Genomic DNA, 56,605 nt, shown 5'->3' on the forward strand with positions numbered 1-56,605 from the left:
TCTTGAACTCGTCGTTCGCCGCCTTGACGACCTCGGGCCAGGTCGACTGCGCGTCGTTCATGAGCCAGACGGTGAGATTACCGGTCCGGTCCTTGGGGTCCTTGGCCTTGTCGTCACTGTCCGAGCCACAGGCCGCGACCGAAACCATCATTGCCGCCACGCCAACGGCGGATATGAGCTTGCGCTTCACGACACCCTCCTCAGGGATGCAGATTTCCCCCCACCGCCCGGGAGTCGCACAACACGCAGAGACAGCGCTTTTCGGTCTGCCCGTGGGGCTGGGACCTGGTCTTTAATGGTTTAGACCAGTACCCGGAGCTTGGCCTAGACCTTTAGGGGTGTCAAGGGTGTATAAGAAGGGCAGTCGCGTCCGTTATAGGACCGACACCTGAGGGAGGGCGACGACCCGTGACCGGACCGTGCCACCATGTGAGCCGCTACAGACGGAGGAGCCGGTGACGGCAGCAACGCAGGAGTCGGGAAGGCGGGGCATGACCACGGACGGGGTGGGTACGGAGACCGAGGGCGGACCTCAGACACGTACCGCGCGGGTACCCAAGTACTACCGGCTCAAGCGCCACCTTCTGGACATGACAGAGACTATGCCGCCCGGGACACCCGTGCCCCCCGAACGCACACTTGCGGCCGAATTCGACACCTCGCGGACCACGGTACGCCAGGCGCTCCAGGAGCTGGTGGTCGAGGGGCGGCTGGAACGCATCCAGGGCAAGGGCACCTTCGTGGCCAAGCCGAAGGTGTCCCAGGCGCTCCAACTGACCTCGTACACCGAGGACATGCGCGCCCAGGGGCTGGAACCGACGTCTCAGCTGCTGGACATCGGGTATGTGACGGCGGATGACACCCTGGCGGGGCTGCTGGACATCACCACCGGGGGGAGGGTGTTGCGGATCGAGCGGCTGCGGCTCGCCAGCGGGGAGCCGATGGCGATCGAGACAACGCATCTTTCGGCCAAACGCTTTCCGGCGCTGCGGCGGAGCCTGGTGAAGTACACCTCGCTGTACACGGCTCTCGCGGAGGTCTACGGGATTCATCTCGCGGAGGCGGAGGAGACCATCGAGACGTCGCTGGCGACGCCGCGCGAGGCGGGGTTGCTGGGGACGGATGTGGGGTTGCCGATGCTGATGCTGTCGCGGCATTCGCTGGATGCGGAGGGGGAGCCGGTGGAGTGGGTGCGGTCGGTGTACCGGGGTGACCGGTACAAGTTCGTCGCCCGCCTGAAGCGCCCCACTCCCTGACCGCTCCTCCCTGGCCGGCCCCGCGCCGCGGCCCCCTCTCCGGGCCCACCGACGCGGGGCCGTCGCCATGCCCCGCTGGGCACCCCGGGCACCCCGGGCACCCCGGCCCGGCCGGGGGCGCCTCCCAGAGGCAGCTCTGGGGGAGTTTGAGGACGGACCCTGTGCCACAGGTAACCCGAGCAATCTCAGCCCGTCCGGGGGCACCTCCCAGAGGCAGCTCCGGGGGAGTTTGAGGACGGACCCCGCGCCACAGGACCCCGCATCCCGCGGGCCACGGTCGGGGGCCAGCCCCCGAACCCCCGCGCCTCAAACGCCGGCGGGGCTGGAATTCGTGCCTCGGCTCACCGGCGAGGCTGAGCGGGCATGCCTCCACTCACCGGTGGCGCCGAGTGGCCACGCCTCCGCTCCCCGAAGAGGACATCCCGGCCCACCCGGGCAACCCGGCCCGTCCGGGGGGAGCACCTCCCAGAGGCGGCTCCGGGGGAGATTGCGGACGGACCCCGCGCCACGGGCAGCCCGAGCCGACCCAGCCCGCCGCCCCGCGCCACGGGCAGCCCGAGCACACTCAGCCCCACCCCCGCCTGACGACAGCCCCCGTGGCGCACCCCTCGCAGGGGGCCGGGAAGGGGCTCGCAGGCTCTCCGGAGGGGCTCGGCAGCCCCTCCGGAGGTGACCTTGTGTAGAGGGCCCAACACCCCCGCGACACAACATCTGGGGGGTACCACCACCCCCCGCCCCCACATGTATGCTCATCTCGCTGTCGTCGCAGAGGAATCCGGTGCGAATCCGGAACTGTCCCGCAACGGTGTGCTGTGGTGCCCTTTGTCGCACCACGCGAGTCCGGGCGTCTGCCGGCAGCGCACCCGGCTCGACCGACCCGGGTGCCGAGACGTCCGGGCCTCGCGGTTGGGTCGGCGGACGCCGTGCGGAGTGCTGCCCGGAACCGGGTACGCGCGCCCTGCGGCGTGCCCTCCCGCCCGCCGGCCCGTGAGCCGAGCGAGGGAGAGCACCACGTGACCATCGCGCCAGCCGATCCGGCTTCAGGCACCTCCGAGCAGGTGTCCGGACAGCTTCCCGGACGGGTCCCCGGACCCGTCTCCGGGCAGCCCGGGGACGGACCCGGGACCGCACTGCTGCGGACCCTCACCGACCTCACCGCCGATCTGCCGGACACCGACCCGGGCAAGGTCGCCGCCGCCGCGCTGCGCGGCCGGCACGCCGGGTCGGACGCGGCGGAACTCCGGGGGCTGGCCACCGACGCCGCCGCGGGGCTCATCTCCGAGGACCCGGCCTACTCCCGGCTCGCCGCCCGGCTCCTCACCCGCGCCATCGCGGACGAGGCGGCCGGCCAGGGCTCGGTCTCCTTCTCCGCCTCGGTCGCCGTCGGCCACACCGAGGGCCTGATCGCCGACCGGACCGCCGCTTTCGTCACGCTCCACTCCGCCCGCCTGGACGAGCTGATCGATCCGGACGCCGATGACCGCTTCGGCTACTTCGGACTGCGCACCCTCTACAGCCGCTATCTGCTGCGCCACCCCATCACCCGTCAGGTGATCGAGACCCCGCAGCACTTCATGCTCCGGGTCGCCTGCGGGCTCGCCGAGGACGAGTCGGCGCGCGCGCTGGACGAGGTCGCCGCCCTCTACCGGCTGATGAGCCGGCTCGACTACCTCCCCTCCTCCCCCACTCTCTTCAACTCGGGCACCCGCCACCCGCAGATGTCCTCCTGCTATCTGCTGGACTCCCCGCAGGACGAGCTGGACTCCATCTACGGCCGCTACCACCAGGTCGCCCGGCTCTCCAAGCACGCCGGCGGCATCGGGCTCTCGTACTCCCGCATCCGGGCCCGGGGCTCGCTGATCCGCGGCACCAACGGGCACTCCAACGGCATCGTGCCGTTCCTCAAGACCCTGGACGCCTCGGTCGCGGCCGTGAACCAGGGCGGCCGGCGCAAGGGCGCCGCCGCCGTCTATCTGGAGACCTGGCACGCGGACATCGAGGAGTTCCTGGAGCTGCGCGACAACACCGGCGAGGACGCCCGGCGCACCCACAACCTCAACCTCGCGCACTGGATTCCGGACGAGTTCATGCGCCGGGTCGACGCCGACACCGCGTGGTCGCTGTTCTCCCCCTCGGACGTGCCCGAGCTGGTGGATCTGTGGGGCGACGAGTTCGACGCCGCCTACCGCAAGGCCGAGGCGTCGGGCCTGGCCCGCAAGACGATGCCCGCGCGCGAGCTGTACGGCCGGATGATGCGTACCCTCGCCCAGACCGGCAACGGCTGGATGACCTTCAAGGACGCCTCCAACCGCACCGCCAACCAGACCGCCCTGCCGGGCCACACGGTCCACTCCTCCAATCTCTGCACCGAGATCCTGGAGGTCACCGACGACGGCGAGACCGCCGTCTGCAACCTGGGCTCGGTCAACCTGGGCGCCTTCGTCTCCGGCGGCGACATCGACTGGGAGCGGCTGGACGAGACCGTCCGTACCGCCGTGACCTTCCTCGACCGGGTCGTGGACATCAACTTCTACCCGACCGAGCAGGCCGGGCGCTCCAACACCAGGTGGCGCCCGGTGGGCCTGGGCGCCATGGGCCTCCAGGACGTCTTCTTCCAGCTGAAGCTGCCCTTCGACTCCCCCGAGGCCCGCGCGCTCTCCACCCGGATCGCCGAGCGGATCATGCTCGCCGCCTATGAGGCCTCCGCCGGCCTCGCCGAGCGCAACGGACCGCTGCCCGCCTGGGAGAAGACCCGGAGCGCGCGCGGAGTGCTCCACCCGGACCACTACGGTGTCGAGCTGAACTGGCCGGAGCGCTGGGCCGCGCTGCGCGAGCGCATCGCCACCACCGGGATGCGCAACTCCCTGCTGCTGGCGATCGCCCCGACCGCCACCATCGCCTCCATCGCGGGTGTGTACGAGTGCATCGAGCCGCAGGTCTCCAACCTCTTCAAGCGCGAGACGCTCTCCGGTGAGTTCCTCCAGGTCAACTCCTATCTGGTGCAGGAGCTGAAGCGGCTCGGCGTCTGGGACGCCCAGACCCGGGAGGCGCTGCGCGAGGCCAATGGATCGGTCCAGGGCTTCACCTGGGTCCCCGCCGAGGTGCGCGAGCTGTACCGCACGGCGTGGGAGATCCCGCAGCGCGGACTGATCGACATGGCCGCCGCCCGCACCCCGTTCCTGGACCAGTCGCAGTCGCTGAACCTGTTCCTGGAGACGCCGACCATCGGCAAGCTCAGCTCGATGTACGCGTACGCCTGGAAGCAGGGCCTGAAGACCACGTACTACCTGCGCTCCCGCCCGGCGACCCGGATCGCCCGTGCCGCGTCCGGCAACGCTCCCGCCGCCGCCCCCGTACCCGTACCGGTGCAGGCCACCCCCGAAGAGGCGGTCGCCTGCTCCCTGGAGAACCCCGAGTCCTGCGAGGCCTGCCAGTAATGTCCACTCCGTCCGAGACCAAGAACCTGCTCGACCCGGGCTTCGAACTCACCCTGCGCCCGATGCGCTACCCGGACTTCTACGAGCGCTACCGGGACGCGATCAAGAACACCTGGACGGTGGAGGAGGTCGACCTCCACTCCGACGTCGCCGACCTCGCCAAGCTCACCCCCGGCGAGCAGCATCTGATCGGCCGGCTGGTGGCCTTCTTCGCCACCGGTGACTCGATCGTCGCCAACAATCTGGTGCTGACGCTCTACAAGCACATCAACTCCCCCGAGGCGCGGCTCTACCTCAGCCGTCAGCTCTTCGAGGAGGCCGTGCACGTCCAGTTCTATCTGACGCTGCTCGACACCTATCTCCCCGACCCGGAGGACCGCACGGCGGCGTTCGCGGCGGTCGAGAACATCCCCTCGATCCGCGAGAAGGCGCAGTTCTGCTTCACGTGGATGGACTCGGTCGAGAAGCTGGACCGGCTGGAGTCCCACTCCGACCGGCGCCGCTTCCTGCTGAATCTGATCTGCTTCGCCGCCTGCATCGAGGGGCTGTTCTTCTACGGCGCCTTCGCCTATGTGTACTGGTTCCGCTCGCGCGGGCTGCTGCACGGTCTGGCCACCGGCACCAACTGGGTGTTCCGGGACGAGACCATGCACATGAACTTCGCCTTCGAGGTCGTGGACACGGTCCGCAAGGAGCAGCCGGAGCTGTTCGACGACGAGCTCCAGCGACAGGTCACCGATATGCTGGCGGAGGCCGTGGAGGCCGAGCTGCAGTTCGGCCGCGATCTCTGCGGCGACGGTCTGCCGGGCATGAACACCGAGTCCATGCGCGAGTACCTCCAGTGCGTCGCGGACCAGCGGCTGACCCGGCTGGGCTTCGCCCCGGTGTACGGCTCGGAGAACCCGTTCTCGTTCATGGAGCTCCAGGGTGTCCAGGAGCTGACGAACTTCTTCGAGCGGCGCCCGTCCGCGTACCAGGTCGCGGTCGAGGGCTCCGTCGACCTCGGCGAGGACTTCTGAGCCGGCGGCGCCACCGACGACAGGGCCCGCCCACCGGATGGTGGGCGGGCCCTGTCGCGTACCGGCGGCCGGGTCAGTCGTTCGGGACGACGGGGTAGCGGGGGGTGCCCTCCGCCATCTGCCGCAGGGCGTCCTTGCGGTCGCGCTTGGAGAGCCGGTCGATGTACAGATAGCCGTACAGGTGGTCGGTCTCGTGCTGGAGGCAGCGGGCGAAGTAGCCGCTGCCGCGCAGCTTGACCGGGTTGCCGTGCAGGTCCTGGCCGCGCACCACCGCGTAGTCGGGGCGGGCCAGCTCGGCGTAGGCGGTGGGCACGGAGAGGCAGCCCTCGTTGGAGTCGTCGAGCACCCGGCGCTCGGGCGGCAGCTCCTCCAGGACCGGATTGCAGATGTATCCGGTGTGGCGGACGCCGTCGTCGTCCGGGCAGTCGTAGACGAAGACCTTCAGATCGACGCCGATCTGGTTGGCGGCCAGGCCCACGCCCTCCGCCGTCCGCTGGCTGGCGAACATGTCATCGATCAGCGAGGCGAGCGCACCGTCGAAGGCGGTGACGTCCTGGCACTCCTTGTGGAGCACCGGGTTGCCGACGACCGTGATCGGGCGCGAGGTGCCGCGCTCCCGGTGGGCGAGCTCGCGTGCCTCGCAGTCCTCCGTGTCGACGAGAAAACCCTCGTCGTCCACGGCGGAACCCTCATTGACCTGCTGGTCCGTCTCCTGCTGCGACGCCATGTCAGCCGTACGCCTTCCTGGGTGCTCGGTGACTGCCCGGCGGGGGTCACCCTGTGTCCGTACAGCCTACGGGCAGGGTTCAGCAGACTTCCTCGAGATCCCGCCACTCCCGGGAATCCGGGCTGTCCGCGACCCAGCCGTCGAGCAGCCCGCGGACCAGGCCGGCGGGGGCCGCGATACCGCACTCGCGCTCGGGGGACCACAGCTCCCCCGCGGTGCGGTGGCCCAGCGGCCCGGGGTGGCCCGGTTCGCTGTGGTCGTGGGGGTCGAGGTGCTCGCCCTCGCCCTCGGCGCTGGGCATCCGGCTCTCGGAACAGGAGCGGCAGAGCAGCCGCACCGAGGACGACCAGTCCTCGGCGGCGAATCCGGCGTCGGAGGCGAGCTGCTCCAGCGCGTCCCGGTCGGCCTCGGAGGCGGCTTCCAGCAGCACCACCCAGGTGGGGACGGGTGAGGGAGCCCACAGCTCGATCTCGTCGAAGACCGGGAAGGCGGGGCCGGCCGCGGTGGTGCGCTCCCCGTTGGGCACGCCGTCGTGGAGGACGACCTCGCCCCAGCGGCGGCCCGAGGACGGCAGCGGGATCGACAGCACCTCGATCCGGGCCGGGTCGAGCCGCCGGCCCCACACCACCTCGGCCTCGCCCTCGGGCGAGAGCCGGACGGCGGCGCTGCCGAGGTCCATCTCCAGGGGTTCGCCGCCCGGTCCCGCGCCGACGCCACCGCTGCGGGTGGGCACCCCGGGGACCTTGAGGCCGTACGCCTGCCAGGCGCGGCGGGCCAGCGGCCAGTCCTGGAGGGCGGTGGCGGCGATCCCGACGTTCCACCAGTCGGGGGCGCCGGCCTCCTTGTCCAGCAGGGCCACGGCGCGCAGCCCGGCGGCCCTCGCCTGCTCCCAGTCGTGCCGGAATTTGTGCAGCAGGGCCAGATTGAACCAGGACTCGGAGAGCCAGGGCTCAAGGTCGGCCGCCCGTGTCAGCAGCGCTCCCGCGTCCTCGTACCGGCCGTCGCCGATCAGCGTGAACGCGCGGTCGGTGGCCTGCCGCCACGAGGCGGAGGGCCGATGCCGTACCTTCCCGAAGATCCTCACGATTCCCGCCTGCCGGTCGTTCGGGTCACTTTCCCGGACGCTGTTGGTGTGTTTCCCCGTACTGCTTCGTCACTGCTTCGTGTGTCTGCTTGACGCTGGTCGTCTGTCCTCTTTCGCATCCAACCATGCCCGGCTGAGGGCTGGCTCATTACCCATGGGTTACCCCGGTGGAACCGGGGTCAGACCCGAGCGTTCAGCCGGGGTGCGCGGCGACCGGGCCGCCGCCGCGGCCCAGCACCCGGGCGAGCGACTCGACCACCTCGGGGTGGTAGTCGCGCCCGGTGCCGAGCCGCAGCCGCTCCAGTGCGCCGAGCGGGCTGTGCGCTCCCTCCGCGCCTCCCCGCGTCAGGTCGTCGTATGCGTTGACGGCGCGGACGATCCGGGCGGGCAGCGGCTGATCACGGTAGGGGTCGGCCTGCCGCTCCACCACGACGGCGACCTCGGCGGGCACCCCGGTCTGCCGGACGACGGCCCCGCCCAGCAGCGCGATCCTGCGCTGCCGGGCGGTGGGCAGCAGTGCCGTGGCGCCGTCGGGCACGGGGTCCACCAGCGAGAGCTGGCCGATGTCGTGCATCAGCGCGGCGTACTCCAGCACGGTCAGATGGCTGCCGGACAGCCCCATCTCCCGGCCGACGGCGCAGCTGAGCGCGGCGACCCTGCGGGCGTGTCCTGGCGGGGTGTAGCCGGCGATCTCGGTGGCGCGGGCGAGCGAGGCGATGGTCTGCCGGTAGGTGATCCGTACCGCCTCGTACCGCCGGAAGGAGAGCTGGGTGAGGAGCAGCGGCACACAGAAGACGGGCAGTGCCCAGAGCCCCGCGACGGCGACGGCGAGCGCGATGACCGCGCCGCTGGCGCAGACGGCGGAGCCGATGCCGAGGAGCGCGCGCAGTTCCTCGCGGAGCAGCGGGCCGTACGGGAAGCCGGTGCGGGCGCGGAGCATCAGCGCGGCGAGCAGCGCGTCGCACAGGGCCGTGAGCAGCAGCAGGACCAGCAGGAGCAGGGCGTAGGAGGCGCCGTGCGCCCAGTGGCCGAGTCCGCCGGAGTTGTAGAGCGGCTGGAAGCAGACGGCGGCGACGGTGACGCTCAGTACCCGTCGGGAGACATGGTCGAGGGCGGGCCCCGGCCGGTGGGCCAGCTGCGGTACGGCGCCGGTGAGCGCCCCCGCGACGACGACGGCGACGACCTGGAGCACGCCGTGGCTGGTCATGCGGCCCGCGCACTCGCCGAGCAGGGCGTACGCGAGTGCTCCGGCGGCTCCGAGGGGCGCGGGTTCGCGCTCGCCGGGCGCGGCGCCCCAGCGGACGGTCTCGCCGATGGCGATGAGGGCCCCGAAGGCGAGGGCGTTGCCGGGTTCGCGGAAGCCGTTCCAGAGGGTGGCGGCGAGGGCGATGCCGGCGAGGAGGGCGGCGGCGGTGTGGACGGCCACCAGGAGGGCGAGGGCGCCGCCGGTGCGGGGGGCCGGGGTGGCGGCACGGGGGGTTCGGGGGTCCGGGCTGGCGGTTCGGGGGGCCGCGTGCGCCGCGCGGGGGCCCGGGCGGTCGGCGGGGGGTTCCGGGCGCCCGGCGGGGGTCATACGGGGCCGCCGGGGGTGCGGTCGGCGACCCGCACCGGCTGGGACGGAATGCCCCGCACGTCCTGGGGCGTGGTCACGGCGGCGGCCTCGTCGGAGGTGACCTCCGTCTCCCAGCCGTGCCGCTCCAGCGCCCGGGTGAGCGCGGCGACCATCCGGGGGTCGAAGTGGGTGCCCGCGCACCGGTGCAGCTCCGCCAGCGCCACCCCGACCGGCCGGGCCCGGGAGTAGGAGCGTGTGGAGGTCATGGCGTCGAAGGCGTCCGCGACGGCGACGACCCGGGCGAACTCGGGGATCTGCTCCCCGGCGAGCCCGCAGGGGTAGCCGGTGCCGTCCAGCCGTTCGTGGTGGTGCAGGATCGCGGCTCTCGCCTCGCCGAGGAAGCCGATGCCGCGCACGATCTCGTGGCCGTACTCCGGATGCAGTTCGATCACCCGCCGCTCCTGCGGGGTCAGCGGCCCGTCCTTGCGCAGGACCCGGGTCGGCACACCGAGCTTGCCCACGTCGTGGAGGATTCCGGCGAACCGGATCACCTCGATCCGCCGCTCGTCCATGCCCAGCTCGCGGCCGATGAGCACGGAGGCCCGCCCCACCCGCTCGCTGTGGCCCCGGGTGTAGCGGTCCTTGAGGTCGACAGCCTGCACCAGGGCGCGGATGGTGGCCTGGTGGGCGGTGCGCTCGCGGTGGTACTGGGCGAAGAGCCAGCAGGAGATGTACATGGGCAGCAGGACGAAGAGCGCGGAGACCGGCCCGTACGGACTGGTCCACAGGACCGCCATCATCAGCCCGGCGAGCCCGTGGACCAGATGGGGCACCAGGGAGTGCAGCAGCAGATCGCGCGCGGCGGTGTGCGGCGGCCGGCGCTCGGCGGTGGCGAGGATGCCGGCCTCCAGCGCGGTCAGCACCAGGCAGAAGACGACGGCCGCGGCGGCGGCCGGCACCAGCGCGTGCGGGAAGCGGGGCTCGCCGAGGGTGTGCGCGCCGCCGAGGAGCAGATGGGTGCGGGACGCGCTCCAGGTGGCGAGGGCGAGCTGGCCGGCCCGCCAGATCCGCCGCGGTCCGGCCGGTCTGCGCTCCACCCGCCCCAGCAGCGAGCCGGGGACGGCGACGAGCGCGGCGGCGGCGGGCGGCAGCAGAAAGGCCGCGGTCAGCAGCACCGGGAAGAAGGAGGCGGCGCTGACGGGGAGGGCCTTGCGCAGATGGCGGCAGCGCGGGGGCAGCTCACATCCGGCGTAGAGCGCGGCCAGCAGCACCACGGCGCTCCAGCCGGCGGGCACGCCCTGCCGGGCCAGGGGCAGCACGCAGGCACCCGCGCAGAGCACCGTGCAGAGAATGTATGCGCGCGCCGTCACCGGTACGGACCCCACTGCGCCGCCCCCTTCGCATCTCGCGCGTCACGCTAGCGAGTTGAGGGGGTGGGTGGCGGGGGCGGCGGCGGTTCTTCGCACAGACGAGTGACAGCGGGTGCGTACGAAGAGGGTGCGCCGTGATGGTCACGGCGCACCCTCCTCGTACGCCTGGGGCGCGGGGGTGCGGTCACTCGGCCCCGGGGGCCTGGGCGCGGGCGACGCTGATGTCGTCGTCCGGCACGGTCTCGCCGGAGCGGATCAGATCGATCCGTCCCATGACCTTGGCCCGCAGGTCGGTGGGGACGTCGTCGTGTCCGCAGCACCGCTTGACCAGCTTCTTCACGGCCTGCTCCAGCCCGTACTTCTCCAGGCAGGGGGAGCACTCCTCGAAGTGCACCTCGAACTTGGTGCAGTCGCCTTCGGGCATCTCACGGTCGAGGAACTCGTAGAGGTGGTCCAGTACCTCCGAGCAGTCCGTCTCGTGCGGCTCTCCGCAGCTCATGAGCCCGAGCCTTTCGCGTCGTTCGACTCCCCCGCACCGGCCGGGACGAGTCCGCGCTCACGGGCGTAGTCCTCCAGCATGCCGCGCAGCTGGCGGCGGCCCCGGTGCAGGCGGGACATCACCGTCCCGATGGGTGTTCCCATGATGTCCGCGATCTCCTTGTACGCAAAGCCCTCGACGTCGGCGAGATAGACGGCGATGCGGAACTCTTCGGGGATGGCCTGGAGCGCGGACTTCACGTCGGAGTCCGGCAGATGGTCCAGGGCCTGCGACTCGGCCGAGCGCAGTCCGGTGGACATGTGCGACTCCGCGCGCGCCAGCTGCCAGTCCTCGATCTCCTCGGCCGCGCTGCGCTGGGGCTCGCGCTGCTTCTTGCGGTAGGAGTTGATGAAGGTGTTGGTGAGGATTCGGTACAGCCAGGCCTTGAGGTTGGTGCCCTCACGGAACTGGTGGAAGGAGCCGTACGCCTTGGCGTAGGTCTCCTGGACCAGGTCCTCCGCGTCGGCGGGGTTGCGCGTCATGCGCAGCGCCGCCGAGTACATCTGGTCGAGGAAGCCGAGGGCGTCCCGCTCGAAGCGGGCGTTGCGCTCGGCGGTCGTCTCGGCGGCCGGGTCCGCGGCCGGTGCGGACTCGGCGGTCCGGTCTTCCGGCTGTCCCTGTCCCTGTGCCGCCCGGCCGTCGTCGGCCCCTGCGTCGGTCCCAGTGACCGGACCCACCTCCTCCAACGCTGTGACGGACCCGAGTGCGGACCCGCTCGAATCGGAGAATAGTCGACCTTCGGTCACCGGCTCCTGTCGACCGGCTCCGCCCGGCGCCCGGAGCGGCGCGGTCCTGGCCGTCGTGAGCACGGTCCACTCCAGGTCACTGGGGTGCGTGCGACGGGGGCAGACGGTCGGGCCCATGCGCGGGACTCCCTACTCCATGCTCTGCTGCTGACGTCCTGACATCCCGCACAACAGAGCCGGGCACGCCGTCATTCCCGGAGCCCGCGGGCCCACTCCCGGACCGCGTCTGTGACCGTTGTCATAATCTCGGCCTCCGTGACACCGGCCCGCGCGGGGACGGCGAAGCCGTGGTCGGCGGCCGGGATCTCCACCAGGGTGTACGCCCCTTCGGGGAACTCGGCCGGCTTCCCGAAGGGGTCGTTGCCGCCCTGGACGACGAGGGTGGGCAGACCGGTGCCGAGCAGTTCGGCCGACCGGGAGCGCTCGGGGCGGCCGGGCGGGTGAAGCGGGAAGGAGAGCGCGAGCACGGCGGCGGCGCCCAGCTCCCGCGCGGTGCGGCAGGCGACCCGGGCCCCGGCGCTGCGCCCGGCGGCGATCACGGGGAGGCCGGGGCGCTCCAGCGCGGGCCACAGGGCGCGCCAGGCGGTGTCGAGGGTCCGGGGCGCGGGGGCGATCTTCTTTCCGGCGACCCGCCAGGGCTGCTCGACGAGGGCGACGGTGATGCCGTCGGCGGGGAGGGCCGCGGCGAGGGCGCGCAGATCCCGGGCCCCGATGCCGCCCCCGGCGCCGTGGCCGAGGGCGAGCACCCGCCGGGCGGTGCCGGAGGGGGCCCGGTGCCAGGTGATCCGCGCGGGTCCGGCGGCGGTCCCGATCTGTTCGGTGGTGCCGGTGCCGGGGGTGGTGTTCACGGGGTCGTGGGTGGTGTTCGCGGGGTCGTGGGTGTTCACCGGGCCCATCCTGCCGGGCGCGGGCCGGGGAGGGGCTCAGCCCCGGGCCCGGCGGGTCAGAAGAGGGTGCCCTCCTCGGGGGCCTCGCGCTCCTCCAGCAGCTCCGGCCCGTTGTTGCGGACATTGCTGACGGCGGTGCTCACCGCGTACGCCCTCATCAGGCCCTCCGGCGGGGGCTCCAGCAGCTCCCTGAGCTGCTCCGGCTGGGTGCGGGCCGGGTCCAGCCAGGCGTCCCAGCGGTCCGGGGTCAGCATCAGCGGCATCCGGGGGTGGATGTCGGCGAGCGAGCCCGGGCCCTCGGCGGGGGCGACTCCCAGCGGGGCCCGCTCCGCCTCGGTGGTGAGCACGGTGCACGTCACCCACCAGGCCAGCGGGTGCTCGTCCGGCAGGGTCCGGTCCCGCCAGAACTCGTAGAGCCCTGCCATCGCGAAGACCGAGCCGTCGGCGGGGGTGACGAAGTACGGCTGTTTGCGGGGGCGCTTGCGCCGGCCCTGCTCCTCCAGCTGCCGCTCGTCCGCGCCGGTGACCCACTCGTAGTAGCCGTCGGCCGGGAGGATGCACCGCCGGGCGGCGAAGGACCGCCGGAAGGAGGGCTTCTCGTGGACGGTCTCCGACCGTGCGTTGATCATCCGGGCGGCGCCCTCGGGCGATTTCGCCCAGGACGGCACCAGTCCCCATCTCAGTGTCCGCAGCTGGCGAACCGGACGGGGGTCATCCGCGTCTTTCACTGGACGTTCGAGGATCGCGTGGACCTCTTTGGTGGGGGCCACGTTCCAGTCGGGAGCGAGGGTCTCCTCGGGCTCCCAGCGCTGGACTCCGAAGACCTCCACGAGCTCCGCCGGCCCACGACTCGCCGCATACCTGCCACACATGAATGCCAGACTGCCACTTCCGCCCCCGGTACAAGGAGCCGCCCCAGAAATGGAAAGCACCCATTCCGCTTCCAGCCTCAGCAGCGCCTCCGTCGGCGGGCTGTGGGACCGGCTCGCCGGAACCCAGCCCGCACCCGAGGAATGGCTGGTCATAGCCACCGCGGTGGCCGCGCTGGCGGTCATCGTCCCGGGCCCGCTGTGGCGGATCTCGCGCAATGCCGTCACCATCGCCCACGAGGGCGGCCACGGGCTGATCGCCCTGCTGACCGGCCGCTCCCTCCAGGGCATCAGGCTGCACTCGGACACCAGCGGGCTGACGGTGAGCCGGGGCAGGCCGACCGGCATCGGCATGGTGCTCACCGCCGCCGCCGGCTATCCCGCGCCCGCCCTGCTGGGCCTCGGCGGGGCCGCGCTGCTCGGCGCCGGGCGGATCACGCTGCTGCTGTGGCTGGCCACGGCGCTGCTGCTCGGGATGCTGGTGATGATCCGCAACGCCTACGGGGTCCTGACCGTAGTCCTCACGGGCGCGGCCTTCCTGCTGGTCTCCTGGCTGGCGGGGGCCGATGTGCAGGCCGCCTTCGCCTATACGGCCGTCTGGTTCCTGCTGCTCGGCGGCGTGCGGCCGGCCTTCGAGCTCCAGGCCAAGCGGCGCCACGGCGGGGCCCCGGACTCGGACGCCGACCAGCTCTCGCGGCTGACCCACGTTCCGGCCACACTGTGGCTCCTGCTCTTCCACGCCGTCTCGCTCACCTCGCTGATCGGCGGCGGACGGTGGCTGCTGCGCCTGTAGGACGGGCCGGTCCGGGCCGCCGGCCGGCTCGCACCGGAGAACCGCGGGCACGTATCGGAGGTCTCCCGCAGGCCACGCGGAGCCGCCATGGGCTTCTCCCGAGGGCCGCGCGGAGGCGTCGCGGGGTTCTTCCTGGACCGGCAGGCACGTATCGGAGGTCTCCCGCAGGCCGCGCGGAGCCGCCATGGGGCGCCGGGTGGTCCCCCGGGACGCCCACCCGGGCCGGACGGCCACTACCACTCAACGGTTACGCCCCGGTTTCAGCGTATTTGATCAAGATCCGGGTCTCCGGCGAGCCACTAAAGTAAGGGTCATGACCGAAGCCTCCGTGCACCCCGCCCTCTGGCCCGCCCCCTTCGCGACCGGAGCCGTCGACGCGACGGTGACCGTGCCCGGATCGAAATCGGTCACCAACCGCGCTCTGGTGCTGGCCGCGCTGGCCGCCGAGCCGGGCTGGCTGCGCCGCCCCCTGCGCTCTCGCGACACCCTGCTGATGGCGGAGGCGCTGCGCGCCCTCGGCGTCGGCATCGAGGAGACCGTCTCCTCCAGCTCCACCATCGTCGGCGGCCCGGACGCCGAGGGCGAGGCCTGGCGGATCATCCCGGCCGGGCTGCACGGCCCGGCCACCGTCGACGTCGGCAACGCCGGCACCGTGATGCGCTTCCTCCCCCCGGTCGCCGCCCTCGCCGACGGCGCCATCCGCTTCGACGGCGACCCCCGCTCCTACGAGCGCCCGCTGCACGGAGTGATCGACGCGCTGCGCGCGCTCGGCGCCCGGATCGACGACGAGGGGCGCGGCGCGCTCCCGCTGACCGTCCACGGCGGCGGGGCGCTGGACGGCGGCTCCGTCGAGATAGACGCCTCCTCGTCCTCCCAGTTCGTCTCCGCGCTGCTGCTCTCCGCGCCCCGCTTCAACCAGGGGGTGGAGGTCCGGCACATCGGCGCCCGGCTCCCCTCCATGCCGCACATCCGGATGACCGTGGACATGCTGCGCGCCGTCGGCGCCCAGGTGGACGAGCCGGAGACCGGCGGCGAGCCCAATGTCTGGCGGGTCTCCCCCTCCGCCGTGCTCGGCCGGGACGTCACCATCGAGCCGGATCTCTCCAACGCGCAGCCGTTCCTGGCCGCCGCGCTGATCACCGGCGGCCGGGTCACCATCCCCGACTGGCCGGAGCGCACCACCCAGCCCGGTGACGCGCTGCGGGAGATCTTCACCGCGATGGGCGGCTCCTGCGAGCTGACCGACGCGGGGCTGACCTTCACCGGTACGGGCCGGCTCCACGGCATCGACGTGGACCTCGGCGAGGTCGGCGAGCTGACCCCGGGCATCGCGGCCGTCGCCGCGCTCGCCGACTCCCCCTCCACCCTGCGGGGCGTGGGCCATCTGCGGCTGCACGAGACGGACCGGCTGGCCGCGCTCACCAAGGAGATCAACGAACTGGGCGGCGATGTGACCGAGACCGACGACGGTCTCCTCATCCGCCCGCGCCCGCTGCACGGCGGGATCTTCCAGACCTACGACGACCACCGGATGGCCACGGCGGGCTCCGTCATCGGCCTCGCGGTCGAGGGCGTCGAGATCGAGAACGTGGCCACCACCGCGAAGACCCTGCCCGACTTTCCGCAGATGTGGACAGCCATGCTCGGAGCGGAAAGCTGAACGGGGCCTGAGATGCGTCGCTATGGCAAGAACCCGGACGAGGACGACATCCGCGTACGCCCGAACCGCAAGGGCAACCGGCCGCGGACCACGATCCGCCCCAAGCACGAGGACGCCTCGGAGGGCATGGTCCTCACCGTGGACCGGGGGCGGCTGACCTGTCTCGTCGAGGACCGGGTGGTCATGGCGATGAAGGCGAGGGAGCTGGGCCGCAAGGCCGCCGTCGTCGGCGACCGGGTCTCGATCGTCGGCGACCTCTCCGGGGACAAGGACACCCTGGCCCGCATTGTGCGGATCGGGGAGCGCTCGTCCGTACTGCGCCGCACGGCGGACGACGATGACCCGTTCGAGCGGGTGGTCGTCGCCAACGCCGACCAGCTCGCCATCGTGACGGCCCTGGCCGACCCCGAGCCGCGCCCGCGCATGATCGACCGCTGTCTGGTCGCCGCGTACGACGGCGGTCTCACCCCGCTGCTGGTGCTGACCAAGTCGGATCTCGCCTCCCCGGACGGACTGCTGGAGATGTACGGGGCGCTCGGGGTGCCCCATGTCGTCACCACCCGTGACGAGTTCGTGGACGGGGTCGCCGCCGACCGGGTCCACGAGCATCTCTCGGGCCGTACCACCGCATTCGTCGGCCACTCCGGTGTCGGCAAGACCACACTGGTCAACGCGCTGGTGCGGGAGGACCGCCGGCGCACGACCGGGCATGTCAACGCGGTCACCGGGCGCGGCCGGCACACCACCACATCGGCGCTGGCCCTGCCGCTCGCCGACAAGCAGGGCGGCTGGGTGATCGACACCCCGGGTGTGCGGTCCTTCGGGCTGAACCACGTGGACCCGTCGCGGGTGATCCTCGCCTTCCCCGATCTCGTCCCGGGGACGGAGAACTGCCCCCGCGGGTGCACCCATGACGAGCCGGAGTGCGCCCTGGACGCCTGGGTCGCCGAGGGGCACGCGGACCCGGCCCGGCTGAACTCGCTCCGGCGGCTGCTCTCCACCCGGGAACGGCGCGAGGGTGACTGAATCGCCCGTATTCGCCCATATTTGCAGCCTTCCGATGTCGGCAAGTGCATAATCACAGCAAGTCCGACAAAGCAGTCACCGACTGACGGGGAGGCGCTGTCCATGGCGTGGCTGCTGGTGGTGGTCGCCGGGGTGCTGGAGACGGGGTTCGCCGTCTGTCTGAAGCTGTCGCACGGATTCACCCGGCTCTGGCCGACCATCGCCTTCGCCGCCTTCGCCCTGGGGAGTTTCGGCCTGCTGACGCTGGCGCTGAAGAAACTCGACGTGGGGCCCGCGTACGCCGTGTGGACGGGCATCGGGGCCGCGGGCACCGCCATCTACGGCATGGTCTTCCTCGGCGATCTGGTCTCCACGCTCAAGATCGTCTCGATCAGTCTGGTGATCCTCGGGGTCATCGGTCTGCAACTGTCGGGCTCAGCCCACTGACCTGCGCGGAACCGCGGCCACCGGACGGCGCCCCGACCACGTTGCGGACCAGCGGGCCGACTCCGCCTCCCGCCGGGGCGAGCACACAGGAGAGGGCGAGCCGCACCGCCAGTTCACAGCGGTGGGCCAGCGCCGCCGCGTCCTCCGCCCGGGGGTGGTCGCCGCCCCGGCCGCCCTGTTCCAGCGCGGCCAGGGAGCGGTCCCGTACCAGCTCGACCACCTCGGCGGGGGCCGGGAGCCCGGCGTCCGCCCGGCGCTGGGCGGGCGCCCCGGCGGGCGGCGAACCGCGCCGCACGGGTTTGGGGGTGGGCAGCCGCTCGCCCCAGCAGCCGGTGAGCAACGCCCTCAGCAGCGGTTTCGCCCCGGCCTCGCCGACGGTCCACTCGGCGACGGCGACCAGCGGATCGACCGGCCCCGAGCGCTCGCCCAGTAATCGGTCCAGGCCCTGGAGATAGGCGTCGGCCTCCCGCCGCACCAGGGCTCTGGCCAGCCCGTCCTTGCTGCCGAACTCGTTGTAGAGGGTCTGGCGCGACAGCCCGGCCGCCGCGGCGACATCGACCATCCGCACCGCCGACCAGGGTGATCTCGCGAGCGCCGCCAGCGCGGCGTTCAACAGGGACTCGCGGGCCGTAGGCATCGTCGCCTCCCAGACCGCACGGCTCCGGGCCCGGTGCCCACCCCGCCGTACGGCGTTTCGCACAGAGTTTGACGCTCCTTCCCCAGGTGTCAAGGGCCTTGGCGGGCACCGGCCGCGGGGGTGGCCGGCCGAGGGGTTCCGTTTGCCGTTCCGTGCCGATGGGGCCTCCTCGATAGAGTGATCGTCATGCCCGACTACGACGACGATCTGCGTCTCGCCCATGTCCTCGCGGACGCCGCCGACGCCGCCACCATGGACCGGTTCAAGGCCCTGGACCTCAAGGTCGAGACCAAGCCGGACATGACTCCGGTGAGCGAGGCCGACAAGGCCGCGGAGGAGCTGATCCGCGGACAGCTCCAGCGGGCCCGCCCCCGGGACGCCGTGCTCGGCGAGGAGTACGGCATCGAGGGCACGGGCCCCCGGCGCTGGGTCATCGACCCGATCGACGGCACCAAGAACTACGTCCGCGGTGTGCCGGTCTGGGCCACGCTGATCTCACTGATGGTGCGGGGCGATGACGGTGTCCACCGGCCCGTGGTGGGTGTGGTCTCGGCCCCGGCGCTGGGCCGGCGCTGGTGGGCCGCGCTGGGCAGTGGTGCGTACACCGGGCGCTCGCTCAGCTCCGCCACCCGGCTCAAGGTCTCCGGGGTGAACCGGATCGAGGACGCCTCTTTCGCCTACTCCTCACTGACGGGGTGGGAGGAGCAGGGCCGGCTGAGCGGTTTTCTCGACCTTACCCGCGCCTGCTGGCGCACACGCGGATATGGCGACTTCTGGCCATACATGATGGTCGCCGAGGGCTCCATCGACCTCTGCGCGGAGCCGGAGCTCTCGCTCTGGGACATGGCGGCGACCGCGATCGTGGTGGAGGAGGCCGGGGGCTCCTTCACCGGCCTGGACGGCACCCCGGGTCCGCACAGCGGCAACGCCGCGGCCTCGAACGGGCTGCTCCACCAGGAGCTGCTGGGTTACCTCGACCGGCGCCCCTGACCCGCCGGACCGGCAGGGCCGGGCGCCACGGGCGCGCACCCCGCCCCGCCCGGCCGGACACGGTCCCGCGCACCGAGCGCGTTCCGGCGCACCCTCCGTCCGCACCCCCGTCCGCGCGCCCGCACGGCCCCGGCGGGTACCCGGTGATCGGCTGCCGGCCGGACCCACCCGCCCGCGTGGCGGCGGTCCGGGCCCCACCGGGGCCCACCGGCCCGAGCCGGTCCGCCGAGGCCGGTCCGCCGGTGCGGAAACCCCCGGTCCATGCCCCTTGCCCCACTCCCCCAAGGCTGCGACTCTGAAAGTCCCCCCGTTTGTGAACTTGTGAATCGGTTCTCGAAAGGGCCGGTGTCCCCCAAGGAGGTGGCTCCACCCATGCTCGTCCGTGACGCCATGAGCACGGCGGTCCTCACGATCGGACCCACGCACACCCTCCGCCAGGCCGCGTGCCTGATGGCCGCCCGCCGGGTCGGCGCGGCCGTCGTCCTCGACGGCGACGCCGAGGGGATGGGCATTCTGACCGAGCGCGACATCCTCGCGTCGGTGGGTACGGGCGAGGACCCCGACCGGGAGACCGCCGCCGGCCACACCACCACCGATGTCGTCTTCGCCGCCCCGGCCTGGTCCCTGGAGGAGGCGGCGGAGGCCATGTCGCGCGGCGGCTTCCGGCATCTGATCGTGCTGGACGACGAGGGGCCGGTCGGCATCGTCTCCGTGCGCGACATCGTCCGCTGCTGGGCCCCGGCCCGCCGCGACCGGACCACCCTGGTCGGCTGAGCGCACACCCGGGGCGCGGACCGGGAGGTCCGCGCCCCGGGTGTGCCCGGGAGGTCCGCGCCCTCCGGGTGTGCCCGGGACATACGAGAGGGCCGGATACCCCTGGACAGGAATCCGGCCCTCCGTCTACGGCAGGCGTCCGTCAGCCACGAAGGGCCTGGACCGCGGCTTCCAGCCGCTTGCCGAAGTCTCCATCCGCCTGGCGGAAGTTGTTGATCGCGCGCTCGGCGATGTCATCGCGCGAGACCTTGGCGATGAACCCGGAGAGGTTCTCGATCAGCCGGACCCGCTCGTCCTCCGACATCAGCCGGTAGAGGTTGCCCGCCTGCACGAAGTCGGTGTCCTCGGCGTGACGGGCGGCCTCGGGGCTGCCGGTCGCGCCGGAGACGGGGATCGGCTCCCACAGCGGCTTGTCCGTCTGGAAGGGGCCGCCGAAGCTGTTCGGCTCGTAGTTCTTCGCGCCCTGGTGACGGCCGTCGTACAGGAAGCCGTCCCTGCTGTTGGTCCGCGCCTCGGTGGCGTGCGGACGGTTCACCGGCAGGTGGTCGGCGTTGATGCCGACGCGGTAGCGGTGGGCGTCGCCGTAGGCGAAGAGCCGGCCCTGGAGCATCTTGTCCGGCGAGGGGCCGATGCCCGGGACGAAGTGCGCGGGCGAGAAGATGGACTGCTCGACCTCGGCGAAGACGTTCTCCGGGTTGCGGTTCAGCTCCAGCTTGCCGATCTCGATCGGCGGGTAGTCCTCGTGCGGCCACACCTTGGTGAGGTCGAACGGGTTGAAGCGGTAGGTCGCCGCGTCCGCTGCGGGCATGATCTGGACCTGGACGGTCCAGCTCGGGAAGTCGCCGCGCTCGATCGCCTCGCGCAGATCGCGCTGGTGGCTGTCCGGGTCCTCACCGGCGAGCTTGTTCGCCTCGTCCTGGGTGAGGTTCTTGATGCCCTGGTCGGTCTTGAAGTGGTACTTCACCCAGAAGACCTCGCCGGCGGCGTTGTTCCACTGGTAGGTGTGCGAGCCGTAGCCGTTCATGTGGCGCAGCGACGCGGGGATGCCCCGGTCGCCGAAGAGCCAGGTCACCTGGTGGGTCGACTCGGGCGAGAGGCCCCAGAAGTCCCATACGTTGTCCGCCTCCTGGGAGCCGGTGTACGGGTCGCGCTTCTGGGTGTGGATGAAGTCCGGGAACTTGATGGCGTCCTTGATGAAGAACACCGGGGTGTTGTTGCCGACGAGGTCGTAATTGCCCTCCTCGGTGTAGAACTTCAGCGCGAAGCCCCGGGGGTCGCGCACCGCGTCCGCCGAACCGAGGTTGCCCGCCACCGTGGAGAAGCGCAGAAACGTCTCCGTCTCCTTGCCCACCGTGGAGAGGAACGCGGCGCGGGTGTACGGGGTGAGATCGGCGGTGACGGTGAAGGTGCCGTAGGCGCCGGCGCCCCGCGCGTGGACGACACGCTCCGGGATGCGCTCCCGGTTGAAGTGCGCGAGCTTCTCCAGCAGCAGCTGGTCCTGCACCAGTACCGGACCGCCGACGCCCGCGGTCTCGCTGTTCTGGTTGTCGGCGACCGGAGCCCCGGCCTCCGTGGTGAGCGGTCCCTGCGTCACGTGCGCCTCCTGCATGATCCTCGTCCTGGCCCTTGTGCCGATCCGATCCTACGATGGACTTTGTCTAAGTCAAGTGAACATCCAAAGTCACACCCGTTCGGGATCACGGTCCCCCACTGCTAGGCTGGTCCTTATGAGTGACCTGTTGGAACGACTTCGCGGACGCGGCTGGCGCATGACCGCCCAGAGGCGTGTCGTGGCCGAGGTCCTCGACGGCGAGCACATCCATCTCACGGCCGACGAGGTGCACTCCCGCGCGGTGCGGAGGCTGCCGGAGATCTCCCGCGCCACCGTCTACAACACCCTCGGCGAAATGGTCTCCCTGGGCGAGGTGCTGGAGGTCGCGACCGACCGCCGCGCCAAGCGGTACGACCCGAACGCGCACCGGCCCCACCAGCATCTGGTCTGCGCCCAGTGCGGCGCGATCCGCGATGTCCACCCGGCGGGGAATCCCCTCGCCGACCTGCCGGACTCCGAGCGCTTCGGCTTCACCATCTCCGATGTCGAGGTCACCTACCGGGGCATCTGCCCCGCCTGCGCGAGCGCCTGACCGGACCCGGGACCGCCCGAACGACCGAAGGCCACCTGTGGGATTCAGGTGGCCTTGTCGCCGTTGCCGCTTCGGCGCGGTGCGCACATGACGAAGGCCCGGATTCCAGTGGAATCCGGGCCTTCGTCTTCAGTAGCGGGGACAGGATTTGAACCTGCGACCTCTGGGTTATGAGCCCAGCGAGCTACCGAGCTGCTCCACCCCGCGTCGTTGAACCCAACTCTACGGGAACCGACCGACCGGTGCAAATCCATGATCCACAGACCTGTGGGTTCCGGGTCCGCGTCAGCAGTGTCGGTCGATGTCCAGCGGTCGGCCGGCAATCTTCCGGGTCGCGTTGGCAGCACCTGTGGCCGGTGGTGGTACCGGCTGGGCTCGCCGGAGCTGGCACATGAGGGCGAGCCGCGGCCGGAGTACGCCCCGGGCGTCCCGATGACGCACCGCTGCCTGGCCAAGGCCCGAGAGCTGGGGGTCGGCGAGAGCGCCGTCCGGCTGTGGGTCACGCAGGTGAAGAAGTCCGGTCCGGCGGGCCTGGTCCGCACGAGCAAGCTGCGAAGGAACGCCCAGGACAGGGTGGATCACCGCTGGCTGGAGAGCGCCCGGACGGTCCTGGACAACTACACGAACGCCTGCCGGCCGGTCCGCGGGCTGATTCTCTTGGAGATCGAGGAGCGGGTCGCGGCCGAACACGGCCGGGGCACGGTGAAGATCCCCGCCCAGTCGACTGGTTCCTGTCGAACGTGTTCCCCGTCACCCTGCTTTACGTCGGCGTCGGCGTCGCCGGCCTCGGGATGCTGCGTGAGGGCCTGTCGCCGCAACAGGCCCTGCTCGCGCAGTTCGGCCGCCGCACCACCGCACTGACCCTGCGTCCTTTCCAGATCGACGACGACCAGGGGCGGAAGCAGTGGCGGATTCTGCTGAAGACCATCGCGAAGAAGATCGTCCTGGCCGAGAAACACCCGGGGATGCTCGTCGACCTGGCCGACTGCCTGTTCGCCCGCACGACCGGGCACTGCGCGTCGCTGATGGCGCTGATCAACCGGTCCTGCCTGCGAGCCGTCCGCTCGGGCGAGGAAAAGCTCGACAAGGATCTCATCGACACGGTGAAGAACGACGCCGCCGCCGAGGAAGCACGCCGCGGACTCGACCGGATGACTTTACGGTCCGTCGCGCGATCCGCCCTGCTGCCGCAGCTCCGCAGCACGGGGACGAGACGGCCCCCGTCTGGCGTCATCTCGGGCGCCACAGCCGCTTCTGCCCCCGCTGCCTGGCCGACAACGGGGGCCGTTGGCCACTGGCTTGGCGGCTGCCGTTCTCATTCGCCTGCCGGACGCACCAGCCCCGTCCCCGTCGATGGCGGCCATCAGCAACGTCCGCAACTGCGTCGAACGCCTCAGACGCCTGGTCCGACTGCCCGGCCAACGGAACCTCTGCGCGGCCGCCAAGAGCCTCGGAACGCTACCGGCGACGCTCACCCGTCAACTCCACGCCCGGGAAAAGGCCGCAGGCGTTCAGCTGATCGAACGGACCAGCCCCCTCGCAGCCACTCCCGCGGGCGCCGCTCTCATCCACGAAGCAGAGCACCTGCTCAGCCTCCTGGACGCAGTGCAATCCCCCGTCACCTGACCGGCGGCCCGACCAGCATCACGAACCGGTCCGCCCCGACGTCGAACCCTCCGTGAACGCGGTGGCGTGGTCGGCGGCCCACTGGCGAAACGTTCGCGGCGCCGTCCCAAGGACGTCGGCCACCGCAGTGGTGATATACGCGGGCTGTCCGACCGCCGCGCTCCACGCGGCGAGCAGCATGTCGGCGACCGAGCTGGGCGCCGTGCCCTCCGACAGCCTTCGGAACTCGTCCGGTGTCATCTCCTCGAAGGCGATCCGGCGCCCCAGGGCGTCACCGATGACGTCCACCTGCGCGGCCTGGGTCAGCGATTCGGGGCCCGTGAGGACATAGTCGCCTCCTGCGTATCCGTCCTGACAGAGCGTCCGCGCCGCGACGGCTGCGATGTCGCGGTCGTCGACCGGTGCCGTCTCGGCAGCGCCGTGAGGCCACCGGACGATCTCGCCGGCCCGGATCGCGGGCGCCCACCAGGCCAGCGAGTTCGACGCGAGCATCCCCGGCCGGATGATCGTCGACTCGAGTCCGGTGGCCGCGACGAGCCTCTCGATGTCGGCGTGCAGCACCGCCATGGGATTCGGCTGCCGGAAGAAGGGATGCGGCGTCTGGTGCGGGGAGGAGAGGAAGACGACCCGCCGCACGTGGGCAGCCAGCCGCTCGACGACTGCCCCGGCGGTCTGCGGCGGGGCGGTCCAGACAAGGAAGACCGCACCGGCGCCATTCAATGCCGGGTCGAGCGTCTCGGGCACGGTGAGGTCACCGGTGAAGACCTCGGCCTTCGCCGGCAGCGTCGCCGCCGCCTCGGAGCGATGGGTGAGGGCGCGGACCGGCACACCCGCGTCGAGGAGTTGGTCGATGACGACGCGGCCGATCCGGCCCGTCGCCCCGGTGACGAGCACGGGAGGAATGTCTCTCTGATTCATGCCGCTCATGAAAACGTTACTCGGTTACAAAAGCAACTCGGTCATGAATGTTACGGTGGTCAGATGAGCGAGCCGACGGGACTGCGGGCCCGCAAGAAGGAGCGGACGCGCGACGCCATCGGCGACGCGGCCGTCTCGCTGTTCCTGGAGCGCGGCTTCGACCGCGTCTCGGTCAACGACATCGCCGCTGCGGCCGAGATCTCCAAGCCGACCCTCTTCCGGTACTTCCCCACCAAGGAAGACCTGGTGCTGCACCGGTTCGCGGACCACCAGGGCGAGGCGGCGCGCGTCGTACGTGACCGCGGGTCCGGCATCAAGCCGGTGACGGCGCTGCACCGGCACTTCCGGGCCGGCCTCGACCGGCACGACCCCGTCACCGGCCTCAACGATCATCCCGAGGTGGTGGCGTTCCACCGGCTGGTGTTCACCACACCGAGCCTTGCGGGACGGCTCACGCAGTACCAGCTCGAAGACGAGGAAGCACTGGCGGACGCCCTCGGCGAAGGCATCCAGGCACGCCTGCGAGCCGCCCAGGTACTCGCGGTCCAACGGGTGCTCGCCCGGACCAACTGGCAGAGGATCGCCGACGGTCGAGCCGCCCACGACGTCCACCCCGAGGCCGTAGCCGACGCCGACCAGGCATTCAACCCATTGCGGTGACAGGTGGCACTCCCGGTCGAAGAAGGCCCTGCGGCCCGGCGCACGCGTTGCCACGGGCCCGGTCAGACCCCCCGGATGCCGGCGGCCAGGCCGGCCCGAGAAAGCGCCGATGGACCAGGCATGGGTCGATCCGGCGGCGACGGTCACCACGGGAAACCGGCGTGATCGAGGAAACCCCGCGCGCCGCCGGCTGGTGGCCGGGACGGCACATCCCGATCGACCGCTGGCGCGAGACGCTCGACAAGACCGGCTTGGTCCGCATGCACGCGGGCCTCAGTCCAACGGTCCCTCCCGGCGGGCCACGTGATTGCTGAAGATCAGCCGACCGACCCACGGCTAACGCACCATGGAATCCGGAGTCTCAGCAGGACTCACTGCTAACGGAGCGACTCAACCTGCAAGACCGGAGCGGGGCCCCGGGGGCCGGGGAGGGGCTCGCCGGCGGGGCCGGGGTGCGCCGGCCAGGGGCTCGGCGCGGGCCCGGAGCCCGAGCCGGAACCCGTCCCGGGGCGGCGGGCGGGGAATGCGGGATGCCCGGCTGCGGAGCCGGTCCCGGGGCCGGGGGCCGGGACCGGTGCCGGGGGGGGCGGGGGCCGGGACCGGAGCCGGGGGGCGGGCTGCCGGAGGCCCTACGCGGTCAGTTCCTGGTGGAGGGCCTCACGGAGCCGGGCCGCGCGCTCCGCCACCTCGGCGGGCCCCAGCTCCACCGCGCGCGCGCACCACCGCTGCCCCTCGGTCAGCTCTCCCCGCCGCGCGGCGAGCAGCGCCAGCCGCAGGGCCGCCCGCCCGTGCCCGGCGCGTGCCGCGCGACTCCACCACAGGGCGGCCTCGCGCTCATTGCCCTCGCGCGCCAGGAGCAGCCCCAGGTTGAACGCGCCGTTGCGGCTGCCCGCCTCGGCGGCCTCCCGGTACCAGCGGGCGGCGTCCGCCATGTCGCCCCGGGACGCGGCGAGCATCCCGACCCGGACCTGCGCCCGGCGGTGTCCCTGCTCGGCGGCCCGCTCGTACCACTCCTCGCACTCGGTCTTCTCCGCCATCGGCTCGCCGAGCACCGGCGGGCCCGGCGCCGGCTGGCGCGCGTCCAGCAGGGTTGCAAGGCGGAAGGCGGCCTCGGCGCTGCCGCCCCCCGCGGCGCAGCGCAGATGCCGCTCGGCGCTCAGGTCGTCGCCGTCGCGCAGCCGGGCGATGCCGACCTGGAGGGCGGCCTCGGTGTGCCCGGCGGTCGCGGCCCTCTCGTACCAGACCAGAGCCGTGCGGTCGTCGTCGCGGCCCGCGTGGAGGATGCCCAGGTTGAAGGCGGCGTCCACGCTCCCGGCCTCGGCGGCCTTGGAGAACCAGGGCTCGGCGCCCGTCGCGTCGCCGGCCTGGAGGAGCAGTACGGCCAGGGCGTTGGAGGCCTCCCGGTGGCCGGTGTACGCGGCCTGGCGGTACCACTGCTCGGCCTGCTGGGTGCGGTCCTGGGCGGCGCAGAGCAGCCCGAGGTTGTAGGCGCCGTTCACATCGCCCGCGGTCATGGCGGCGCGGTACCAGCGCTCGGCGGTCTGCGGCTCGCCCCGGGCGGCGTGCAGGGCGCCCAGGGCGTTGGCCGCGTTGCCGTCGCCCTCCTGCGCCGCGCGCAGCCACCAGACGGCGGCGCTCTCCTCGTCGCCCGCGTCGCGCAGCAGAAAGCCGAGCGCGCAGGCGGCGCGGGTCTCGCCGTCCTTGGCGGAGGTGAGGTACCAGCGGCCGGCCTCCTTGAGATCCCCGCGCTTCTCCAGGATGGCCCCGAGGTGCAGCGCCGCCCGCCGGTGGCCGCGCGCGGCGGCCTGCCGGTACCACTGGGCGGCCTCGTCGAGGGTGGAGAGCTTGAGCCGGGTGACGCTGTCGATCACCGCCGCCCCGGCGGCCCCCGAGGCCCGGTCACCGGCGCGGCCGGGGGGCGGCGGGGTGGCACGGCCGTGGGGCCCGGGAGCGTGGGGACCCGCGGTGCGGCGGCCGTGGGGCGCCTCGTCCGCCGCGCGCAGCTCCAGCATGCGGGCGAGGCGGTACGCGGCCTCGCGGTGGCCCTGCTCGGCCGCCGCGCGCAGCCAGCGCTCGGCTCCGACGTCACTGCGGTGCTCCAGCAGGTCGGCGAGGGCGTACGCCCCCAGCGCGTGCCCCTGCTCGGCGGACTGGCGGAGCCAGTACTCGGCGGCCGGCTCGTCGCCGCGCTCGCGGAAGTGGCGCCCCAGCGCGTGCGCGGCGGCGGCCGAACCCGCGACGGCGGCGATGCGCCACCAGCCCGCCGCCTCGTCCGGATAGCCGCGCTGGTGGAGCAGGACGCCCAGGTTGTTGGCCGCGGCGCGGTCGCCCTCGGCGGTGGCACCGCGCAGATAGGACTCGGCGGCGTCGAGATCGCCGCGGCGCAGCAGCAGCGCGCCGAGCATGCTCATGGACGCGGTGTCGCCGCTGTCCGCCGCCGGACGGTAGCGCTCCTCGGCCCCGGCGGTCTCCATGGCGTCGGCGACCCCGTCGATGACGGCGCCCGCGCCGATCCCGGCCCCGTCGCTCTCACCGTCGCCGGAGTCCGTGTCGGAGCCGTTGCCCACGGCGGTCCCAGCGGTGCCGGTACGAGCCGGACGCACCGCATCCGCTGTTCTTCCGGCATGCCGCTGCACAAACCGCCCTGTCTCCAACAGAGTTGCCCTGTCCCCCATATATTCCATCGTCGCACCACCCGCAACCCGCTCACACCCGGTATACCGCAACCAGGAAGGTCACTTCAGCGTTTTGTCGACATGCCCACAGAGAGATAAGTCAAACACCCATCAGCTCAACTCGACGGACCCCACGCCCAGTTCCCCCCGGCCTCATATGGGTACACACGCACGAAGAGGGCCCAGATCCTCAAAGGATCTGGGCCCTCTTCGATTTCAGTAGCGGGGACAGGATTTGAACCTGCGACCTCTGGGTTATGAGCCCAGCGAGCTACCGAGCTGCTCCACCCCGCGTCGTTGTGTTCACACACTATCACGACGCGGGATGTTGCCTGCTCAGAGGCGTTGCCACGAGGGCTTCGCCCGCTGCCCGCACCAGCCCCCGTACGGCGTTAGGACGACTTGGACGGGGAGGGCGAAGGGCTCTGTCTGCCCTCGGCCTCCGCGAGCCGCTTCAGCGCGGCGTCCAGGTCCTCCTGGGCCCTGCCGTAGGCGCCCCAGTCCTTCGGGTTCTCGGAGAGCGCCGCGTCGGCGTCCTCGTGAGCCTTCAGGACGTCGTTGATGGCGCCCTCCAGCGAGGTGTCACCCTCGGCCGGCGGCTTCGGCGGCGGATTGGTGGTGCCCTCGTCCTCGGACGGTGGCGGCGGCGATGTGCCCTCCTGCTCGAAGGCCGCGTCCAGCGCCTCCGACAGACTGTCCTTGAAGACCGGCTTCCCGCCGCCGTAGGCGACGGCCACCTTCTTCAGCAGCGGATAGTTGGCACTGCCACCCCGGGCGTAGACCGGTTCGACGTACAGGAACCCGCCGTCCAGGGGGATCGTCAGCAGATTTCCGTACTCGATGTCCGAGTCGGTGCCTCTGAGGTCGCGCACGAAGGTGGCGACTTCCGGGACACCGTTCAGCTCGGACTGCACCTGCGACGGGCCCTGGACCGTCTCCGTGACTCTCAGCAGCCTTATCGAGCCGTAGCTCTTGCTGTTGGCATCGGCGTCCACCGCCATGAAGGCACCCAGATTGGGGCGTCCGGCGGGGGTGAAGGTGGTCGTCAGCGAGAACTTCTGCTCCTTCTCGCCGGGCATCTTCAGGCTCAGGTAGTACGGCGGGACCGCACTGGTGTCCTTCTTGTTCGTCGGGTCGTCCGGGACCTGCCAGGCGTCACTGCCGCTGTAGAACTGCTCGGGCTCGGTGACGTGGTACCGGGTGAGCAGCTCGCGCTGCACCTTGAACATGTCCTGCGGGTAGCGCAGGTGGGACCGGAGCTCGTCGGAGATCTCGCCCTTGGCCTTGACGGTGCCGGGGAAGGCCTTCATCCAGGTCTTCAGGACGGGGTCCTGGGTGTCCCACTGGTAGAGCTTCACCGAGCCGTCGTACGCGTCGACGGTCGCCTTCACCGAGTTGCGGATGTAGTTGACCTGGTTCTGCTGGGCGACGACCGCGCGCTGGTTGGTGGTCAGCGAGTCGGTCGTGGTGTCGCCGAGCGTGGTGCGCGAGGCGTAGGGGTATCCGTTGCTCGTGGTGTAGGCGTCCACGATCCACTGGATGCGTCCGTCGACCACGGCCGGGTAGGCGTCGCCGTCGATGGTCAGCCAGGGCGCGACGGCCTCCAGGCGCTCCTTGGGCGTGCGGTTGTAGAGAATCCGCGAGCCCTCGCCGACGGCGCCCGAGTACAGGATCTGCGGCTCGCCGAAGGCCACCGCGTAGGCGGCGCGGTTCAGCGTGTTGGAGATGCTGACGCCGCTCTTGCCCTGGTAGCTGGTGTACTTCGTGGGCCCGGTGCTGGCCTCGTAGTCCAGCTCCTTCTGCGGGCCGCCGACGATCGAGTACTGCTCGGTCTTCTCGCCGTAGTAGATCCGCTGCTCGTACTTCTTGTCCGGATTGTCCTCGCTGAGCTGCCCCTTGGTGGGCATGCCCGACTCGGTGAAGTCCGGCGAGCCCACGGTGCCCTCGGTCGGGTCGGTGACCGCGCTGGTGCCCTTGGCCGCGATGGCGCCGTAACCATGGGTGTAGGTGAAGTGGTCGTTGATCCAGTTCCGCTTCGGGATACCCGTGATGTCCAGCTCACGCAGACCGATGACCGTGTCCTGCGGCTTTCCGTCGGGGCCGGTGTACCGGTCGACGTCCAGCGTCTTCGGGAACTGGTAGTACTTCCGCTCCTGCTGGAGCTGCTGGAAGGCCGGCGAGACGACATTCGAGTCGACCACGCGGTAGCTGGCCGCCGTGTTGGCGTCCTCGCGCTGCTTGGCCTTCTGCCCGGGATCGGCCTTGCCCGCGTAGTCCTCGGGCTTGGCGCCGTCGATGCCGTACGCCTTGCGGGTGGCATCGATGTTCTTCTGGATGTACGGGCTCTCCTTGGCCTGCTCGTTCGGCTGGACCTGGAACTTCTGGACGATGGCCGGGTAGAGGCCGCCGATCAGGATGGCCGAGAGCACCATCAGTCCGAAGCCGATCATCGGCAGCTGCCAGGTGCGGCGCCACAGGGTCGCGAAGAAGAGCACGGCGCAGATGACCGCGATGCAGAAGAGGATCGTCTTCGCCGGGAGATAGGCGTTGGCGTCCACATACCGCAGGCCGGTCCAGTTTCCGGTGGCCTTGAAGTCGCTGGACTTCACCGCCAGGCCGTACCGGTCCAGCCAGTACGCCACCGCCTTCAGCGACACGAAGAGGCCGAGCAGCACCGACAGGTGTCCGGTGGCCGCGCCGGTCGCCCGCGCGCCGGGGCTGGTGATCCGCAGCCCGCCGTACAGATAGTGGGTGAGCGCGGCGGCGATCAGCGAGAGGACGGCCGCGGCGAAACCGAAGCCGAGGAGGAAGCGGTACCAGGGCAGATCGAACGCGTAGAACGCCACGTCCATCTGGAACTGGGGGTCCTTCTGACCGAAGGGCACCCCGTTGACCCACATCAGCCAGGTACGCCACTGGCCGGTGGCGGAGGCTCCGGCGATCAGCCCGACGAGAGCGGTGATCGCGAGGAGCACCCACTTCTTGTACGGGGCGATGCCCATCCGGTAGCGGTCCAGGCTCTGCTGCTCCAGCGACATCGCGCTCAGCGGCGGGCGCAGCCGGTGCGCGAGCCAGATGTTCACCCCGACGGCAGCCGCCATCAGGAGACCGAAGACGGCGAAGAGGCCGATCTTGGTCCACAGGGTGGTGGTGAACACCGATGAGTAGTTGACGGAGCGGTACCAGAGCCAGTCGGTCCAGAACCCGGCAAACATGACAAATGCCATGGCCAGGACCGCCAGCACGCCCAGTGTCATCAGCAGGGTGCGGACACGCCGGGACGGCCGGCCCACTCTGATCCGTGGCCCGGTCGGGGGGCCTCCGCCGCGGTCCGGCATCTGGAAAGCCAACGTGCGCACCTCGAAGTTCGCGGTTGTGGAGATATTTCGCGGTCTGTCAGACGGGCCCCGCGATCCTAGAGCCCCACTGATGCAACTTACCGAGGCTTTACCTAGTTCCCATATCGGGGCCGGAAGGAGGCAGGATATTGGGCATGTCCAATGTTTCCCCTTCCACCCCCTCCTCCGGGGGCTCCGGCCAGACACCCTCCGGTCCGGGCCCCATCGCCGCCAGCCCGCTCACCCGTGCCGTACTGGAGATCGACGAGTACGCGTCGGGGCTCGGCTGGGACCAGCCCGCCCGGCTCTTCGCGCTGGTCGACACCGCCCGGCTGCGCACCCAGGAGCCCGGCCTCGCCACTCAGCTCGGCCTCGACAGCGATGAAGCGGGGTCGCCGCTGACCCCCATCGAGCAGGACGAGATCCCCGCGGGTGCCGCGCTCGACGAATTCCTCGCCACCATCGCCTGGCCGGACGCGGTGGTCGGCTGCGCGCTCACGGTGGAGCGCCAGATGCTGCCCGCCTCGGCGGAGGCGTCCGTGCCCAAGGGGCTCGACGACGCCTCGCTGACCGACTGGGTGGCGAGCCACCCGGACCGTCAGGAGGTCCGGATGACCGTGGCGGTGCTGCGCGACGGCGCCCGTGAGTCGGCGCTGCGACTGCGCGAGAAGGACTCCCCCAAGGAGGTCCTGACGGGCTCGGACCTGGTGCCGGGGCTGGCGGAGGCGCTCTCGGCGACCTTCGCGGGCTGACCACGGGCGGGGGCCCGGGGCCCCGGGTCCCCCGCGGGGCCCGGGCTCCGGCTCACCGGGCCGAGCAGCTCGGCAGCCCCGCCGTCTCGCCCGACCTGATTTTCTCCATCGAAGTGACCGCGTCGGCCATGGTGTCGACCTTCACCAGGGTCAGACCCCGGGGAATGTCCGACACCGCCGTCGCGCAGTTGTCGCTCGGCGTGAGAAAGAACTCGGCCCCGGCCTTCCGCGCGCCGACGAGCTTCATCTCGATGCCGCCGATCGGACCCACCTCACCCTGGTCGTCGATCGTGCCGGTGCCCGCCACGAACTCGCCGCCGGTGAGATTCCCCGGGGTCAGCTTGTCGACCAGACCCAGCGCGAACATCAGACCCGCGCTCGGACCGCCCACATCGGCGAGATTGATGTCGATGGTGAACGGGAACGTGTGATCGGTCCCGGCCTGGATACCCACGATCGCCCGGTCGCCGCTCTCCGACTTCGCGGTGGTGATCGTGACCTTCTCGGTCCCGGTGGGCCGCTTGCCCGCCTTCTCCGCGGCGGTGGCCTCCTTCGCCGGGACGACGGTGAAGACCACGTCCTCACCGGGCTTGTGCCGGGTCACCAGCTTGGCCACGTCCTCCGGCTCCTCGACCGCGGTGCCGTCGACGGCCCGGATCACATCGCCCGCGTGCAGCCGGCCCTCGGCGGGGGTGTCCTTGACCACCGTCGACACCACCGTCTGCGTCCGCACCGGGATCTTCAGCTGCCTGAGCGCCGCCACCTTCGCGCTCTCCTGCGACTGGGTGAACTCCTCGGCGTTCTCCTGCGTCGACTGCTGCTCCGTCTTCCCGTCCGGGTAGAGCGTCTCGTGCGGGACGACGACATTGTCATGAGCCAGCCAGCCGTAGACCGACTCGACGAGATTCATCCGGTACTCCGCACCGGTGACCCGGACCGTCGTCATATTGAGATGACCGGTCGTCGGGTAGGTCTTGCGCCCGGAGACCCGCAGAACCGGCTCGTCATCGACATCGCCGAGCGTGTTGACCGTCGGCCCGGGAGACATTTCGGAGTACGGCACGGGGATGAGCACCCCGGCACAGAGCAACGCGATGAAGATCAGAGTGGAGGCGAGCATCGTCGCGGTGCGGCGTGGCATGGAACGACAGTACGGGACATGTCTGTCAATGCACTGTCGGGGCCGGTCCGTCCGGGGGGCTGGTCAACAGCGCCTCACAACGGGCGGCGGGAGGGCCGGAGCGGCGTGCGCGGCGAAGCTACTTCGCGGGGCTGTTGCCGGAGTCCGCCTTCTCCATCGCGTCGCGGAACCGCGCGTATCCGGCCAGCTCGGCCACGTCCCCGGTGGTCCGGTTCCGTGAGGCCCAGCCTCCCCATATCGCTGCACCGACAACAGCGAAAAGCGGAATCAACAACCAGGCGAGTGCTGCCATCGCGACCTCCCTACCCCACAAGCGGAACCCAACTGAGTGATCAGCAGATTAGCCATCTGCCAGTTCAACGCTCATGGCAGGGGGGCGGTTACGCAAATCGGGGCGCTTGGGTGCGCTTCGGGTTTCAACCGCGCCCCGTCCCCCGAACGACGGCGCCGAGCGACCAGGCAGGGGCTTCCTTGCACGGGGGTGCCGCGCGCCCGCCCGCCCACACCGTCACCCGACCACCGCCCCTTTTTACGAGGCGCTACGCGCCCACCCACTCTTCTGTGCCGTCGCTGAATGTCTGGTGTTTCCAGATCGGGGCCTCGGTCTTGAGGTCGTCGATCAGTTGGCGGCAGGCCTCGAAGGCCTCCCCCCGATGGGCGCAGGCCACCGCCACGACGACGGCCAGATCCCCGACCCGCAGATCCCCCACCCGGTGGACGGCCGCCAGGGCCCGCACCGGGAACTTCGCCGCGACCCGCTCGGCTATTCGGCGGATCTCGGCCTCGGCAGTCGGATGGCTGGAGTACCCGAGGGTGTCGACGCCCGCACCGCCGTCGTGATCGCGGACGGTCCCGACGAAGAGCGCGGTGCCGCCCGCCGAGTCGTCGCCGACCGCCGCGAAGACCTCATCGAGCGAGAGAGGGGTGTCACGGACCGCGAGCAGCCGGATCGGGTCGGGCGCGGCCTGCTCACCCGGGTGGTCGTATCTGTTGCCCATGGGTCCATCGTGCCGCACGCCACTGACAGCGCGGAAAGCACGCAGGTCAGAGGCGTTCCCGATGGACGGCCCGCCCGGACCGGCGCCCGCCGGGGTGCGGCCCGGGGACGGCGGGCGCGGCCCGGGTCGGCTACAGCCGGCGCCGCGCCTTGCGGGCCCGGCGCACCAGGGCGGCCGTGCCGAGCAGCGCGACCGTGGCGCCGGCGGCTCCCGCCGCGGTGGCGTCCTTGCGGCCGAGGCGGCGGCCCGCGAGGGTGTGCCGGCCCTCCACCTCCTCCAGAAGGGCGGTGAGGACCTCCTCATTGGTCCACCGGGGACGCCAGCCCGCGTCATGGAGCCGGCTCACACTGACCACCCAGGGATGCATGGTGTAGGCCAGGTCGCCCGCGGGCGACGGGGTGAGCCCGATGCGGTGGAGCCGCGCGGCGGCGCCCAGGGCGACCGCCGAGGGCAGTTCCATGCGCCGGATACCGCTCAGCTCCTCGACCTCCCCCTGTTCGAGCCAGCCGTCGCAGCCGACGGCCAGCTCGCCCTCGACCTTCTCCAGGGCCGCGTACTCCAGCGCGCTCACCAGGTCGTCGACATGGCAGAACTGCCAGGCGGGACGGGAACCGGCGACCACCAGCAGGCGCGGTGACTCGAAGTAGCGGGTCAGGGCGGTGTCGGTGCCGCCGACCAGGACGGCGGGTCTCACCACCGTCACATTGAGCCCGGGGTGGGCGCGCGGGGCCCGGCGGCCGAGCCGCTCGATCTCCAGGAGGTCGCCGACTCCGGTGGCCTCGGCCGTGGCCCGCAGCTCGGCGTCCTCCGACAGCGGGAGGTCGTTGTCGGGCAGGGCTCCGTAGACCATGGCCGAGGTGCAGAGCACCACACGGTGCACCCCGGCCGCCGCGGCGGCGGTCAGCACCGTCTGCGTACCGCGTACGTTGTACGCGGTACGGGCGGCGGCGTCCGCCTCCAGATCGAGGTCGAGCGCCAGGTGCACCACCACATCCGCGCCGCGCAGCTTCTCGGCGATGGCCGGGTCGCGTACGTCGAGGATGTGCCACCGCGCCTCGGAGACCTCCCCTCGGCGCTCGTCGATGGCGATGACCTGCTTGACCTCGCCGGAATCGGCCAGCTGCCGGACGAGCAGCTCTCCGATGCCGGTGGCGGCGCCGGTGACCGCGATGACGGGGCCCCGGCCTGCGGGACCGTCGCCGGGGGGCGGGGTTGAGCGGTTTCGCGCTCCGCGAACCTGCGGATCTGGGGAACTCACCAGGCGTCTCCAGCGGTTGTCTTCAGTACGTGAGCGTATGACGCGTACGTACCAGGTGGCGTCCATCCTGCCCCAGGCCACGAGTCGGCGGAGCACCGAGCCCGGATGCGGGCCCGGGTGTCTACGCTGGGAGTGTTGTCGGGCATTCGCCGCCGGCCCGGAGCCGGCGGCCCTACGAGCCGAGGAAACCCGTGAGTGACACCCCATTCGGATTCGGCCTTCCGCCGGAGGAGCCGGAGAACGGCGACGAGGGCAAGAAGAAAGATCCCGCCGGCGGTGGCCACGGCGCCGGTGGCTCCTCCCCGCAGAATCCCTTCGGGTTCGGTGGCGGGGACAGCGGCGGGGACAATCCCTTCGCCGCCATGTTCGGCTCCCTGAACCCCAATGACCTGGGCGCCGCCTTCCAGCAGCTCGGCCAGATGCTGAGCTACGAGGGCGGCCCGGTGAACTGGGACATGGCCAAGCAGATCGCCCGCCAGACGGTCTCCCAGGGCACTGCGGACGGCAGCAAGGACGAGAGCGTGGGCCCGGCCGAGCGCACCGCGGTCGAGGAGGCCCTGCGCCTGGCCGACCTCTGGCTTGACGGCGCGACCTCGCTGCCCTCCGGCGCGAGCACCGCCGTCGCCTGGAGCCGGGCCGAGTGGGTCGAGCAGACCCTGCCCGCCTGGCAGCAGCTCGCCGATCCGGTCGCCGAGCGGGTCGGCATGGCGATGGGCGGTGTGCTGCCCGAGGAGATGCAGGCCATGGCGGGCCCGCTGATCGGCATGATGCGCTCCATGGGCGGCGCGATGTTCGGCCAGCAGATCGGACAGGCCGTGGGCGTGCTCGCGGGCGAGGTGGTGGGGTCGACCGATATCGGTCTGCCGCTCGGCCCGGCCGGCAAGGCAGCGCTCCTCCCGCTGAACGTGGAGCTGCTCGGCAAGGACCTCGGTGTGCCGAAGGAGGAGGTCCGGCTCTATCTGGCGCTGCGCGAGGCGGCCCATCAGCGGCTCTTCGCCCATGTCCCGTGGCTGCGGTCCCATCTCTTCGGCGCGGTCGAGGGGTATGCCCGGGGGATCGAGGTCGACACGACCAAGCTGGAGGATGTCGTCGGGCAGTTCGACCCGGCCCATCCCGAGCAGCTCCAGGAAGCTCTTCAGCAGGGCATGTTCCAGCCCGAGGACACGCCTCAGCAGAAGGCGGCGCTCGCCCGGCTCGAAACGGCCCTGGCGCTGGTCGAGGGCTGGGTGGACGCGGTGGTGCACGAGGCCGCCTCGACCCGGCTGACGGCCGCCGGGGCGCTGCGGGAGACCCTGCGCAGGCGCCGCGCCTCCGGTGGCCCCGCCGAGCAGACCTTCGCGACGCTGATCGGTCTCCAGTTGCGTCCGCGCCGGCTGCGGGACGCCTCCCGGCTGTGGGCCTCGCTCACCGACGCCCGCGGCGTCGACGGGCGGGACGCCCTGTGGGAGCACCCCGACATGCTGCCGACGGCCACGGACCTGGACGACCCCGACGGCTTCGTCCACCGCGAGCACCTCGACTTCTCCGAGCTGGACAAGATGCTCGGCGAGGCCGCGTCGAAGCGCTCCGGAGCCTCCGGGAAGACGGACGGCGGCAAGGACTCCGGCGCCCCGGAGGGCGACAAGGGCACGGGCGGGGACGACGGCCGCGATGACAAGGACGGCAAGGACGGCCCCGGCCGGTGAGCCTGCGCGACGACGCCGTACGGACCCTGAGGGGCTACGGCGCCCAGCCGGAGCTGCGGCAGCGGTATCTGGACCACCTGGCCGCCCACGCCGACGGGATGTGGAAGGCCTGCGGGGCCGGCCACCTCACCGCCAGCGCGCTGGTGATCGACCCGGAGCGCGGTCAGGTGCTGCTGACACTGCACCGGAAGCTCGGTATGTGGCTCCAGATGGGCGGCCACTGCGAGCCCGGCGATCCCACCGTGGCGGGCGCCGCGCTGCGCGAGGCCACGGAGGAGTCCGGTATCCCCGGGCTGACGCTGCTCGCGGGCGGCCCGGTGCGGCTGGACCGGCATCCGATCCCGGCCCCGTGCCACTGGCACCTGGATGTGCAGTACGCGGCGCTGGCCCCGGCCGGCTCGGTCGCGGCGATCAGTGACGAGTCGCTGGATCTGAAGTGGTACGGCTATGACGAGGTGGCCGAGGTGGCCGACGACTCGGTCGTCCAGTTGCTGAAGCGCACGCTCGCCCGGCTGTAGCGCACCGGCCGGAACGACCCGGCCCACCCAGCACGGGTAAGGGGCGGCCTCCCTGGAGGCCGCCCCTTACCCGTGCTGTCGCGGGTCAGTTCCAGGAGTTGTCCCGGTTCTGGCCGTCGTTGCCGAACTGGCCGCGCAGCCCCTCGCCGATCTGCGCGTTCTGCGGCGGCATGACCTCGCTGGGCTGCACCAGCGCGAAGCCCTGGCCGAGGAAGTTCAGCTCCCAGCCCTCTCCGGTGCTGCCGCGCCGCCGCACCACGCTGGAGGAGTGGGTCTGGGACTGCATCTGCACCCGCAGCGGAGTGGACCAGGCGACGATCGCGTCGGCGTCGACATTGACATACTTGTCCGGTGTGATCTGCATCATCAGCGGCTGGCCCGAGGTCATCAGCGCGACCTTGCCCTGTCCGCTGATGTTCAGCTGGTACTTCCCCGATCCGGAGATCCCGTACTGGCTGTCCACGGCGATGACCTCCGTGTGCAGCGCGGAGTCCAGCGCCAGGACGTAGTCGCTGTCGACGGTGATGCCCTCCCGGTCCACCTCCACGACATGGACGTACTGGGCGAGGTTGGCGAAGTAGACGGTGCCCTGCCCGGAGCAGCGCATCAGATCCAGGCCCTCGCCGGTCTTCGCACGGCTCCGGCGGCGGCCCGCCGACTCGTACTCACCGTCGAAGTCGATCAGCCCCTGGTAGGCGACCATCGCGCCCTTGCGGGCGAGGACGTCGTCGTGGCCGGTGAGCGAGACGCGCAGAAGCTGCGGGTTCTGGAGCACATAGCGCTCCTGGGACTGCTGTTCCCCGTGGTTGAAAAGTGGGCTCTGCATGGTGTTCTCCGCTCCCCCTCAGCCCCGGACGCGCAGACGGTCGGTGCTGTCCTCGCTCGGCTGTACGACGACGATGCCCTGGCCCGAGAAGGCCATCTGGAAGGCCTCGCCGCTGCCCCGCCCCATCAGGGAGGAGGCCTTGAAACTGCGCTTGCCCTTGACCTTCAGATTCGGCGACCAGGCGACCAGAGCGTCCGGGTCGACATAGGTCTCGTCGTCGCCCCGGCCGCAGTCGACGACGATGGGGGTGCCGCGCGAGGTCAGGGCGACCCAGCCGGTGCCCGCTATCTCCACGTTCCACAGCCCCTGGCCGGCGAGCTTGGCGAGGCCCTTGACCTTCTCGACGCCCCACTGGAGGTGGGCGTCGAAGGCGAGCAGATTGGTGCCGTTGACCGATATCGACTCGTTGTTGAGGCTGACGACGACCACATCGGCGCCGTAGTCGGCGAGATAGAGCAGTCCGTCTCCGGAGCACTTCATGACGGGCGAGCCCTCGCCGGTCACCCACTGGGCCGCGGCCTGGCGGGCGGCGGGCGGATTGGGCTCGTACTGGATGAAGCCCTCGTACGAGACGATCGATCCGGTGCGGGCGAACAGGTCCTGGCCGGTGGCCATGGCGACCTTGAGCATGGTGCGGCCGTGGCTCTCCATCCGGGCCACGACGGGGGTCGGGGCATAGCCCACGAGTTGCTGGTTCATTTCTTCGGGCTCCCTCAGACCTCGTAGGGCTGGACGACGATGAAGTTGCCGGGGGCTCCCCGGAACTGGAGGTTGACCGTCTCGCCGCTGTGCCCCGGGTAGGAGTGGCGGCGCAGTCTGACCTGGCTGGAGAGGATCACCTGGGAGGCGGACGACCAGGCGACGACCGCGTTGGCGTCGGCGAAGGTGGTCGGTGTGACCGGGAGCACCACGGGGGTGCCGTGGGTCTTGACGACCACGGTGCCGGTGCCGGTGAACTGCATGGTGAACAGCGCGCCGCCGGGGATGCCGTGGCCCTCGATGCGGCGGATCTCGTACTGGAGGTCCTCGTCGAAGGCGAGGACGTTCTCCGCGGAGACACAGATGCCGTCGCCCTGGAGTTCGATGGGGTGCAGATGCGCGGCGTCCTCCGCGAGGAAGACCTGCCCCCGGCCGGTGCAGCGCATCAGCTGCATCTCCTGGCCGGTGGCGTTGCCGATCCTGCGGCCGACGAACCCGGCACCCTTGTGGCTGAAGTCCACCTTGCCCTGGTACATCACCATGCTGCCGTGGCGGGCGAGGACGGCCGAGCCGCCCATGGCCATCTCCACGCGCATGAGGTGCTGGCTCTGGAGGGTCCAGCGCTGACCGGTGGGGCTCTCCCGGTACGGCTGGAGCGCCGCCTGGAGCCCGGGGCCGGCCGCCGGAAGGGCCTGGGCGGTTCCCTGCGGGGCGCCCGGGGGCTGCGCGTAGGGAGCGGGGGCCTGCCCGCCGAACGGCGCGGGCGGGCCCGGCGGTGCCACCGCCGGGCCGGGCACCTGGCCGAACGGCGGGGGCGGGGCCATGGCGCCGGGCGGGGCCGGTGGGACGACGACGGTGGGCGCGGGCGGGACCGGCGGCACGGGAGCGGGCACCACGGGCGGCGGGACGGGCGCGCCGAAGGAGGGCGCGGGCGGCGGGACGGGGGCGGCCGGAGCGGCCGGGGGCGGGGCGAAGGCGGGCGCGGCCCCCGGCGGGGGCGGGGGCTGGGCGGCCGGTTCCTCCTCGGCGACCTCGCCGCCGAAGTTCTTCAGCAGCGCCTCAAGGCCGCCGTCGAAGCCCTGGCCGATGGCGGCGAAGCGCCAGACGTCCTTGAGGTAGAAGTCGCCCAGCATCACCGCGCGCTCGGTCGTGAACTCCGAGCCGTCGAAGGGGTAGCGGACGACCTCCTCGCCGCCGGCGACGATCCGGATGTATCCGGGGCCGATCCGCGACATCTGGCCGTCGCCGTCGAGGGTGGCGGTGAAGGAGAGCTTGTGGATGTGCGCCGGAATGGCGTCGAGCGTGACACGGAAGGACTCGGTGTCACCGGCCTGCGCGCCCAGGAGCTGAATGGACTCCTCGGGGGACTTCGGCTGGTTGAAGAAGATGAAGTAGCGGTCGTCCGACAACTGCTCATGGGCGTCGAGACCGAAACAGCTGATGTCGAAGGTCAGTCCCGGAGATGAGATCTGGACACCGACGTACAGATCCGTTCCCGCCGTGAGATCACTGATCCTGGCCTTGTGGCCGCGCTGGAATTCCCTGGCCATACGTAACGACCGTCCCCCATCCCTGAATGCGAATACGTCGCGACAGGCTAACCGTTGACCACTACATTGAGCCAAGCCCCGGAAGCCGATGGGACACATTCGGTACACGCGGCGGGAGGGCTCTGACGCCTCCGTTCCGTCGCGGTCACTCTCCGTCCGCGACGGGTGGGTGGCGCAGCCGGTCGGCGGCGATGATCCCTTCGAGATAGCCCCGGGCGCGCTCGGTGCGCGGATAGGCCTCCAGCAGGCGCCAGAAGCGCGGGCCGTGGCCGGGGACGAGCAGATGGGCCAGCTCGTGGACGAGCACATAGTCCACGACGTACTCGGGCATGCCCTGGAGGCGGTGCGAGAGGCGGATGCTGCCCTCCGCGGGGGTGCAGGAGCCCCAGCGGGTGTTCTGGTTGGTCACCCAGCGCACGGACGCGGGTCTCGCCCGGCTGTCGAAGTACTGGGCGGAGAGCCGTTCCGCGCGCTCGGCCAGTTCGCTGTCGCCGAGAATCCGCTTGCTCTCCTGGGCGGCGAGCTTGTCGAGCATGACACCGACCCAGCGCTGCTCCTCCGCCTCGGACATCCTGGCGGGGATCAGCACGATGGTCCGGTCTCCTTCCCGATAGGCGGAGACCGTTCGGCGGCGGCGCGCACTTCTGCGGACCTCGACCGCGCTCGTCCGCGATCCGCGGGACGGGCGGGGCGGGGTCTCCCCAGCGACGCTGGGGGACGGGTCGACGGACACGCCCCGACGTTACCCGCTGACCACGGGGGAAGTCCCGCCTCCGGAACGGTTCAGACATGATCCACTTCATGACTGCACCATTTGAACGACTAATACCCAGGACCTGTGGACAACTTTTCACCCGCTTCGGCGCGGGCGTGCATTCTGACAGCGGATCGACGGGGAGATCCGGGAGCACTCTTCTGTACACGCACAAACGGGGGAAGTGGATATATGCATCCGATGCTGAAACCCGCCTTGCGGCGGGCCTGGCGTGAGCGGCAGACCGTCCAGTTCGGGGTGACGCCCGCGCACGCGGTGACCGTCGGGCCGGTGGACACGGCGACCGGCGCGCTGCTCGAACTGTTCGACGGGACACGCGGGCTGCCGCTGCTGCGCGAGGAGGCCCGGGCGATGGGCCTGCCCGACGGACATGTGGACGCGCTGGTGAGCCGGTTCTCGGCGGCGGGCCTGCTGGACGATCCGACGGCCGGCGGCCCGGCCGCCGAGGCGCTGCGCGGCCGGTCGGCCGCCGCCGACCGGCTGCGCCCCGATCTCGCGGCGCTCTCCGTGGTCCACCGGGAACCGGGCGGCGGGATACGGCGGCTGGCGGCCCGGCGCGCCATGGGCGTCCAGGTCCGGGGCGCGGGTCGGGTGGGCGCGGCGGTCGCGGCACTGCTGTCGGCCGCCGGGGTGGGGCGGGTCGAGGTGGTGGACGGAGGCCGCGCGGAGCCGTGGGACGTGGCGCCCGGCGGGCTGCCGCCCGATGCGGTCGGCGAGCGCCGCGATGCGGCGGCCGGACGGCTGGTGCGGGAGAGCGCGCCGCTGCCGCCGCCGAGGCGGCCCGCCGGAGGCGGTGCGGGGGACGGGCGGGGCGGGGCCGGTCTGTCCCTGGTGGTCGTCTGCCCGCGCGACGGGCTGGCGGCCCACGCACCCGATCCCGCGCTCGCCGCCGGGTGGATCGCCACCGGCACTCCCCATCTCTACGCGGGGGTCGTCGAGGGTACGGGGGTGGTGGGCCCGCTGGTGCTGCCCGGCGGCACGGGGTGCGCCGGGTGTCTGGAGCTGGCCCGGGCCGAGCGCGATCCGGGGTGGCCCCGGCTGCTGGCGCAGTGGCGCTCGGGAGGGCGCCGGGCCCCCGCCCCCTCGTGCGAGCTCTCCCTCGCGACGGCGGTCGCGGGCACGGCGGCGGCCCACGCGCTGTCGTTTCTCGACGGGGAGCTGCCCGCGAGCACCGGCGCCCGCTGGGAGACCTCGCTGCCGCTGCTGGACTGGCGGTCCGGGCCGGTTCCCCCGCACGCGGGCTGTGCGTGTGGTGCCTCGGGGAGAAGTGAGGGGCAGGGGACCTCGGGCTTCGGACCGTCGCACGACACAATGGCCGGGTAACCGCCGTCGTCGAGCCGCGGGTGCGGTAGGCCCTCGGCGCGGCTGGCTGGGAATTGGAGGGGCATATGTCTGATCTTCCCCGGAAAGCGGTCACCAGGACCGCCAAGCTGGCCGCCCTGCCACTGGGGTTCGCCGGCCGCGCCACCTGGGGGCTCGGCAAGCGGATCGGTGGCAAGTCCGCGGAGATCGTCGCCCGCGAGCTACAGCAGCGCACGGCCGACCAGCTCTTCAAGGTGCTGGGCGAGCTGAAGGGCGGCGCGATGAAGTTCGGGCAGGCCCTGTCCGTCTTCGAGTCGGCGCTCCCGGAGGAGGTCGCGGGCCCCTACCGGGCCGCGCTCACCAAACTCCAGGAAGCGGCTCCCCCGATGCCGACGCGCACCGTGCACGCGGTGATGGAGGAGCGGCTCGGCGAGGAGTGGCGGGAGCTGTTCCTGAATTTCGAGGACAAGCCGTCGGCAGCCGCTTCGATCGGCCAGGTGCACCGGGCGGTGTGGCACGACGGCCGCGAGGTCGCGGTGAAGGTGCAGTACCCGGGGGCCGGTGAGGCGCTGCTCTCCGATCTCACACAGCTCAGCCGGTTCGCCAAGCTGCTGGGACCGCTGATCCCGGGCATGGACATCAAGCCGCTGATCACCGAGTTGCGCGACCGGGTCTCGGAGGAGCTGGACTACGGGCTGGAGGCCCAGGCACAGCGTGAGCACGCCGCGGAGTTCGCGGAGGACCCCGATGTGCTGGTCCCGGATGTGGTCTTCCAGTCCGAGCAGGTGCTGGTGACGGAGTGGATCGACGGGATACCGCTGGCCGAGGTGATCTCCGACGGCACGGACGAGCAGCGCGACCGGGCCGGTCAGCTGCTGGCCCGCTTCCTCTTCTCCGGCCCGGCGCGCACCGGGCTGCTCCACGCCGACCCCCACCCGGGGAACTTCCGGCTGCTCCCCGAGGAGGACGGTCCGGGGTGGCGCCTCGGGGTGCTGGACTTCGGCACCGTGGACCGGCTGCCCGGCGGGCTGCCGGAGCCCATCGGTGACTGTCTGCGGATGACTCTGGAGGGCCAGGCCGACGCGGTGTACGAGGTGCTGCGCGAGGAGGGCTTCGTCAAGGAGGAGATAGAGCTCGATCCGGACGCGGTGCTGGAGTATCTGCTCCCGATCATCGAACCCATGGAGGTGGAGGAGTTCACCTTCACCCGGAGCTGGATGCGCGCCCAGGCCGCCCGGATCGCCGACATCCGCTCCCCCGCCCACCAGCTCGGCAAGCAGCTCAATCTGCCGCCGGCCTATCTGCTGATACACCGGGTGACGCTGAGCACCATCGGGGTGCTCTGCCAGCTCAACGCCACGGTGCGGCTGCGGGATGAGCTGGAGGACTGGCTGCCCGGGTTCCTGCTGGAGTACGAGGAGGAGGGCTTCGGCGAGGAGTCCGACGGCGCGGCTCCCGGGGTGGCGGAGGCCCAGGGCCCGGACGCGGTGGAGGGCGCGGCCGATGGCACGGCCGTGGAGGCCCCGGCCTAGCGGGCGGGGCCGGGCCGGTGGGGCCGGGCCGGTGGGGCCGGTGACCCGGCCCAGGGTCACCACCAGGCCGAGTCGAGGCGGCTCTCGATCGCGCGGAGATTGGCGCGTGCGCAGCCGTCGCAGAAGTAGTGACGGGTGTGGTTCTCCACGGAGCAGGTCCAGGTGGGCGGGGTGCCCTCCGCGACCTTGCCGCAGCGGGAACACACGGTGCTCTCGGCGCCCGGCTGCGCCGGGCGGGGAGTCTGCTGCTGGTCCACCCGGTGACGATATCCCTCCGGGCGGTCCCTGGCGGGTACAACGCACCGCGGGGGCCGGTCCGTTCGGACCGGCCCCCGCGGGGACATCGTGGCGGCGTCAGTTCATGACGGCCATGGCGAGGGCGCGGCGGGCGCGCAGCGAGACGATCTCGGCGCGGCGCTGCATCCTCCGGGCGGCGACCAGGCGCGTGGCCCGGCGTTCCGCGTCGGCTTCCCTCAGGCGTTCGCGCATATGCGCACGAGCGAGGGCTTCTGGGATGAGTTGCATCTCACGGGTCCTGTTCTGGCGCGAGGCGTTCGCGCCAATGGTGGTGACATCCGGGGTGGCAGAGCCCTGGGGCTCGCTCGTGGAAGTGGGCATGGGGGCCTGCTTCTTGGGATCGTGCGTAAAGGGGCGGTCGATGGTCCCGATGGCGTTCATGCCGAGACCGGGTTCTTGCGCGGACGGCCGCGGGGCCGCTTCCGGGCGACGACGACACCCTGGACGAAAAGCTCTCCGCCCCAGACACCCCACGGCTCGCGACGCTCCTTGGCGCCGGCGAGGCATGCCTCCATCAGCGGGCAGGTGCGGCAGAGGGACTTGGCGTACTCGACGTCCGCGGGCGACTCGGCGAAGAAGACCTCGGGGTCGTAGGAACGGCAGGGGACGGGTACGCCGAGGTTCTCGATGGCGTCATCGAGCGCGGTCAGCGCGGTGAGCGGGGTCACGGTGGAGTCCTCCGTGGGAACGGGCGGGGGAACGGTCTCGGAATGCGGTACGGACGGGGCGTGCGCTTCGAGTTGCACGGTGGTGTCGTTCCTCGTCTTGTCGGTCCGGCCTGTTGGCCGGTGGTGGGTCCCCCGGACGGACCGGGGGGCTGGTACCGGGTGCTGCTGTCCCGAGGCCCTTCGCTCTGGCTTCCCGGGTCGGGGAAAACAGAAGGGCCGCGGAACCCGAGTGGGGTTCCGCGGCCCTGAAGGCGCCGGCCTGATCAGGTCAGGCTGGATCACTCCAGGGTTCGAGCCCACGGAAGGCCCACTTCTTCGTCGTGTGGTGCTGGATCTGCTTCGCTTCTTCGGCACTGGCCGCCGCAAAGGCATAGGCCTTGGCCTCCGCCGCTGCTACTCCTGCTTCCAGTGCCTTGGTCGGTCGCTCATTGCCGGTCCGGGCGGACAGACCGCCCAGAGGGAGCTGCGGCATCGCTGCCGGGGCGCCGGACACACGGGTGCCGTGGAGCGACACGGTGAAGCCGAGCACGCAGGCGGAAGCGACGACCGAGCGATCGGTCACGTTGGTGGAGTTGAAGCTGATGGTGTTCCTGATCACTGGACTCGCCTCCTCTCGGCGTCTCGGGACCGGCCGGGGCCGGTCGCTGCTATTCGGATAAGTACAACACGAGCACAGGGCTTCGGAGAAGCCGCTGTTTCCGTGGTTAAGAACCTATGGGGAGTATCGGGGCGTGCGCAAACTATTTTTCCGACGAGTTTGCCTCAGTCGTCGACAGCGGCCTCCCCGGACCCTTCATCCGGCTCCTGACCTGCACAGATGGCCAGCACGTCGGCCCCGAACCGCTCCAGCTTGCGCCCTCCGACCCCGGAGATACCGGAGAGCTCGCCCTCGTCGGCCGGGACCCGCTCGGCGATGGCCATCAGCGTCTTGTCGGTGAACACGCAGTAGGCCGGCTGACCCAGCTGCTTCGCCTGGTCGGAGCGCCACTCCCGGAGGCGTTCGAACAGCCCCTCGTCCATGTCGGACGGGCAGTCCTCGCAGCGGGTCAGCTTCATCTCGCCCGCGTCGGTGAGCGTCCTGCCGCAGACCCGGCAGAGCACCGGGCCGCGCCGCTTGCGCCGGCTGCCGCGCTCGGTCCCGCCGGCGCCGCCCGCGCCGGGGGCGGCGGAGCCGGGGCGCATCCCGTTGAGGAAGCGCGTGGGGCGGCGGGAGGCACGGCCTCCGGGGGAGCGGGAGAGCGCCCAGGAGAGGAAGAGATGGAACCGTGCCCGGGTGACCCCGACATAAAGGAGCCGGCGCTCCTCCTCGACCTGCTCATCGGTTTTGGCATAGGTGATCGGCATCATGCCCTCGGTGAGGCCGACGAGGAAGACCGCGTCCCACTCCAGGCCCTTCGCGGCGTGCAGGGAGGCGAGGGTGACGCCCTGGACGGTGGGGGCGTGCTGGGCGGCGGCCCGCTCGTCCAGCTCGGTCACCAGATCGGCGAGCCCGGCGCCGGGCCTGGCCCGGACGAAGTCCTCGGCGAGGCGCACCAGGGCCGCGAGGGACTCCCAGCGGTCGCGCACCGCTCCGGAGCCGGCGGGCGGCTCGCTCGTCCAGCCCTTGGTCGAGAGCACCGCGCGGACCTGCGAGGGGAGGTCCTCCGCGTCGTCGAGAAGGGAGTCGTTGCCGCCGGCGCGGGCGGCTCCGCGCAGGGCGATCCCCGCCTCCCGCACCTCCTGGCGCTCGAAGAAGCGCTCGGCGCCGCGCAGCTGGTAGGGGACCCCGGCGTCCGCGAGGGCCTGCTCGTAGACCTCCGACTGGGCGTTGATGCGGTAGAGCACGGCGATCTCCCCGGCGGGGACACCGTCGTCGATCAGCTCCCGAATCCGGCGGGCGGTGCCCTCGGCCTCGGCGGGCTCGTCCGCGTACTCCACATAGGAGGGGTCGGCGCCGGGGTCGCGCTGCGAGATCAGTTCGAGCCGGTGCTCAGCGGCCCGGCCCCGGGCCTGGTTCAGCAGGCCGTTGGCGAGCTGGACGACCTGGGGGGTGGAGCGGTAGTCGCGGACCAGTTTGACGACGGTCGCGGAGGGGTGGCGGGTGCGGAAGTTCAGCAGGTGGTCGGGGGTGGCGCCGGTGAAGGAGTAGATCGTCTGGCTGGCGTCGCCCACCACGCAGAGGCTGTCCCGGTCGCCGAGCCAGAGATCGAGCAGCCGCTGCTGGAGCGGGCTGACGTCCTGGTACTCGTCCACCACGAAGTGCTGGTACTGGCGGCGGATCTGGTCGGCGATGTCGTGGCGGTCCTGGAGGATGCCGACGGTCAGCAGCAGGACATCCTCGAAGTCAATCACCGCGCGATCCCGCTTGAGCTGCTCGTACATCCCATAGATCTGGCTGATTTCAGCAGGGTCGCGCGGGGCGTCGCGGTGGGATTTGGCGACGGCGGCGGGGTAGTCGGCGGGCACCGTCTGGGTGACCTTGGCCCACTCGATCTCGCTGGTCACATCGCGCAGTTCATTGCGGTCGAGCCGGATTCGGCAGCGGGCCGCGGACTCGGCGACCAGCTGGATCTTGCGCTCCAGCAGCCGGGGCACATCGCCACCGACGACTTTCGGCCAGAAGTACTGGAGCTGGCGCAGGGCGGCGGAGTGGAAGGTGCGGGCCTGGACGCCGCCAGCGCCGAGCTGGCGCAGCCGCCCCCGCATCTCGCCCGCCGCACGGTTGGTGAAGGTGACGGCCAGCACGCTGGCGGGCTGGAGTATCCCCGCGCGGACGCCGTAGGCGATGCGGTGGGTGATCGCCCGGGTCTTGCCCGTGCCGGCGCCCGCCAGCACACAGACGGGGCCGTGCAGGGCGGTGGCGACTTCGCGCTGCTCGGGGTCGAGCCCGTCGAGCACCGCGTCCGCCGACTCGGGGACCTGCGGGAAATGCGAGGAGTGCGTTGCTGCTGTCACCCCGCCATGCTGCCAGGTCCGCGGGGGCGGATGCGGCGGCTTGTCCACAGCGGGGCGGACGTGGTCGTACTAATGGCCGGGGCTGCCCCCGGGAACCCCGGGCGGGCCGGAAGGGGGCCGGTGGGGTGGGCCGCCCCCGGCGGACGGGAATGACCGCGGGTCGACGTATGTTCTCCCCATGCGTGGACACACCGCGTGAACGGCGATGACGCATCAGCGAGCCAGATTGAGGAGCCGGAGACGATGTCGGGGACTGTGACGATGTACAGCACCACCTGGTGCGGATACTGCCGTCGGCTGAAGAGCCAGATGGACCGCGAGGGCATCGCGTACACCGAGATCAACATCGAGCAGGACCCGGAGTCCGCGGCCTTCGTGGAGAAGGCCAATGGCGGGAACCAGACCGTGCCGACCGTTCTGGTGGTTCCGCCGAGCGGTGCTCAGGATGTCGTGATGACGAACCCGAGTCTCGCCCAGGTGAAGCAGGCTCTGGCGAGCTGAGGCCCGCGCCGGCAGTACCGCGCATCGGCCGCGTTTCCGCCCCGTCGCCGGGGAGGGGGCGCGGCTGAGCGCTGTCCGCGGGCCGGCGGGCGGGGGATCGGGGTCGGGGTCGGGGTCGGGTGGCCGGGCTCGCGGTGGGCCCGGGGCCCTCGCACTGCCGCGCGGCTGTGCCTCGGGGTCCGTCCTCGGACTCCCCCGGAGCCGCCTCTGGGAGGTGCCCCGGACGGGCCGGGACGGCCCGGGGCCGGCAGGCGGGCCGGGATCGCCCGGGCAGACGGACGAGGTGGGACCGCCCGGGCCGACGGACGGGCCGGGACGGTGTGGGTCAGGACCGGGGGCCGGGCTTGGGGAGCGGGTCGCCGTACCAGCGCTCGATCAGCCGGGCCGCGATCGAGATGCCGTACGGCGGCAGCACCTCCCCGGACGCGAAGGCGGCCCTCAGGTCGTCCCGGGAGAACCAGCGCGCCTCGTGCAGCTCCTCCCCGTCCACCGTGATCAGGGACGTGGTGGCGCGGGCGGTGAAGCCGAGCATCAGGCTGGACGGGAAGGGCCAGGGCTGGCTGGCGATGTACTCGACGTCGCCCACCGTCACCCCCGCCTCCTCCCAGACCTCGCGGCGCACCGTCTGCTCGATCGACTCGCCCGGCTCCACGAAGCCCGCGAGCGTGGAGAAGCGGCCCTCCGGCCAGTGCACCTGGCGGCCCAGGAGTGCCCGGTCCTCCTCGTCGGTGACCAGCATGATCACCGCAGGGTCCGTTCGCGGGTAGTGCTCGGCCCCGCACGCCTGGCAGCGGCGGACATGGCCCGCCGCCGCGATCACGGTGCGCTCCCCGCACCGGGAGCAGAAGCGGTGCAGCCGCTGCCAGTTCTCCAGGGCGACCGCGTGGACCAGCAGCCCCGCGTCCCGGGGGGAGAGCAGCAGCCCGGCCTCGCGCAGCCCGGCCGCGCGGGCCGACTGGTCGATCCGGCCCGGCAGGCTGTCCTTCTGGAGCGCGAAGTAGCGCACCCCGTTCTCGTCGGTGCCCAGGAAGTAGCGGTGGGTCTCGGTGACCGGGGCCTCGAAGGCCGGCGTCATCACCAGTTCCGTACGGCCGTCCGGGGTGTCGTCGATCAGGGCCTGGCCGCCGCAGACCACGAAGACCCGGGTGGTGGGATGGCTCCACGCGGCCGCGAGCCACGCCTCGTCCAGCCGGTGGTGCGCCTCGCGGTCGATCCCACTGGGCGCGGTCAGGCTGACCGGCGGTTCGGTGAGGCCGGTGGCACGGTCCTCGGTGACATGGCCGTTGGTGCTCACGTACTTCCAACTCCCCCGTGGATCGGGTGTGACGTCGGGCGGATCAGCGGGTCAGCGGGTCGGGCCGAGGGCGGTGGCGAGGTCGTCCCAGAGGTGCGCGGCGGCCTCCACCCCCCGGAACAGCAGATCCACCTCGACCTTCTCGTTGGGGGCGTGCCAGCCGTCGGACGGCACGGAAATACCGAGGAAGAGCACCGGCGCGCTCAGCACGTCCTGGAGGTCGGCGGCCGGCCCCGAGCCGCCCTCCCGGGTGAACCGGATCTTCTCCCCGTCGAAGGCGCGGCCCATGGCCCGTACGACCGACTGGAGCGCCGGGTGGTCCAACGGGGTCAGACAGGGGCGGGTGGAGGAGCCGAAGGCGAGGTTGTAGCGGATGCCCGCCGGGACGCGCTCGGCGACCCACCGGCTCACCGCGACCTCGATCGCGTCCGGGTCCTGCCCGGCGACCAGCCGGAACGACAGTTTCAGCATCGCCGACGCCGGGATGATCGTCTTGCCGCCGGGGCCCTGGTAGCCGCCGCCGATGCCGTTGACCTCGACCGTGGGGCGGGCCCAGATCCGCTCCAGCGTGGAGTACCCGCTCTCGCCGAGAGTGCCGTGCGACCTGGCCGTGCTCAGCCAGACGTCCTCGTCGAAGGGGAGCTCGGCGAAGAGCGCCCGCTCGGTGTCGGTGAGCGGCAGCACACCGTCGTAGAAACCGGGGATGGTGACCCGCTCGTCGGCGTCGTGCAGCCCGGCGACCAGCCGGGCGGCGACGGTCGCCGGATTGGGGACCGCGCCGCCGAAGGAACCGGAGTGGATGTCCTGGTCGGGGCCGTACAGCTCGATCTCGCAGTCCGCGAGGCCGCGCATGCCGGTGCAGACGGTGGGGGTGGTCTCCGACCACATCCCGGTGTCCGAGACGATCACGACATCGGCCGCCAGCCGCTCCGCGTTGGCCTCGGCCAGCGCGCGGAAGTGGGGCGAGCCCGACTCCTCCTCGCCCTCGATCAGCAGCTTCAGCCGGACGGCGGGGGCGGTGCGCCCGCCGGCGGCGAGATGCGCCCGCACGCCGAGGGTGTGGAGGAAGACCTGGCCCTTGTCGTCGGCCGCGCCCCGGGCGTAGAGCCGGCCGCCGACCGTCTCCGGCTCGAAGGGGTCGGTGTTCCAGCCGTCCTCACGGGCGGCGGGCTGCACATCGTGGTGGCCGTAGACCAGGACCGTGGGCGCGTCCGGATCGTCGGATGGCCACTCGGCGAACACGGCGGGCGCCCCGGCCGTCGGCCACACCTCGGCGACCGGGAACCCGGTCTCCCCGAGCTTGGCGGCGAGCCATTCGGCGCTGCGCCGCACATCCGCGGCGTGTTCCGGCTGGGCCGAGACCGAGGGGATGCGGAGCCAGTCCGTGAGATCCTCCAGGAAGGCGGCACGGTGCTGCCGGATGTACGTACGGACGGCGCTGTCCGGGGTGTCGCTCATGTGTCTGAGCCTAACGGGCGCCGGGGACCGGGTCGTCCGCCGTCTCGCCCAGCAGGATGTGCTCCAGGGCCGCGCGGCCGGGCAGCGACCGGGGGCGGACGACTTCCCCGCTGCGGATGAAGACGAACGCCGTGTCCACCTCCTCCGGGGCGAGGCCGTGCTGCTCGGCCCAGGCGAGGCGGTAGACGGCGAGCTGGACGGGGTCGGCGGCGAGGTTGCGGCCGGTCTTCCAGTCGACGATCTCGTAGGTGTGGGAGACGGTGCCGTCCGCGCCCGTGGCGGTGGTGCGGTAGACGGCGTCGATACGGCCCCGGATCACCCGGCCCGCCAGGGTGATCTGGAACGGGGTCTCGACGCGGTACGGGGTGCGGCGGGCGTACGGGGTGCGCTCGAAGGCCTCCTTGAGCGCGGCCAGGTCCTGCTCGTCGGTGATCTCCGCGGGGTCGCCGCCGGGGCCGGGGGAGCCGGGCAGTTCGTCCGGGCCGAGCAAGGGGAGCGGCAGCTCCTCGAACCGGGACTCCACCCAGGCGTGGAAGCGGGTGCCCCGGCGGGCCGCGGGCTGCGGGGGCCGGGGCATGGGCCGGGCCAGCTCCTGGGCGAAGCCGTCCGGGTCGGCGGCGAGGCGCATGAGCTGGGAGGCGGTGAGGGAGGGCGGGAGGGGGACCTCGCGGGTGGTGGCGCGGCTGTGGCGCAGCTCACGGGTGAGGGCGCGCAGATCGCGATCCCAGGAGGCGATGGCGCGCTCCTCCTCGGGAGTGGGGGGGGCGGCGTCCGCCGGGGTGTCCCCGAGGGACGGCTGGGTGTCCCCGAGGGACAGCGGGGTGTCCCCCAGGGACAGCGGGGCGCCGGGGCCCGCCTTCTGGTGCGGGAGCAGCCCGGCGGCGGACACGGGCGGGCCCCCGGCGGCGCGGGAGGCCGGAAGGCCGGGGGCGCCGGGCCCGCCGGGGGTGTCCGGGAGCGGAGAGGCGGGGGTGCCGTGCGCGCCGGGGGACGGAAGGCCGGGGCCGCCCCGCGCGGCGTCCGGGTTCGCGGAGCCCGCGCCGTCCGGCGCGTCCGGAGCGAAGAGATCCCGGCCGTCCGACCGGAAGTCCCCGGGCACGTCCGGAGCGTCCGGAGCGAAGAGGTCCCGGCCTTCCGGCGGGAGGTCCCCGGGCACGTCCGGAGCGTCCGGAGCGAAGAGGTCCCGGCCGTCCGACCGGAAGTCCCCGGACACGTCCGGCGGGAAGAGCTCCGGGTCGTCGGGATCGTCCTCGGGGTCGGCCGGGTCGCCCCAGAACAGCTCCCCCGTGTCCGGGGCGCCGGTCGCCGGGGGCGGGGGCTCCGCGCTTCCGTCCGCCGCCGCCGCGTGCAGATGGGCCAGGACCGTGTCCCGTGCCGCGCGGCGGCGGCGGAGCGAGACCGGGTCCAGCGGGAGCGGCCAGGCCCGGTCCGGGAGGGACTCCAGGAGCTGTGGGTTCTCCGCGTCGGCGGCCGGCTCGTCCGCCCACGCCTCGATCTCGCCCAGGCCCGCCGCGCAGTGGTCGTACAGCGCCATCAGGAAAGAGGACGGCCCCCGGCGGCGCTTCTGGGTGGGGCCCCACCAGTGGGCCGAGCCCAGCAGCAGGGAGCGCGGCCGGGTGAAGGTCACATAGCCGAGACGCAGCTCCTCGGTGTGCTGGTGGGCCTTCATGGCGTCCTTGAACGCCTTCAGGCCCTTCGCGTCCCACGAGGGGACGTCCGGGAGCGTCCCGGCGTCCCCGCGCAGGGTGTGCGGGAGGACCCTGGCGTGCGAGGTCCACGCCTCGCGCGGCTGCTCGCTCGGGAAGCTCCTGCCGATCAGGCCGGGGACCGCGACCACATCCCACTCCAGGCCCTTGGACTTGTGCGCGGTCAGCACCTTGACCGTGTTCTCCCCGCCGGGCAGGGCGTTGTCCAGGCCCTTCTCGTACTGCGCCGCCGTCCGCAGAAAGGCGAGGAAGGCGAGGAGCGACGCCTCGCCGTCCAGCGCCGCGAACCCGGCCGCCGTGTCCAGGAAGTTGCCCAGGGTCTCGCGGCGGCGGGCGGCCAGGGCGTGCGGGGACGCCGCCAGCTCGACATCGAGGCCGGTGGTGGCCAGGACCCGGTGCAGCACGTCCATCAGCGGATCGGACAGGGAGCGGCGCAGCTCGCGCAGCTCCCTGGCGAGGTGGGCGAAGCGGACCCGGGCCTCGGCGGAGAACGGGAGGCCGTCGTCGGCGCCGCCCGCCTCGATGAAGGTGTCCAGGGCGTCGGCGAGCGAGATGACCTCGGCCGGGTCGGTGCCCTCGACGGCCGCCGCGAGCCGCTCGTCGTCGTCGCCGTCCCCGGGGGACGCGCGGTGGACCAGCAGCCGGGCGCGGCGGCCCAGCAGCGCGAGATCCCTCGGTCCGATCCGCCAGCGGGGGCCGGTGAGCAGCCGGACGAGGGAGGCGTTGGCCCCCGGGTCCTGGAGCACTTCGCAGACCGCGACCAGGTCGGCGACCTCGGGGAGGTGGAGCAGCCCGGAGAGGCCGACGACCTCCACGGGAACGTCCCGTGCGACCAGCGCGCCCTGGATCTCGGGGAAGTCCCCGGCGGTGCGGCAGAGCACGGCGATCTCGCCGGGGGCCTTGCCGGTGCGCACCAGGTGCGCGATGGAGTCGGCGAGCCAGGCGATCTCCTCGGCATGGGTGGGCAGCAGGGCGACGCGGACCGAGCCGTCCCGCTCGGCCCCCGGGGCGGGGCGCAGTGCCTCGACGCCTTCGTGGAGGGCGCGGAGAGGGGCCGCGAGACCGTTGGCGAGCTGGAGCAGCCGGCCGCCGCTGCGGCGGTTCTCGCTGAGCGAGAAGCGGGTGGCGGGGGTGCCGTCGGCGTGGGCGAAGTGCTCGGGGAAGTCGTCGAGGTTGGCGACGGAGGCCCCGCGCCAGCCGTAGATGGCCTGGCAGGGGTCGCCGACGGCGGTGACGGCGTGGCCGGTGCGCTCGCCGAAGAGCCCGGAGAGCAGCAGCCGCTGGGCGACGGAGGTGTCCTGGTACTCGTCGAGGAGGACGACGCGGAACTCGTCGCGGAGGATCGTCCCGACCGCGGGGCGGGTGAGCGCCAGCTCCGCCGAGAGCGCGATCTGGTCGCCGAAGTCGAGCAGCTCGCGGGAGCGCTTGGCCTCGCGGTAGCGGAGGGTGAGGTCGAGCAGCTCGCGGCGGGCGGCGGCGGCCTCGGGGGCCTTGCGCAGCTCCGCGTTGGAGAGGCGGACGTTCTCCAGGGCGGCGAGGAGCGCGGTGTCGTGGGCGCTGAGCCGCTCGGGCGGCACGAGGTGCTCGGACAGCTCGGCGTCGAGTGCCAGCAGATCGCTGACCAGGGTGGAGAAGGAGCGGGTCAGTGAGGGATACGGCCCGGGGGCCTCGCGCAGGACCCGGGCGGCGAGCTGGTAGCGGGTGGCGTCGGCGAGGAGCCGGGCGGTGGGTTCGAGCCCGATCCGCAGACCGTGGTCGGCGAGGAGCCGGCCGGCGAAGGCGTGGTACGTGGAGATGCGGGGCTCGCCCGGGGGGTGGTCCGGGTCGATGACATCCGGATCGGTGACACCTGCCCGCACCAGGGCCTTGCGGACCCGCTCGGCCAGCTCGCCGGCGGCCTTGTTGGTGAAGGTGAGCCCGAGGACCTGCTCGGGGGCGACCTGCCCGGTGCCCACGAGCCACACCACGCGGGCGGCCATGACCGTCGTCTTCCCCGAGCCGGCTCCGGCCACGATGACCTGCGGGGCGGGCGGCGCGGTGATGCAGGCCGTCTGCTCCGGGGTGAAGGGGATGCCGAGCAGCTCCTTGAGCTGCTCGGGATCGCTGATGCGCGCGGTCACATCGAAAAGGCTAACGGCGGCCACTGACAGTCCGGCCCGCCTCCCGCACGCGGGCAGCCGGGGCGGCGCAGGCCCGGCGGGGTGAACAGGCCCGGCGGGGCGGCACAGGCCCGGCGGGACGGCACAGGCCCGGCCCGGCGGGGCGGCACAGGCCCGGCGGGACGGATGGCACGGCCGGGACAGGTGGGCACGGCCAGGACCAGCGGGCACAGCCAGGACCCGCGGGCACAGCCGCTCACTCCACGATGTGCCGCCCCTCCGGCTGCGCGCTGCACGCGGCGCGGAAGGAGCAGGCCGCGCAGTGCGTGCCCGTGGAGGGGGTGAAGCGCTCCTCCAGGACACGGCCCGCGGCGGTGGCGAGCAGCTCGCCGACCCACTCCCCCGCGAGGGGCTCCTGCGCCTGCACCCTGGGCAGCGCGTCGCCGCCCTCCTTCTTGAGGGCGCCCTGGCGCAGATGGACCAGCTCGGCGCCGCCGGGCCGGAGCCGGGGGCCGTCGCCGCCGGGACCGGGCTCCGGGTCGAGGGCGCCCTCGCGCACGGCGAGCTGATAGACCGCGAGCTGCGGATGGCGGGCGACCTCCTCGCCCGTGGGGGCCTGTTTCCCGGTCTTGAAGTCGACGACGTAGGCGCGGCCCTCGGCGTCCTGTTCGACCCGGTCCATGGAGCCCCGGATGCGCACCTCGTACTCCCCCGCCTCCAGGGTGACGTCGAATCCGTGCTCGGTCGCGGTGGGGGTACGGCCGCCTCGGTCCATCACATGCCAGCGCAGAAAGCGTTCGAGTGCGGCACGCGCGTGCTCTTTCTCCTGCTCGGACTTCCAGGGGGCGTCGAAGACGAGCGCGTCCCAGACGGAGTCCAGCCGCTCCATGAGGACGGCCAGATCGGCGGGGGTGCGGCCGGACGCCACCTCGTCGGCGAGTACGTGGATGACATTGCCGAAGCCCTGGGCACTGGTGGCGGGGGCGTCGGCCTTGACCTCGCGGCCGAGGAACCACTGGAGGGCACAGGCGTTGGCGAGCTGGTCCAGGGCGCTGCCGGAGAGGACGACGGGCTCGTCGCGGTCGCGCAACGGGATCTCGCTGTGGGTGGGCTCGTGCAGACCCCACCAGCGGTCGGGGTGCGCGGACGGCACGAGGGGCAGATCCTCGTCGTCGGTGAGCGCGGCGAGGTGGGCCAGCCGACGGGCGGCGGCGTCGCGCAGGGCCGGGGAGGCGTCCGGGTCGACGGTGGTGGCGCGCAGTTCGGCGACGAGCGCGGGGACGGCGAGGGGGCGGCGGGGGCGGCCGGTGATGTCCTTCGGCTCGGTGCCGAGTTCGGTGAGGAAGCGGGAGGGCTGGTCACCGTCGTCGGCGGGGGCCTTGACGGCGGTGACGACGAGCCGGTCCCGGGCGCGGGTGGCCGCGACGTAGAAGAGCCGGCGCTCCTCGGCGAGGAGGGCG

50 protein-coding genes, 2 tRNA genes, 1 pseudogene and 1 riboswitch (2 of these 54 running past the window's edge) are annotated in these 56,605 nt (G+C 72.0%); of the genes and pseudogenes, 19 read left to right on the top strand and 34 right to left on the bottom strand.

The genetic code is table 11. The features are described 5' to 3' along the window. A protein-coding gene (locus ACWCRA_RS09670) for a sugar ABC transporter substrate-binding protein (protein ID WP_351554900.1) crosses the window boundary here: on the bottom strand, positions 1-190 show its 5' end (the start). It extends 1,109 nt beyond the left edge of the window; only the first 190 of its 1,299 coding nucleotides appear in the window; its start codon is at positions 188-190; its stop codon lies beyond the left edge, outside the window. A gap of 301 nt (positions 191-491) precedes the next feature. Between ACWCRA_RS09670 and ACWCRA_RS09675 the strand changes: the two genes are divergently transcribed. From ACWCRA_RS09675 to ACWCRA_RS09685, 3 genes are all read left to right on the top strand, one after another. Further along, positions 492-1,256, top strand: a complete 765-nt coding sequence (locus ACWCRA_RS09675) for a GntR family transcriptional regulator (RefSeq protein ID WP_351554897.1) — start codon at positions 492-494, stop codon at positions 1,254-1,256. A 774-nt stretch (positions 1,257-2,030) separates the two neighbouring features. Next, a riboswitch (cobalamin riboswitch) is annotated at positions 2,031-2,100 on the top strand. A gap of 169 nt (positions 2,101-2,269) precedes the next feature. Next, positions 2,270-4,693 carry a ribonucleoside-diphosphate reductase subunit alpha gene (locus ACWCRA_RS09680; RefSeq protein WP_451067195.1) on the top strand — a complete coding sequence of 808 codons (2,424 nt, stop codon included), beginning with the start codon at positions 2,270-2,272 and terminating at the stop codon, positions 4,691-4,693. Beyond that, complete coding sequence (locus ACWCRA_RS09685) at positions 4,693-5,712, top strand: ribonucleotide-diphosphate reductase subunit beta (RefSeq protein WP_351554894.1); 1,020 nt, start codon at positions 4,693-4,695, stop codon at positions 5,710-5,712. The genes ACWCRA_RS09680 and ACWCRA_RS09685 overlap by 1 nt, the downstream gene beginning before the upstream one ends. Before the next feature lie 73 nt (positions 5,713-5,785). Here ACWCRA_RS09685 and def read toward each other — a convergent pair whose 3' ends face one another. The 8 genes from def to ACWCRA_RS09725 form a co-directional block, all read right to left on the bottom strand. Next, entirely contained in the window at positions 5,786-6,439 is a 654-nt protein-coding gene (def, locus tag ACWCRA_RS09690) for a peptide deformylase (RefSeq protein ID WP_351554891.1), read from the bottom strand. A gap of 79 nt (positions 6,440-6,518) precedes the next feature. Then, positions 6,519-7,523 carry a tetratricopeptide repeat protein gene (locus tag ACWCRA_RS09695; protein WP_351554888.1) on the bottom strand — a complete coding sequence of 335 codons (1,005 nt, stop codon included), beginning with the start codon at positions 7,521-7,523 and terminating at the stop codon, positions 6,519-6,521. Positions 7,524-7,716: 193 nt separating this feature from the next. Beyond that, on the bottom strand, positions 7,717-8,949 hold the full coding sequence (locus ACWCRA_RS09700; protein ID WP_451067196.1) for an HD-GYP domain-containing protein: 1,233 nt from the start codon (positions 8,947-8,949) through the stop codon (positions 7,717-7,719). A gap of 143 nt (positions 8,950-9,092) precedes the next feature. Then, entirely contained in the window at positions 9,093-10,460 is a 1,368-nt protein-coding gene (locus ACWCRA_RS09705) for an HD-GYP domain-containing protein (protein ID WP_351554885.1), read from the bottom strand. A 169-nt stretch (positions 10,461-10,629) separates the two neighbouring features. Then, positions 10,630-10,944: a mycothiol system anti-sigma-R factor gene (gene rsrA / locus ACWCRA_RS09710; protein ID WP_351554883.1), complete on the bottom strand. Its 315-nt coding sequence runs from the start codon at positions 10,942-10,944 to the stop codon at positions 10,630-10,632. Continuing rightward, positions 10,941-11,660: a sigma-70 family RNA polymerase sigma factor gene (locus ACWCRA_RS09715; protein WP_351554881.1), complete on the bottom strand. Its 720-nt coding sequence runs from the start codon at positions 11,658-11,660 to the stop codon at positions 10,941-10,943. The genes rsrA and ACWCRA_RS09715 overlap by 4 nt, the downstream gene beginning before the upstream one ends. A 257-nt stretch (positions 11,661-11,917) precedes the next feature. Continuing rightward, positions 11,918-12,625, bottom strand: a complete 708-nt coding sequence (locus ACWCRA_RS09720; RefSeq protein ID WP_451067197.1) for an alpha/beta hydrolase family protein — start codon at positions 12,623-12,625, stop codon at positions 11,918-11,920. Between the two features lie 47 nt (positions 12,626-12,672). Beyond that, on the bottom strand, positions 12,673-13,488 hold the full coding sequence (locus tag ACWCRA_RS09725) for an SOS response-associated peptidase (RefSeq protein ID WP_351554879.1): 816 nt from the start codon (positions 13,486-13,488) through the stop codon (positions 12,673-12,675). Between the two features lie 49 nt (positions 13,489-13,537). Here ACWCRA_RS09725 and ACWCRA_RS09730 point away from each other — a divergent pair, with 49 nt between their 5' ends. From ACWCRA_RS09730 to ACWCRA_RS09745, 4 genes are all read left to right on the top strand, one after another. Then, the gene (locus tag ACWCRA_RS09730) at positions 13,538-14,278 is read left to right on the top strand and encodes a M50 family metallopeptidase (RefSeq protein ID WP_451067198.1); all 741 of its coding nucleotides are present in this window, start codon (positions 13,538-13,540) and stop codon (positions 14,276-14,278) included. Between the two features lie 313 nt (positions 14,279-14,591). After that, positions 14,592-15,938: a 3-phosphoshikimate 1-carboxyvinyltransferase gene (gene aroA / locus ACWCRA_RS09735; protein ID WP_351554873.1), complete on the top strand. Its 1,347-nt coding sequence runs from the start codon at positions 14,592-14,594 to the stop codon at positions 15,936-15,938. 12 nt (positions 15,939-15,950) lie between these two features. Continuing rightward, complete coding sequence (rsgA, locus tag ACWCRA_RS09740; protein WP_351554870.1) at positions 15,951-16,964, top strand: ribosome small subunit-dependent GTPase A; 1,014 nt, start codon at positions 15,951-15,953, stop codon at positions 16,962-16,964. 102 nt (positions 16,965-17,066) lie between these two features. Next, a complete protein-coding gene (locus ACWCRA_RS09745) occupies positions 17,067-17,390 on the top strand; it encodes a DMT family transporter (protein WP_351554868.1) in 324 nt (107 codons plus the stop codon). Here the strand turns inward: ACWCRA_RS09745 and ACWCRA_RS09750 are convergent. Continuing rightward, positions 17,356-18,027 (bottom strand): TetR/AcrR family transcriptional regulator, encoded by a 672-nt coding sequence (locus ACWCRA_RS09750; protein WP_451067199.1) that lies wholly within the window; start codon positions 18,025-18,027, stop codon positions 17,356-17,358. The genes ACWCRA_RS09745 and ACWCRA_RS09750 overlap by 35 nt on opposite strands. Before the next feature lie 186 nt (positions 18,028-18,213). Between ACWCRA_RS09750 and hisN the strand changes: the two genes are divergently transcribed. Together hisN and ACWCRA_RS09760 are read left to right on the top strand one after the other, a co-directional pair. Beyond that, complete coding sequence (gene hisN, locus ACWCRA_RS09755) at positions 18,214-19,017, top strand: histidinol-phosphatase (RefSeq protein ID WP_351554862.1); 804 nt, start codon at positions 18,214-18,216, stop codon at positions 19,015-19,017. A 372-nt stretch (positions 19,018-19,389) separates the two neighbouring features. Further along, the gene (locus ACWCRA_RS09760; protein WP_351554859.1) at positions 19,390-19,791 is read left to right on the top strand and encodes a CBS domain-containing protein; all 402 of its coding nucleotides are present in this window, start codon (positions 19,390-19,392) and stop codon (positions 19,789-19,791) included. A 142-nt stretch (positions 19,792-19,933) separates the two neighbouring features. On the opposite strand, the gene ACWCRA_RS09765 is transcribed toward ACWCRA_RS09760, so the two are convergent. Beyond that, a complete protein-coding gene (locus ACWCRA_RS09765; protein ID WP_351554856.1) occupies positions 19,934-21,385 on the bottom strand; it encodes a catalase in 1,452 nt (483 codons plus the stop codon). A 133-nt stretch (positions 21,386-21,518) separates the two neighbouring features. On the opposite strand from ACWCRA_RS09765, the gene ACWCRA_RS09770 reads away from it, so the two are divergent. Continuing rightward, the gene (locus tag ACWCRA_RS09770; RefSeq protein WP_351554853.1) at positions 21,519-21,935 is read left to right on the top strand and encodes a Fur family transcriptional regulator; all 417 of its coding nucleotides are present in this window, start codon (positions 21,519-21,521) and stop codon (positions 21,933-21,935) included. A gap of 133 nt (positions 21,936-22,068) precedes the next feature. On the opposite strand, the gene ACWCRA_RS09775 is transcribed toward ACWCRA_RS09770, so the two are convergent. Together ACWCRA_RS09775 and ACWCRA_RS09780 are read right to left on the bottom strand one after the other, a co-directional pair. After that, positions 22,069-22,142 (bottom strand) — tRNA-Met (locus tag ACWCRA_RS09775). Between the two features lie 410 nt (positions 22,143-22,552). Next, positions 22,553-22,948: a hypothetical protein gene (locus ACWCRA_RS09780; RefSeq protein ID WP_351554850.1), complete on the bottom strand. Its 396-nt coding sequence runs from the start codon at positions 22,946-22,948 to the stop codon at positions 22,553-22,555. Between ACWCRA_RS09780 and ACWCRA_RS09785 the strand changes: the two are divergent. Both ACWCRA_RS09785 and ACWCRA_RS09790 read left to right on the top strand, forming a co-directional pair. Beyond that, positions 22,840-23,262: pseudogene (locus ACWCRA_RS09785) on the top strand (TniQ family protein); the annotation flags it as partial. The gene ACWCRA_RS09780 and the pseudogene ACWCRA_RS09785 overlap by 109 nt on opposite strands. A gap of 26 nt (positions 23,263-23,288) precedes the next feature. Next, complete coding sequence (locus tag ACWCRA_RS09790) at positions 23,289-23,561, top strand: LysR family transcriptional regulator (protein ID WP_351554847.1); 273 nt, start codon at positions 23,289-23,291, stop codon at positions 23,559-23,561. 18 nt (positions 23,562-23,579) lie between these two features. Here the strand turns inward: ACWCRA_RS09790 and ACWCRA_RS09795 are convergent, their stop codons facing one another. Beyond that, on the bottom strand, positions 23,580-24,479 hold the full coding sequence (locus ACWCRA_RS09795; RefSeq protein WP_351554844.1) for an NAD(P)H-binding protein: 900 nt from the start codon (positions 24,477-24,479) through the stop codon (positions 23,580-23,582). Positions 24,480-24,542: 63 nt separating this feature from the next. Between ACWCRA_RS09795 and ACWCRA_RS09800 the strand changes: the two genes are divergently transcribed. Then, positions 24,543-25,139 (top strand): TetR/AcrR family transcriptional regulator, encoded by a 597-nt coding sequence (locus ACWCRA_RS09800; protein ID WP_451067200.1) that lies wholly within the window; start codon positions 24,543-24,545, stop codon positions 25,137-25,139. A gap of 629 nt (positions 25,140-25,768) precedes the next feature. Here ACWCRA_RS09800 and ACWCRA_RS09805 read toward each other — a convergent pair. The 3 genes from ACWCRA_RS09805 to ACWCRA_RS09815 form a co-directional block, all read right to left on the bottom strand. Further along, complete coding sequence (locus ACWCRA_RS09805) at positions 25,769-27,823, bottom strand: tetratricopeptide repeat protein (protein WP_351554836.1); 2,055 nt, start codon at positions 27,821-27,823, stop codon at positions 25,769-25,771. A gap of 211 nt (positions 27,824-28,034) precedes the next feature. Then, a tRNA-Met gene (locus ACWCRA_RS09810) sits at positions 28,035-28,108 on the bottom strand. Between the two features lie 98 nt (positions 28,109-28,206). Further along, positions 28,207-31,152 (bottom strand): UPF0182 family membrane protein, encoded by a 2,946-nt coding sequence (locus tag ACWCRA_RS09815; RefSeq protein WP_351551370.1) that lies wholly within the window; start codon positions 31,150-31,152, stop codon positions 28,207-28,209. 155 nt (positions 31,153-31,307) lie between these two features. Here ACWCRA_RS09815 and ACWCRA_RS09820 point away from each other — a divergent pair, with 155 nt between their 5' ends. Further along, on the top strand, positions 31,308-31,904 hold the full coding sequence (locus ACWCRA_RS09820; protein WP_351551167.1) for a PPA1309 family protein: 597 nt from the start codon (positions 31,308-31,310) through the stop codon (positions 31,902-31,904). Between the two features lie 52 nt (positions 31,905-31,956). On the opposite strand, the gene ACWCRA_RS09825 is transcribed toward ACWCRA_RS09820, so the two are convergent. The 4 genes from ACWCRA_RS09825 to ACWCRA_RS09840 form a co-directional block, all read right to left on the bottom strand. Next, the gene (locus tag ACWCRA_RS09825; protein ID WP_351551170.1) at positions 31,957-33,045 is read right to left on the bottom strand and encodes a YlbL family protein; all 1,089 of its coding nucleotides are present in this window, start codon (positions 33,043-33,045) and stop codon (positions 31,957-31,959) included. A 118-nt stretch (positions 33,046-33,163) separates the two neighbouring features. Next, positions 33,164-33,337, bottom strand: a complete 174-nt coding sequence (locus ACWCRA_RS09830) for a hypothetical protein (protein ID WP_351551172.1) — start codon at positions 33,335-33,337, stop codon at positions 33,164-33,166. A gap of 247 nt (positions 33,338-33,584) precedes the next feature. Continuing rightward, complete coding sequence (locus ACWCRA_RS09835; protein WP_351551175.1) at positions 33,585-34,043, bottom strand: molybdenum cofactor biosynthesis protein MoaE; 459 nt, start codon at positions 34,041-34,043, stop codon at positions 33,585-33,587. A gap of 130 nt (positions 34,044-34,173) precedes the next feature. Beyond that, positions 34,174-35,301 (bottom strand): SDR family oxidoreductase, encoded by a 1,128-nt coding sequence (locus ACWCRA_RS09840; RefSeq protein ID WP_351551177.1) that lies wholly within the window; start codon positions 35,299-35,301, stop codon positions 34,174-34,176. 191 nt (positions 35,302-35,492) lie between these two features. Between ACWCRA_RS09840 and ACWCRA_RS09845 the strand changes: the two genes are divergently transcribed. Next, positions 35,493-36,986 carry a zinc-dependent metalloprotease gene (locus ACWCRA_RS09845; RefSeq protein ID WP_451067201.1) on the top strand — a complete coding sequence of 498 codons (1,494 nt, stop codon included), beginning with the start codon at positions 35,493-35,495 and terminating at the stop codon, positions 36,984-36,986. Then, positions 36,983-37,504 (top strand): NUDIX hydrolase, encoded by a 522-nt coding sequence (locus ACWCRA_RS09850; RefSeq protein ID WP_351551183.1) that lies wholly within the window; start codon positions 36,983-36,985, stop codon positions 37,502-37,504. Before ACWCRA_RS09845 ends, ACWCRA_RS09850 begins: the two co-directional genes overlap by 4 nt. An 85-nt stretch (positions 37,505-37,589) precedes the next feature. Here ACWCRA_RS09850 and ACWCRA_RS09855 read toward each other — a convergent pair whose 3' ends face one another. The 4 genes from ACWCRA_RS09855 to ACWCRA_RS09870 form a co-directional block, all read right to left on the bottom strand. After that, on the bottom strand, positions 37,590-38,330 hold the full coding sequence (locus ACWCRA_RS09855; protein ID WP_351551186.1) for an AIM24 family protein: 741 nt from the start codon (positions 38,328-38,330) through the stop codon (positions 37,590-37,592). A gap of 18 nt (positions 38,331-38,348) precedes the next feature. After that, entirely contained in the window at positions 38,349-39,029 is a 681-nt protein-coding gene (locus ACWCRA_RS09860; protein WP_351551188.1) for an AIM24 family protein, read from the bottom strand. A gap of 14 nt (positions 39,030-39,043) precedes the next feature. After that, complete coding sequence (locus tag ACWCRA_RS09865; protein ID WP_351551191.1) at positions 39,044-40,579, bottom strand: TerD family protein; 1,536 nt, start codon at positions 40,577-40,579, stop codon at positions 39,044-39,046. 145 nt (positions 40,580-40,724) lie between these two features. Continuing rightward, positions 40,725-41,312: a M48 metallopeptidase family protein gene (locus ACWCRA_RS09870; protein ID WP_351551194.1), complete on the bottom strand. Its 588-nt coding sequence runs from the start codon at positions 41,310-41,312 to the stop codon at positions 40,725-40,727. A gap of 213 nt (positions 41,313-41,525) precedes the next feature. On the opposite strand from ACWCRA_RS09870, the gene ACWCRA_RS09875 reads away from it, so the two are divergent. Then, positions 41,526-42,677: a ThiF family adenylyltransferase gene (locus tag ACWCRA_RS09875; RefSeq protein WP_351551197.1), complete on the top strand. Its 1,152-nt coding sequence runs from the start codon at positions 41,526-41,528 to the stop codon at positions 42,675-42,677. Positions 42,678-42,742: 65 nt separating this feature from the next. Further along, a complete protein-coding gene (locus tag ACWCRA_RS09880) occupies positions 42,743-44,188 on the top strand; it encodes an ABC1 kinase family protein (RefSeq protein ID WP_451067202.1) in 1,446 nt (481 codons plus the stop codon). A 56-nt stretch (positions 44,189-44,244) separates the two neighbouring features. Here ACWCRA_RS09880 and ACWCRA_RS09885 read toward each other — a convergent pair whose 3' ends face one another. The 5 genes from ACWCRA_RS09885 to ACWCRA_RS09905 all read right to left on the bottom strand — a co-directional run bounded on the left by ACWCRA_RS09885 (position 44,245) and on the right by ACWCRA_RS09905 (position 48,087). Then, on the bottom strand, positions 44,245-44,445 hold the full coding sequence (locus ACWCRA_RS09885) for a hypothetical protein (protein ID WP_351551203.1): 201 nt from the start codon (positions 44,443-44,445) through the stop codon (positions 44,245-44,247). A 97-nt stretch (positions 44,446-44,542) separates the two neighbouring features. Beyond that, the gene (locus tag ACWCRA_RS09890) at positions 44,543-44,866 is read right to left on the bottom strand and encodes a hypothetical protein (RefSeq protein ID WP_351551206.1); all 324 of its coding nucleotides are present in this window, start codon (positions 44,864-44,866) and stop codon (positions 44,543-44,545) included. Continuing rightward, the gene (locus tag ACWCRA_RS09895; RefSeq protein ID WP_351551209.1) at positions 44,863-45,231 is read right to left on the bottom strand and encodes a WhiB family transcriptional regulator; all 369 of its coding nucleotides are present in this window, start codon (positions 45,229-45,231) and stop codon (positions 44,863-44,865) included. The genes ACWCRA_RS09890 and ACWCRA_RS09895 overlap by 4 nt, the downstream gene beginning before the upstream one ends. Positions 45,232-45,421: 190 nt before the next feature. Continuing rightward, positions 45,422-45,751, bottom strand: coding sequence for a hypothetical protein (locus ACWCRA_RS09900; protein WP_351551212.1), 330 nt, complete (start codon positions 45,749-45,751; stop codon positions 45,422-45,424). A 164-nt stretch (positions 45,752-45,915) separates the two neighbouring features. After that, positions 45,916-48,087: an ATP-dependent DNA helicase UvrD2 gene (locus tag ACWCRA_RS09905; RefSeq protein WP_451067203.1), complete on the bottom strand. Its 2,172-nt coding sequence runs from the start codon at positions 48,085-48,087 to the stop codon at positions 45,916-45,918. 243 nt (positions 48,088-48,330) lie between these two features. On the opposite strand from ACWCRA_RS09905, the gene ACWCRA_RS09910 reads away from it, so the two are divergent. Further along, positions 48,331-48,588: a mycoredoxin gene (locus tag ACWCRA_RS09910; protein WP_351551218.1), complete on the top strand. Its 258-nt coding sequence runs from the start codon at positions 48,331-48,333 to the stop codon at positions 48,586-48,588. A 325-nt stretch (positions 48,589-48,913) separates the two neighbouring features. Here ACWCRA_RS09910 and nudC read toward each other — a convergent pair whose 3' ends face one another. The 4 genes from nudC to ACWCRA_RS09930 form a co-directional block, all read right to left on the bottom strand. Next, positions 48,914-49,882, bottom strand: coding sequence for an NAD(+) diphosphatase (gene nudC / locus ACWCRA_RS09915; RefSeq protein WP_451067204.1), 969 nt, complete (start codon positions 49,880-49,882; stop codon positions 48,914-48,916). A gap of 51 nt (positions 49,883-49,933) precedes the next feature. After that, complete coding sequence (locus tag ACWCRA_RS09920; protein ID WP_351551222.1) at positions 49,934-51,340, bottom strand: dipeptidase; 1,407 nt, start codon at positions 51,338-51,340, stop codon at positions 49,934-49,936. A 10-nt stretch (positions 51,341-51,350) separates the two neighbouring features. Next, on the bottom strand, positions 51,351-55,166 hold the full coding sequence (locus tag ACWCRA_RS09925; protein WP_451067205.1) for a UvrD-helicase domain-containing protein: 3,816 nt from the start codon (positions 55,164-55,166) through the stop codon (positions 51,351-51,353). Positions 55,167-55,401: 235 nt separating this feature from the next. Next, positions 55,402-56,605 carry the final stretch of an ATP-dependent helicase gene (locus ACWCRA_RS09930; RefSeq protein ID WP_451067206.1) on the bottom strand. 2,258 nt of this gene lie beyond the right edge of the window, so 1,204 of the gene's 3,462 nt are visible here — the last part of the coding sequence; its start codon lies off the right edge, out of view; it ends in the stop codon at positions 55,402-55,404.

Source organism: Streptomyces sp. NPDC001889, from assembly GCF_053594535.1.

Excerpts from the sequence above, each read along its gene's own strand:
- ACWCRA_RS09920 (WP_351551222.1), bottom strand. The coding sequence starts at position 51,340 with ATGAGCGACACCCCGGACAGCGCCGTCCGTACGTACATCCGGCAGCAC.
- ACWCRA_RS09860 (WP_351551188.1), bottom strand. The coding sequence starts at position 39,029 with ATGAACCAGCAACTCGTGGGCTATGCCCCGACCCCCGTCGTGGCCCGG.
- ACWCRA_RS09820 (WP_351551167.1), top strand. The coding sequence starts at position 31,308 with ATGTCCAATGTTTCCCCTTCCACCCCCTCCTCCGGGGGCTCCGGCCAG.
- hisN (WP_351554862.1), top strand. The coding sequence starts at position 18,214 with ATGCCCGACTACGACGACGATCTGCGTCTCGCCCATGTCCTCGCGGAC.
- rsgA (WP_351554870.1), top strand. The coding sequence starts at position 15,951 with ATGCGTCGCTATGGCAAGAACCCGGACGAGGACGACATCCGCGTACGC.
- ACWCRA_RS09830 (WP_351551172.1), bottom strand. The coding sequence starts at position 33,337 with ATGGCAGCACTCGCCTGGTTGTTGATTCCGCTTTTCGCTGTTGTCGGT.
- ACWCRA_RS09730 (WP_451067198.1), top strand. The coding sequence starts at position 13,538 with ATGGAAAGCACCCATTCCGCTTCCAGCCTCAGCAGCGCCTCCGTCGGC.
- ACWCRA_RS09805 (WP_351554836.1), bottom strand. The coding sequence starts at position 27,823 with ATGGAATATATGGGGGACAGGGCAACTCTGTTGGAGACAGGGCGGTTT.
- ACWCRA_RS09835 (WP_351551175.1), bottom strand. The coding sequence starts at position 34,043 with ATGGGCAACAGATACGACCACCCGGGTGAGCAGGCCGCGCCCGACCCG.
- ACWCRA_RS09815 (WP_351551370.1), bottom strand. The coding sequence starts at position 31,152 with ATGCCGGACCGCGGCGGAGGCCCCCCGACCGGGCCACGGATCAGAGTG.
- ACWCRA_RS09865 (WP_351551191.1), bottom strand. The coding sequence starts at position 40,579 with ATGGCCAGGGAATTCCAGCGCGGCCACAAGGCCAGGATCAGTGATCTC.
- rsrA (WP_351554883.1), bottom strand. The coding sequence starts at position 10,944 with ATGAGCTGCGGAGAGCCGCACGAGACGGACTGCTCGGAGGTACTGGAC.
- ACWCRA_RS09760 (WP_351554859.1), top strand. The coding sequence starts at position 19,390 with ATGCTCGTCCGTGACGCCATGAGCACGGCGGTCCTCACGATCGGACCC.
- ACWCRA_RS09800 (WP_451067200.1), top strand. The coding sequence starts at position 24,543 with ATGAGCGAGCCGACGGGACTGCGGGCCCGCAAGAAGGAGCGGACGCGC.
- def (WP_351554891.1), bottom strand. The coding sequence starts at position 6,439 with ATGGCGTCGCAGCAGGAGACGGACCAGCAGGTCAATGAGGGTTCCGCC.
- ACWCRA_RS09795 (WP_351554844.1), bottom strand. The coding sequence starts at position 24,479 with ATGAATCAGAGAGACATTCCTCCCGTGCTCGTCACCGGGGCGACGGGC.
- ACWCRA_RS09790 (WP_351554847.1), top strand. The coding sequence starts at position 23,289 with ATGGCGGCCATCAGCAACGTCCGCAACTGCGTCGAACGCCTCAGACGC.
- ACWCRA_RS09725 (WP_351554879.1), bottom strand. The coding sequence starts at position 13,488 with ATGTGTGGCAGGTATGCGGCGAGTCGTGGGCCGGCGGAGCTCGTGGAG.
- aroA (WP_351554873.1), top strand. The coding sequence starts at position 14,592 with ATGACCGAAGCCTCCGTGCACCCCGCCCTCTGGCCCGCCCCCTTCGCG.
- ACWCRA_RS09675 (WP_351554897.1), top strand. The coding sequence starts at position 492 with ATGACCACGGACGGGGTGGGTACGGAGACCGAGGGCGGACCTCAGACA.
- ACWCRA_RS09875 (WP_351551197.1), top strand. The coding sequence starts at position 41,526 with ATGCATCCGATGCTGAAACCCGCCTTGCGGCGGGCCTGGCGTGAGCGG.
- ACWCRA_RS09720 (WP_451067197.1), bottom strand. The coding sequence starts at position 12,625 with ATGGGCCCGGTGAACACCCACGACCCCGCGAACACCACCCACGACCCC.
- ACWCRA_RS09910 (WP_351551218.1), top strand. The coding sequence starts at position 48,331 with ATGTCGGGGACTGTGACGATGTACAGCACCACCTGGTGCGGATACTGC.
- ACWCRA_RS09770 (WP_351554853.1), top strand. The coding sequence starts at position 21,519 with ATGAGTGACCTGTTGGAACGACTTCGCGGACGCGGCTGGCGCATGACC.
- ACWCRA_RS09880 (WP_451067202.1), top strand. The coding sequence starts at position 42,743 with ATGTCTGATCTTCCCCGGAAAGCGGTCACCAGGACCGCCAAGCTGGCC.
- ACWCRA_RS09685 (WP_351554894.1), top strand. The coding sequence starts at position 4,693 with ATGTCCACTCCGTCCGAGACCAAGAACCTGCTCGACCCGGGCTTCGAA.
- ACWCRA_RS09855 (WP_351551186.1), bottom strand. The coding sequence starts at position 38,330 with ATGCAGAGCCCACTTTTCAACCACGGGGAACAGCAGTCCCAGGAGCGC.
- ACWCRA_RS09825 (WP_351551170.1), bottom strand. The coding sequence starts at position 33,045 with ATGCCACGCCGCACCGCGACGATGCTCGCCTCCACTCTGATCTTCATC.
- ACWCRA_RS09890 (WP_351551206.1), bottom strand. The coding sequence starts at position 44,866 with ATGAACGCCATCGGGACCATCGACCGCCCCTTTACGCACGATCCCAAG.
- ACWCRA_RS09750 (WP_451067199.1), bottom strand. The coding sequence starts at position 18,027 with ATGCCTACGGCCCGCGAGTCCCTGTTGAACGCCGCGCTGGCGGCGCTC.
- ACWCRA_RS09745 (WP_351554868.1), top strand. The coding sequence starts at position 17,067 with ATGGCGTGGCTGCTGGTGGTGGTCGCCGGGGTGCTGGAGACGGGGTTC.